35 protein-coding genes, 2 pseudogenes and 1 riboswitch are annotated in these 40,799 nt (G+C 71.1%); of the genes and pseudogenes, 18 read left to right on the top strand and 19 right to left on the bottom strand.

From position 1 onward, the window contains the following. Positions 1–25 precede the first annotated feature (25 nt). Positions 26–517: a GNAT family N-acetyltransferase gene (locus tag BIV24_RS29675; protein ID WP_071369560.1), complete on the bottom strand. Its 492-nt coding sequence runs from the start codon at positions 515–517 to the stop codon at positions 26–28. A 60-nt stretch (positions 518–577) separates the two neighbouring features. Continuing rightward, positions 578–1,153 (bottom strand): flavin reductase family protein, encoded by a 576-nt coding sequence (locus tag BIV24_RS29680; RefSeq protein ID WP_079168643.1) that lies wholly within the window; start codon positions 1,151–1,153, stop codon positions 578–580. Between the two features lie 422 nt (positions 1,154–1,575). Between BIV24_RS29680 and cdgB the strand changes: the two genes are divergently transcribed. Beyond that, positions 1,576–3,252: a diguanylate cyclase CdgB gene (gene cdgB / locus BIV24_RS29685; protein ID WP_071369562.1), complete on the top strand. Its 1,677-nt coding sequence runs from the start codon at positions 1,576–1,578 to the stop codon at positions 3,250–3,252. Between the two features lie 117 nt (positions 3,253–3,369). Further along, on the top strand, positions 3,370–4,308 hold the full coding sequence (locus BIV24_RS29690; RefSeq protein WP_071369563.1) for a CBM35 domain-containing protein: 939 nt from the start codon (positions 3,370–3,372) through the stop codon (positions 4,306–4,308). Between the two features lie 42 nt (positions 4,309–4,350). Here the strand turns inward: BIV24_RS29690 and BIV24_RS29695 are convergent, their stop codons facing one another. The 3 genes from BIV24_RS29695 to BIV24_RS29705 form a co-directional block, all read right to left on the bottom strand. Next, positions 4,351–5,280, bottom strand: a complete 930-nt coding sequence (locus BIV24_RS29695; RefSeq protein WP_071369592.1) for a 1-phosphofructokinase family hexose kinase — start codon at positions 5,278–5,280, stop codon at positions 4,351–4,353. Positions 5,281–5,409: 129 nt separating this feature from the next. Further along, complete coding sequence (nagA, locus tag BIV24_RS29700; protein ID WP_071369564.1) at positions 5,410–6,552, bottom strand: N-acetylglucosamine-6-phosphate deacetylase; 1,143 nt, start codon at positions 6,550–6,552, stop codon at positions 5,410–5,412. Next, positions 6,552–7,532 (bottom strand): ROK family protein, encoded by a 981-nt coding sequence (locus tag BIV24_RS29705; RefSeq protein WP_071369565.1) that lies wholly within the window; start codon positions 7,530–7,532, stop codon positions 6,552–6,554. The genes nagA and BIV24_RS29705 overlap by 1 nt, the downstream gene beginning before the upstream one ends. Positions 7,533–7,728: 196 nt before the next feature. Between BIV24_RS29705 and BIV24_RS29710 the strand changes: the two genes are divergently transcribed. Continuing rightward, complete coding sequence (locus tag BIV24_RS29710; RefSeq protein ID WP_071369566.1) at positions 7,729–7,956, top strand: DUF3263 domain-containing protein; 228 nt, start codon at positions 7,729–7,731, stop codon at positions 7,954–7,956. 49 nt (positions 7,957–8,005) lie between these two features. Continuing rightward, positions 8,006–8,851 (top strand): trehalose-phosphatase, encoded by an 846-nt coding sequence (gene otsB, locus BIV24_RS29715; RefSeq protein WP_071369567.1) that lies wholly within the window; start codon positions 8,006–8,008, stop codon positions 8,849–8,851. Between the two features lie 55 nt (positions 8,852–8,906). On the opposite strand, the gene BIV24_RS29720 is transcribed toward otsB, so the two are convergent. Together BIV24_RS29720 and BIV24_RS29725 are read right to left on the bottom strand one after the other, a co-directional pair. Then, entirely contained in the window at positions 8,907–10,337 is a 1,431-nt protein-coding gene (locus tag BIV24_RS29720; RefSeq protein WP_071369568.1) for an alpha,alpha-trehalose-phosphate synthase (UDP-forming), read from the bottom strand. Between the two features lie 113 nt (positions 10,338–10,450). Further along, positions 10,451–11,422 (bottom strand): glucosyl-3-phosphoglycerate synthase, encoded by a 972-nt coding sequence (locus BIV24_RS29725; RefSeq protein WP_071369569.1) that lies wholly within the window; start codon positions 11,420–11,422, stop codon positions 10,451–10,453. 188 nt (positions 11,423–11,610) lie between these two features. Continuing rightward, positions 11,611–11,754: riboswitch (SAM riboswitch) on the top strand. Between the two features lie 18 nt (positions 11,755–11,772). On the opposite strand from BIV24_RS29725, the gene thrC reads away from it, so the two are divergent. The 5 genes from thrC (at position 11,773) to BIV24_RS29750 (ending at position 17,518) form a co-directional block, all read left to right on the top strand. Next, a complete protein-coding gene (gene thrC, locus BIV24_RS29730; RefSeq protein ID WP_071369570.1) occupies positions 11,773–13,053 on the top strand; it encodes a threonine synthase in 1,281 nt (426 codons plus the stop codon). Positions 13,054–13,159: 106 nt separating this feature from the next. Then, the gene (locus BIV24_RS29735) at positions 13,160–13,435 is read left to right on the top strand and encodes a MoaD/ThiS family protein (RefSeq protein ID WP_071369571.1); all 276 of its coding nucleotides are present in this window, start codon (positions 13,160–13,162) and stop codon (positions 13,433–13,435) included. Between the two features lie 471 nt (positions 13,436–13,906). Beyond that, complete coding sequence (locus tag BIV24_RS29740) at positions 13,907–14,110, top strand: cold-shock protein (protein ID WP_052859305.1); 204 nt, start codon at positions 13,907–13,909, stop codon at positions 14,108–14,110. 460 nt (positions 14,111–14,570) lie between these two features. Further along, a complete protein-coding gene (gene groL, locus BIV24_RS29745) occupies positions 14,571–16,193 on the top strand; it encodes a chaperonin GroEL (RefSeq protein WP_071369572.1) in 1,623 nt (540 codons plus the stop codon). Between the two features lie 200 nt (positions 16,194–16,393). Continuing rightward, positions 16,394–17,518, top strand: coding sequence for an NADH:flavin oxidoreductase (locus BIV24_RS29750; RefSeq protein WP_071369573.1), 1,125 nt, complete (start codon positions 16,394–16,396; stop codon positions 17,516–17,518). 52 nt (positions 17,519–17,570) lie between these two features. Here BIV24_RS29750 and murQ read toward each other — a convergent pair whose 3' ends face one another. Both murQ and BIV24_RS29760 read right to left on the bottom strand, forming a co-directional pair. Next, a complete protein-coding gene (gene murQ, locus BIV24_RS29755) occupies positions 17,571–18,506 on the bottom strand; it encodes an N-acetylmuramic acid 6-phosphate etherase (RefSeq protein ID WP_071369574.1) in 936 nt (311 codons plus the stop codon). Between the two features lie 52 nt (positions 18,507–18,558). Next, entirely contained in the window at positions 18,559–19,500 is a 942-nt protein-coding gene (locus BIV24_RS29760; protein ID WP_071369575.1) for a MurR/RpiR family transcriptional regulator, read from the bottom strand. Positions 19,501–19,556: 56 nt separating this feature from the next. Here BIV24_RS29760 and BIV24_RS29765 point away from each other — a divergent pair, with 56 nt between their 5' ends. Then, the gene (locus BIV24_RS29765) at positions 19,557–19,940 is read left to right on the top strand and encodes a hypothetical protein (RefSeq protein WP_071369576.1); all 384 of its coding nucleotides are present in this window, start codon (positions 19,557–19,559) and stop codon (positions 19,938–19,940) included. A 69-nt stretch (positions 19,941–20,009) separates the two neighbouring features. Here BIV24_RS29765 and BIV24_RS29770 read toward each other — a convergent pair whose 3' ends face one another. The 3 genes from BIV24_RS29770 to BIV24_RS29780 all read right to left on the bottom strand — a co-directional run bounded on the left by BIV24_RS29770 (position 20,010) and on the right by BIV24_RS29780 (position 23,023). Then, positions 20,010–21,077, bottom strand: a complete 1,068-nt coding sequence (locus tag BIV24_RS29770) for a GNAT family N-acetyltransferase (RefSeq protein ID WP_107459803.1) — start codon at positions 21,075–21,077, stop codon at positions 20,010–20,012. A 20-nt stretch (positions 21,078–21,097) separates the two neighbouring features. After that, positions 21,098–22,309: a Cmx/CmrA family chloramphenicol efflux MFS transporter gene (locus tag BIV24_RS29775; protein WP_107459805.1), complete on the bottom strand. Its 1,212-nt coding sequence runs from the start codon at positions 22,307–22,309 to the stop codon at positions 21,098–21,100. 69 nt (positions 22,310–22,378) lie between these two features. Beyond that, positions 22,379–23,023: an HD domain-containing protein gene (locus tag BIV24_RS29780; RefSeq protein WP_071369579.1), complete on the bottom strand. Its 645-nt coding sequence runs from the start codon at positions 23,021–23,023 to the stop codon at positions 22,379–22,381. Positions 23,024–23,171: 148 nt separating this feature from the next. Here BIV24_RS29780 and BIV24_RS29785 point away from each other — a divergent pair, with 148 nt between their 5' ends. Both BIV24_RS29785 and BIV24_RS29790 read left to right on the top strand, forming a co-directional pair. Beyond that, complete coding sequence (locus BIV24_RS29785) at positions 23,172–23,861, top strand: copper homeostasis protein CutC (protein WP_071369580.1); 690 nt, start codon at positions 23,172–23,174, stop codon at positions 23,859–23,861. A 206-nt stretch (positions 23,862–24,067) separates the two neighbouring features. Continuing rightward, complete coding sequence (locus BIV24_RS29790; RefSeq protein ID WP_071369581.1) at positions 24,068–25,315, top strand: trypsin-like serine peptidase; 1,248 nt, start codon at positions 24,068–24,070, stop codon at positions 25,313–25,315. 73 nt (positions 25,316–25,388) lie between these two features. Here the strand turns inward: BIV24_RS29790 and BIV24_RS29795 are convergent, their stop codons facing one another. Beyond that, entirely contained in the window at positions 25,389–27,353 is a 1,965-nt protein-coding gene (locus tag BIV24_RS29795; RefSeq protein WP_245767001.1) for a HelD family protein, read from the bottom strand. Positions 27,354–27,844: 491 nt separating this feature from the next. On the opposite strand from BIV24_RS29795, the gene BIV24_RS29800 reads away from it, so the two are divergent. Beyond that, positions 27,845–28,024 (top strand): hypothetical protein, encoded by a 180-nt coding sequence (locus BIV24_RS29800; RefSeq protein WP_071369583.1) that lies wholly within the window; start codon positions 27,845–27,847, stop codon positions 28,022–28,024. A gap of 14 nt (positions 28,025–28,038) precedes the next feature. Here BIV24_RS29800 and BIV24_RS29805 read toward each other — a convergent pair whose 3' ends face one another. Beyond that, a complete protein-coding gene (locus tag BIV24_RS29805) occupies positions 28,039–29,682 on the bottom strand; it encodes a DNA repair helicase XPB (protein ID WP_071369584.1) in 1,644 nt (547 codons plus the stop codon). Positions 29,683–29,710: 28 nt separating this feature from the next. On the opposite strand from BIV24_RS29805, the gene BIV24_RS34050 reads away from it, so the two are divergent. Continuing rightward, on the top strand, positions 29,711–31,351 hold the full coding sequence (locus tag BIV24_RS34050; protein WP_177198872.1) for a recombinase family protein: 1,641 nt from the start codon (positions 29,711–29,713) through the stop codon (positions 31,349–31,351). A gap of 241 nt (positions 31,352–31,592) precedes the next feature. Further along, positions 31,593–32,156: a DinB family protein gene (locus tag BIV24_RS29815; protein WP_071369586.1), complete on the top strand. Its 564-nt coding sequence runs from the start codon at positions 31,593–31,595 to the stop codon at positions 32,154–32,156. Positions 32,157–32,308: 152 nt separating this feature from the next. Here the strand turns inward: BIV24_RS29815 and BIV24_RS29820 are convergent. The 4 genes and pseudogenes from BIV24_RS29820 to BIV24_RS29835 form a co-directional block, all read right to left on the bottom strand. Then, positions 32,309–32,653: pseudogene (locus BIV24_RS29820) on the bottom strand (ASCH domain-containing protein); the annotation flags it as partial. Beyond that, entirely contained in the window at positions 32,650–33,765 is a 1,116-nt protein-coding gene (locus BIV24_RS29825; RefSeq protein ID WP_071369587.1) for a hypothetical protein, read from the bottom strand. The pseudogene BIV24_RS29820 and the gene BIV24_RS29825, both read right to left, overlap by 4 nt. A 650-nt stretch (positions 33,766–34,415) precedes the next feature. Then, positions 34,416–34,856, bottom strand: coding sequence for a hypothetical protein (locus BIV24_RS29830; protein WP_079168646.1), 441 nt, complete (start codon positions 34,854–34,856; stop codon positions 34,416–34,418). Between the two features lie 55 nt (positions 34,857–34,911). Then, positions 34,912–36,144 carry a helix-turn-helix domain-containing protein gene (locus BIV24_RS29835; RefSeq protein ID WP_071369588.1) on the bottom strand — a complete coding sequence of 411 codons (1,233 nt, stop codon included), beginning with the start codon at positions 36,142–36,144 and terminating at the stop codon, positions 34,912–34,914. 291 nt (positions 36,145–36,435) lie between these two features. Here BIV24_RS29835 and BIV24_RS29840 point away from each other — a divergent pair, with 291 nt between their 5' ends. Both BIV24_RS29840 and BIV24_RS29845 read left to right on the top strand, forming a co-directional pair. Further along, the gene (locus BIV24_RS29840) at positions 36,436–36,825 is read left to right on the top strand and encodes a TIR domain-containing protein (RefSeq protein ID WP_071369589.1); all 390 of its coding nucleotides are present in this window, start codon (positions 36,436–36,438) and stop codon (positions 36,823–36,825) included. A 295-nt stretch (positions 36,826–37,120) separates the two neighbouring features. After that, a complete protein-coding gene (locus tag BIV24_RS29845; RefSeq protein WP_071369590.1) occupies positions 37,121–37,660 on the top strand; it encodes a hypothetical protein in 540 nt (179 codons plus the stop codon). Between the two features lie 36 nt (positions 37,661–37,696). Here BIV24_RS29845 and BIV24_RS29850 read toward each other — a convergent pair whose 3' ends face one another. Continuing rightward, entirely contained in the window at positions 37,697–40,267 is a 2,571-nt protein-coding gene (locus BIV24_RS29850; protein WP_071369591.1) for a helicase-associated domain-containing protein, read from the bottom strand. Between the two features lie 185 nt (positions 40,268–40,452). On the opposite strand from BIV24_RS29850, the pseudogene BIV24_RS29855 reads away from it, so the two are divergent. Then, positions 40,453–40,799 (top strand): annotated as a pseudogene (locus BIV24_RS29855) (hypothetical protein); the annotation flags it as partial.

Consider the following 40,799-nt stretch of genomic DNA (forward strand, 5'->3'; position numbering starts at 1 on the left):
GGGGCGAACGTTGCCTGCCGCGGCACTAGCGCAGGTCCAGCACGCCCACCGTCTGGTCTCCGCTCATCTCGCCGGTCTTCCGGAAGCCGAGCCCGAGATAGAAGTTCTCCGGACCGTCCGGCCCGGGGTGCCAGGTGACGTGGAGGTGCTCGCCGCCCCGGCGCCGGATCTCGGCGGCCACGGACTCGACGGCGAACCGGCCGTACCCCCGGCCCTGCTCCTCCGCCGCGATGTTCAGCCGCCACAAGCCGGAACGGAAGACGGTGCCGTCGCGGCGCCAGTCGATGTCGAAGAAGGCCATGAGGAAGCCCACCGGGCGTCCGTCGTCGACGATCAGGCGCGGCCAGGCGACGCCTTCGGGATGGGTGTACGCCTCGGCCAGGGAGTACACGACGGGAGAGACCGCGACTTCCTGGTCCGGGCGGACCTTTATGCCGACCGCGGCGTCGAGATTCTCGGGCGTGACTTCTTCGAGGCGAAGGGCGGTCGTCGTTGTCGTCCGGTCTGTCGTTGTCATCCGGGCACGGTAAGCAGGAAGATCCGCGGCGGACCACGGAATTTCCGCTCGCGCCGGGTCCTACCCCAGATGCCGGTAGCGCCCCCGGAAGTACAGCAGGGGTCCGCCGTCCGCGCTCGGCAGCCGGGCCGCGAGGACCCGGCCGATGACCAGCGTGTGGTCGCCGGCGGGCACACGCTGGTCCGTGCGGCACTCCAGGGCCGCCAGGGCGCCGCCGACCAGGAGGGCGCCGCTGGTCTCGCCGCGGACGTACGGGATGTCCTCGAACAGGAGCCGGTCGCTGATGCGGCCCTTCATCGCGAAGCGGCCCGCGATGTGCCGCTGGCTCTCCGAAAGCATGGAGACGGCCCACAGGGGCTGCTCGGCGAGCAGGTCGTCCATCCGGGAGCCTTCGCGCAGGCTGACCAGGACCAGGGGCGGGTCCAGGGACACCGACATGAAGGCGGTCGCCGTCATACCGACGTCCTCACCGCTCGGCCCGTCCGGGGCCAGCGCGGGTTCGTGCGCGGTCACCAGGACCACGCCCGCGGCCAGCCGGGACATGGCAGCGCGGAACTCGTCGTTGCTCACCCCCTCAGGATGCCCGGAGGTGGGCGGGACGGCGGGGACGGAAGGGGCAGGCGGAGTCTTGAGCACGCAAGAACGCTAGTCGCCGCTCCGGGGCCGCCACATCGGCCCCGGGCCCGATATGCGACCTAGGACCAGCGGCGGAGCCCGGGGCGGGCCCGGCAATCGCCGTAAGCCCAACTCGCCCGGCGAGTGCACCAGTTGGCGCGTATGATCACCACGTCTTCAAACCCCTGACGCGCCTTCGGGGAGCGCACCGGCAAATACGGGAATCCCTGCTCAATTGTTCACGCTTCGCTGTGACTTGACTCACAGGAGCCGTTATTTGTTGACCCTGTGTACCTAGTGGACAGCGCGCTGTGATTCAGTGGCGGGGACGCTGCATGACGCTACCTGGGGAGTACGCCGAGTAGTGCGCCGAGACAGACCGAGAGAACCGTAGAACGCCGACACGTCCCTGGAGTTGCTGCGAGACCTCGAGGGGAGGGCGAGTGGAGGCCGAGTCCGAGCCGTACGTCCGTCTTGCGACCCTGCGGCAGCTGCATCAGGTGATGGCGGACATGAACACCGCCCGCAGTCTGGCGGACACGCTGCAGACCGTCGCCGACGGCGTCGTGGGCGGCCTCGGCTACGAGCTCGCGGCCGTCAACCTCGTCCGCTCGGACGGCGACCTCGTCGTGGCCGCGTTCGCCGGCGACCCCGCCGCCGAGGCGCTGATCACCGGCCGCGTCGGCTCCCGCGCCTCCTGGGAGCGCCGGCTGAACATGGGCGAGGCCTGGGGAGACCTGCGGTTCATACCGCACACCGAGGGCTGGGTCCTCGACGAGGACGACGTGCCGCAGTGGTACACCGACGGCCCCGGTCCCCGCTTCGAGGACGAGTGGCACCCCTCCGACCGCCTCTTCGCCCCCATGTATACGCCGAGCGTCCCGGGCGGTGCCTCCGGTGAACTCATCGGGGTCCTCTCCGTGGACCGCCCGCGCAACGGACGGCGGCCCGGGGCGTGGGGGCGCGAGGCACTCCAGATGTACGCGTTCCAGGCCGCCATCGCCATCAGCAACGCCCGCCTGAGAGCCAACATGCAGCGGGCCCTGGTCCGGCTGGAGCGGGAGCAGCAGGCCCTGCGCGCCAGCGAGGAGTCCTTCCGGCAGGCCTTCGAGTACGCCCCCTCCGGCATGGCCATCGCCGAGATGGGCGGCGACCAGCACGGGCGGATCCTGCGGGCCAACGACGCGCTCTGCCGGCTGCTCGGCCGGCCGGCCTCCGCCCTGCGCCGCTACTCGTTCGCCGACCTCGTCCACCCCGAGGACGTCGGCACGCTCCTGCGGACCTCCGCGGAGGGCGGGCGGGCCGAACTCAGGCTCGGGCGCCGGGACGGCACCTATGTGTGGGTGTCCCTGCGCAACTCCGTCGTCGCCGACGCCGCCGACGGGCCCCGCTTCCTGCTCACCCACGTCGAGGACATCGAGGAACGCAAGCGCCGCGAGCTGCAGCTCGCCCACCGCGCCTCCCACGACTCCCTCACCGGCCTGCCCAACTCCGCCGAGCTGCGCTCCCGTCTGTCCGCCCGCCTCTGCCAGCGCCCGTACTCCCGGCCGCCGAGCGTGGCCGACTCCCTGGACGCCGCCTACGGGGATCACGCGGCCGGCCATCCGGCGGTGCACGAAAGTGGCGGGCACATCTTCGACCTCCACACCGGTACGGGCCCGTACGACACCTTCGACCACCATGTGCACGCCGTCGCACCCGACGCCGGCGCCGACGACGGCACCAAGGGGCTCGCGGTGCTCTTCTGCGACCTCGACGGCTTCAAGTCGATCAACGACCGCTTCGGGCACAACGCGGGCGACGCCGTCCTCATCGAGGTCGCCCGGCGGCTCGGCCGCGGTGTGCGCGACGGAGACACGGTCGCCCGGCTCGGCGGCGACGAGTTCGTCGTCCTCGCCGACGGGCTCGGCAAGGCCGACGCCGAGGACCTCGCGGTGCGCCTGCGGAACGAGATCATCCAGCCGATCCGGGTCGACGGCCGCGCCATGCGGGTCGGTGCCAGCTTCGGCATCGGCTGGGCCCATTGCGGCATGACGGCGGACGAAGTGCTGAAGTCGGCTGACGAACGGATGTACGTAGAGAAACGATCTCGTCCCAAACAGCACCGGCGTGCGGGGTAAACCGCAGGTCAGCGAACGGGTGATGGGAAGAACACCTGTGTGGGCTCCGGGGAGCGGGTAGGCTCGCCATTCAGCCACATATGCATCTGGACCCGCACCTGTTGAGGAGACCAAGGGATGACGTCCGGCGACAACGGCGCGAGCACGCCCGAGGACGACGACCCGTTCGGCTACCTCTACGCCGACGGTCAGGCCAACGGCGCACAGCCGCCCACCGGCGGCTATGGCTACCCGGGCTCCGTCAACAGGGTGCGCGCGGTCGGCCAGCGCCAGTACGGCCAGCCGCAGGCCCCGGCGGCCCCCTACGGCCAGGTGCCGCAGCAGCAGGCGTACGGTCAGCCGAACGCGCACTACGCGGCACCCGAGACCATGCCGGGCGGCGCCCCCCCGAGCCGGCAGGCGCCGATGGGTCCGGGCGGCAACGGACGCGGCCGGGGTCCCAACACCAAGGTCCTGCTGATCGCCGCGGTCGCGGTGGTGGCCGCGGTCGTGATCGGCATCAGCGTCGCCATGCTCGGCGGGGACGACAAGAACAACCAGGCCAACAACCAGCCGTCCGACGAACCGACGACCTCCCAGACCGCCTCACCGGGCCAGTCCGCCACCACCCAGCAGCCGACGAACCCCGCCGAACTGCCGAAGTCCGACGCGAAGGCGCTGAAACTGGAGGGCGGTGCCGCCGAGGCGTCCGACGTCAAGGGCGCCAAGGCCGACGGCGGGACCTATGTGGGCGGTTTCAACCAGGTCGGCGCCGCCATGACCTGGACCGTGGACGTCCCCTCGACCGGCAAGTACACACTGCACACCGACTACGGCGTGCCCGGGGCCGATGCCAACGCCACGCTGGCGATCAACGGCACACCGCAGACCAATCCCCTTGCCCTCAAGAACTGGACGAACGCGCCCGAGGGCGACTGGGAGAAGGGTTGGACGAACTCGTTCAACTACATCCAGCTCAACAAGGGCACCAACACGATCCGGATCTCCTGCGAGCAGGGGAACCAGTGCAACGCCAACTTCGACCAGCTGTGGCTGACGAGCGGCTGGTCGAAGTAGTCGAGCCGGCAGGGGCCGGGGAGCGCCGGTGCCCCGGCGGGTTCACGCCGCCGTCGCCTCGCCCGTCACCGCCACCCGCTCCAGCAGTTCCTCGTACGCCCGGCGGTCGAACTCGCCCGCCACGGGCGCCAGGACGGTCGCTGCGGACAGGGCCGCCGCCCGGGCCAGGCGCCCGGGCCAGGGCAGATGTTCCACCAGGCCCGACAGCAGGCCCGCGACCACCGCGTCGCCCGCGCCCGTCGGGTTGCCCCTGACCCGGCACGGCGGAACCGCGCCCCAGCGGCCCTGAGCGTTCACGGCGAGCAGACCCTCCGCGCCCAGCGAGGCGACCACCGTGTGCGCCCCGCGCCGATGCGCGTCTTGAGCGGCCTGCAACGGCTCGTGGGAACCGGTGAGTTCGGCCAGCTCGTCGGCGTTCGGCTTGATGATGTCCGGGCGGGCGGCGACCCCGCGGCGCAGCGGCTCGCCGCTCGTGTCGAGCAGCACGGGCACACCAGCCGCCCGTGCGGAGCGCACCAGTTGGGCGTACGCCCCCACCGGCACCCCCGGCGGCAGGCTGCCGCACAGGGCCACCGCCGTGGCAGAGCGCACCAGGTCCTCGTACGCCTCCAGGAAGGCCGACCACTCGGCGGGCGCTATCACCGGGCCCGGCTCGTTGAGCTGGGTGGTGTCACCGATGGTCTCGTCGACCACCGCGATGGTGCGCCGCGCCGCGCCCCCGACCGGTACGAGCGCGTCCACGATGCCGGGCGCGTCCGCGAGCCCCTCCTTGAGGGAGCGTCCCGTCGCGCCACCCGCGAAGCCCGTGGCGGTCACCTCGTGGCCGAGCGCGGCGAGCACCCGGGCCACGTTCAGACCCTTGCCTCCGGGCCGTTCGCTCACCTCCGTCACCCGGTGCGAGGCGTGCGGCCTCAGCACCCGTACGCGATAGGTGATGTCGAGAGCGGTGTTCAGCGTGACCGTCAGGATCACCCGGTGGACCTCCCTCGCATACGGATCGCGCTTGCCGCCGGCGGCGATGTGCGGTTGCCCGATCATGCCAAAAGAGTCGGCGTCCGGCCCAGTCCCCCTGCGGTCATTCCGTATCAACAAGTGGATGAATCACCTCAGTTGCGGATGGACCACCCACTCGCCACGGCGCATCACGCCCTTGAGGGCGAACTGCTCGTCCAGCAGCACCAGATCGGCGTCCTTGCCGGGCTCCAGGGAACCCACCCGGTCGTAGACGCCCAGCAGCTTCGCCGGGTTGACGGAGATCGCGGCGACGACGTCCTGGACCGGAAGCCCGTCGACCGTGACGGCCCGCTGGAACGCGCGGTCCAGGGTGAGCGTCGACCCCGCGATCGAGCTGCCCTCCACCAGCCGCGCCACGCCCTCGCTGACCTCGACCTCCAGCGGGCCGAGCATGTACCTGCCGTCGCCGATCCCGGCCGCGTCCATCGCGTCCGTGATGAACGCGACCCGCTCCGCGCCGGCGTGATGGAACGCCAACTGCAGCGAGGCCGGGTGCAGATGCGTGCCGTCGTCGATCAGCTCGACCGTGACCCGCTCGTCCTCCAGGAGCGCGGCGACGGGGCCGGGGGCGCGGTGGCCGAGCTGCGGCATCGCGTTGAACAGATGGGTCGCGACCGTGGCGCCCGCATCGATCGCCTGCACGGTCTGCTCGTACGTCGCGTCCGTGTGCCCGATCGCCGCGATCACGCCGTGCTCGGCGAGCAGCCGCACGGAGTCGACACCGCCGGGCAGTTCGGTTGCCAGCGTGACCATCTTCGCCCGGCCGCGGGCCGCGTCGATCAGCTTGCGTACCTCTGCCGGATCCGGGTGACGCAGCAGCTTCTCGGAGTGCGCGCCCTTGCGGCACGGCGAGATGAACGGCCCCTCGAAGTGGATGCCGGCGATGTCGCCCTGCTCGGCCAGCTCGGACAGCAGCCCGGCCTGGCGGGCGAGGACGTCCAGGTCGTCGGTGACGGTCGAGGCGACGAGGGTGGTGGTGCCGTGCGTCCGGTGGGTGCGGAGGGCCGTCAGAGCCTCGTCGACCGTACCCGAGAAGGAGGCACCGCCACCGCCGTGGCTGTGGATGTCGACGAAGCCGGGGACCAGCCAGTGCCCGGTCACGTCGATGATCTCAGTGTTCTCGTAGGTGCGCTCGGCGATCCGTGCGCCCTCCACGACGACGCGGCCGTCGTGCACGATCCCGGTGGGCAGCACCACCCGGGCGCCGGCGAGAACCTTGCTAGCGGTCATCAGGGGGTTACCTCCGGGGAGTCAGCGGTTTCGTCAAGGAGATCCCAGGCGAGGAGTCCCGCGCCCAGGCAGCCGGCCGTGTCGCCGAGGGCCGCGGGGACGACGGACGGCAGCTGCTGGAAGGTGACGCGCCGCCGCACGGCAGCCCGCAGCGGTGTGAACAACGTGTCCCCGGCCTCGGCGAGCCCGCCTCCGATGATCACCGTGCGCGGGTCCAACAGGGTGAGCGCGGTGACGAGCCCGTCCGCGAGGGCGTCCACGGCGTCCTGCCAGACCTTCCGGGCCCGCGGATCCCCTGACTCCACGGCTTTCGCGCAGTCGGCCGCATCCGCCTCCGGGTCGCCGGAGGCCTCGACCCAGGCGTCGCTGACGGCCGCCGCGGACGCGTACCGCTCCAGACAGCCGTGCTGGCCGCACGGACAGGGGAGCCCGCCGGGCCGGACGACGACATGACCGATCTCGCCCGCGAAGCCGTGCGCCCCGGCCTCCACCCGGCCGCCGATGCCGATGGCGCTCGCGATGCCGGTGCCCAGGGGCACGAACAGGAAGCGGTCCGCCCCCCGGCCCGCGCCGATCCGGCCCTCGGCGAGCCCGCCGGTGCGCACATCGTGACCGAGCGCGACGGGCGCGCCGCCGATCCGGCGGCTGAGCAGATCGCGCAGCGGTACGTCGCGCCAGCCGAGGTTGGCCGAGTAGGCGGCGACGCCCTGGTCGGCGTCGACGATGCCGGGGACGGCGACGCCTGCGGCGGCGGCGGGCTCGCCGAGGTGCCGCTCGCCGTACGCGCGCAGATCGGCGGCGAAATCGAGGATCGACTCCACCACGGCGTCGGGCCCGCGCTCGCGCCCGGTCGCCCGGCGCGCCTCGTGCAGCACGGAGGGGCTGGGGGGTGTCCCCCCGGAGGGCGCAGTACCTTCGGCCCCCACCAGGGCGGCCTTCATCCCGGTGCCGCCCACGTCGAGGGCGATGACATGTCTCACGGGTGACAGTGTGGCGCCTCGACCCGAAAGAGGTCTAGTCCACTCATGTGGTGTAGACCTTATGGGGATATTTCAAACGGCAGCCCGGCGGAGGTCCTGGGCCGGCTGCAGCGGGCGGCCGTGATGGCGGACGGCGCGGCGTAACCGCCTGCGGCCGGCCGGGAGCCGTGTCGGCCCCGCCGGTTACCGTTCCCCCATGGACGACCTCACCCCCCGCGAAAAGGCCATCCTCGCCCTGGAGGGGCGCACCTTCTCCGGGCCGGGGGCGAAGGAGCGTGCCATACGCGAGCAGCTGGGCCTGGCGCCCGTCCGCTACTTCCAGCTGCTCAACGCCCTCCTCGACGACCCCAGGGCCCTCGCGCACGCCCCGGTCACCGTCAACCGCCTCCGCCGCATCCGAGAGTCCCGCCGCTCGGAACGCTGAACCGCCTGGCCCATGGGTGCGCTCGCCCCCGCGCCGCTACTGTCGATCCATGGGCAGCCACACGGACTCCTTGCCGACGCCCGCGACCCCCGCCGGGCGTGACGGTCTCGACGCCATCCTCGCGCGGCCCGGCCGGGCCGTCCTCGCGTTCGACTTCGACGGGACACTCGCCCCGATCGTCCCCGACCCCGACCAGGCCCGCGCCCACCCCGACGCGGTCCCCGCCCTCGCGGCCGTCGCTCCGAAGGTCGCCTCGGTCGCGGTGCTCACCGGCCGCCCCGCCGGCGTCGCCGTCCGCCAGGGCGGCTTCGCGGGCGTACCCGGCCTCGAACACCTGGTCGTTCTCGGGCACTACGGGGCAGAACGCTGGGACGCACGTACCGGCACCGTCACCGCCCCGGCCCCGCATCCCGGAGTCGCCGCCGTCCGTGCCGAACTGCCCGGTTTCCTGGACGGGATCGGCGCCTGGCGGGGCACCTGGATCGAGGAGAAGGGGCGCGCGCTCGCCGTCCACACCCGTCGCGCCGAGGACCCGCAAGCCGCCTTCGAGGGCCTGCGTGAACCCCTCGCCGAACTCGCCGCCCGCCACGGTCTGATCGTCGAACCCGGCCGCCTCGTCCTGGAGCTGCGCCCGCCGGGCATGGACAAGGGCGCGGCCCTGCTGGAGTACGTCCGCGAGATTGGTGCCGAAGCGGTCCTGTACGCCGGGGACGACCTCGGCGACCTCGCCGCCTTCGCCGCCGTCGGCAAGCTGCGCTCCGACGGCGTCCGGGGCCTGCTCGTCTGCAGCGGCAGCGACGAGGTCGCCGAACTGGCGAAGCGGGCGGACCTGGTGGTGGACGGCCCGGCAGGGGTCGTCCACTTCCTGAGGACCTTGGCGCACCGGCTCGACTGAGAGCGACCCGGCAGGGGCGCGGGGAACCTGCCGGCCCGCGCCCCGCGTACGGCCCTCAAACCTCCAGCGCGGCCAACTGATCCAGGAACCACCGGCCAGGCGGCAGCGCCGTGGCCCGAGCGGCCAGCGCCTTCGTACGCTCGGCGCGCTCCTTCGCGGGCATCGACAGGGCCTCGTGCAGCGCCGCCGCGGTGCCCCCGATGTCGTACGGGTTCACCGTCACCGCGTCGTCGCCCAGTTCCTCATGCGCCCCCGCCTCCCGCGACAGCACCAGCGCACAGCCCTCGTCGGAGACCACCGGGACCTCCTTGGCCACCAGGTTCATGCCGTCCCGGATCGGGTTGACCAGGGCCACGTCCGCCAGCCGGTAGGCGGCCAGCGAGCGCGCGAAGTCGTCCTTCACATGCAGTTCCACGGGGGTCCAGTCCGGCGTCCCGTAGCGGGAGTTGATCTCCTCCGCGATGCGCCGGACCTCCGCCGTGTACGCACGGTAGACGGCCAGGTCCTGCCGGGACGGGTAGGCGAAGGCGACATGGACGACCCGTTCGCGCCACTCGGGGCGCGACTGGAGCAACTCCTCGTACGCCAGCAGCCCTCGCACGATGTTCTTCGACAGTTCCGTGCGGTCCACCCGCACGATCGTCCTGCGGGGTGTTCCATCGGGCGCCGAGCCGATCTGCTTGCGCAGCACGGCCATCCGCTCGTCCACGTCCGGCCGGTGCGCCCGCTCCCGCAGGAAGTCCGCGTCCGCGCCCAGACCGTGGACACCGACGCGCGTGCCCGAGGGGATACCGGGGCCGAGCACCGCATGGCAGCAGTCCGTGAACGCGTCCGCCCACCGCCGGGTGAGGAACGCCGCCCGGTCCGCGCCCAGGATCCCGCCGAGCACCTGCGCCGCGATGTCGTCCGGCAGCAGCCGGAAGTACTCCGGCGGCGCCCACGGTGTGTGCGAGAAGTGGCCGATCCGCAGGTCGGGCCGCAGGCCGCGGAGCATCCGGGGGGTCAGGGCGAGGTGGTAGTCCTGGACCAGGACCGCCGCGCCCTCGGCCGCCTCCTGGGCCAGCGCCTCGGCGAACGCCCGGTTGTACGCCTCGTACGACGCCCACTGCCGCCGGAACTCCTTGTCGAAGACCGGCTCCAGCGGCGTCTGGTACAGCATGTGGTGCACGAACCACAGCACCGAGTTCGCGATGCCGTTGTACGCGTCCGCGTGCACCCCCGGGTCGATGCCGAGCATCCGGACGCGCTGCCCGCCCGTCTCCGACGGGTCCAGCGCCCCGCCGGTGCGGCGCACGGCCTCGCGGTCGCCGTCGCCCAGGGCCGAGCAGACCCAGACAGCGTCCGCGTCCGGACCGATCGCCGACAGGCCCGAGACCAGCCCGCCCCCGCCGCGCCTGGCCATGAGCGCCCCGGTCTCGGTCCGGGCGTACGAGACCGGGCCGCGGTTGGACGCGACGAGGATGCGAGCGCCTTGCGTGACAGCCATGCCACGAAACCTAGCCCGGCCCTGAAACGCTCAAACGCGCGCTTCGGCCGTCTGCGGAACCGGGACGAGTGCGGCGTATCGGGCGTCGCGGCGGCGCCGTACCGGCGGGAGGCTCAGGCCGCCTTCCGGTCCACGTACTCCTCGATCTCCGTCATCGGCGGACGCTCCTTCGTGTCCACCGCGTACGTGCGCGGCTCGAAGCCCGCCTCGCCCCGTTCGAACTGGGTGAGGGAGGGGCGGATCAAATGACCGCGGGCCAGGCGGAGCTGTGCGGTGCGGTAGATCGCGGCAGCCATACGGCCCAGCGCCTGGCCGTCCTGATGGCGGTGCTTGCGCACACCGACATCGACCTGGGCGAGGGCGTCCAGGCCCACCAGATGCAGGGCGTCGACCAGCATCCCCAGTTCCACCCCGTACCCCACCGGGAAGGGGAGCCGCTCCAGCAGGGAGCGGCGGGCCGCGTACTCACCGCCGAGGGGCTGGACGAAACCGGCCAGCAGCGGCCAGTGCATGTTGAGCAGCGGTCGCGCCATCAACTCGGTGACCCGGCCGCCCTGGCCCGCCGCGGTCGTGCCCGAGGAGTCCTCACCGGACAGGGTCAGCGGCCGGTCGTACATCGCCTTCACGAGGTCCACGCCCGGGTCCGTGAGCAGCGGGCCCACGATCCCGCGGACGAAGTTGGACGAGAACTCCTTCAGGTCCGCGTCGATGAAGCAGATGATGTCACCGCGGGTGACGAGCAGGGAGCGCCACAGGACCTCGCCCTTGCCGGGCACGGCCGGGATGCGCGGCAGGATCGTGTCGCGGTGCACCACCCTCGCCCCGGCCGCCGCGGCCACCTCGGACGTGCGGTCCGTGGAGCCCGAGTCGACGACGACGACCTCGTCGACCAGCGGAACCCGCTGCATGAGGTCACGGCGGATGACGGCGATGATCTCGCCGACCGTCTCCTCCTCGTCGAGTGCGGGCAGCACGACACTGACCGACGAGCCCGAGGCGCGTTTCGCGGCCAGGATCCTGTCGAGCGGGCGATCGGTCACGGACCAGGAGCGAGTGCTCAGCCAGCGCTCGACTTCTTCCAGCACGGTCTGCGGCTCCTCACATTCGTACGACTGGGGTCAGGGAAGGTGTCTCAAACAAGTGTCCGCATGACCCATCTCGCGCTTCGGACGACTATCTCAACTCTCCCGGCCTTCGGTTACAGTCTTGAACATTGCCGGTGACCCTCCCATGGCGGGGGGCCGCGGCATGTACCAGTGAAACAACCGCATACAGCTCATCCAGAGGGGCAGAGGGAAACGGCCCGGTGAAGCCCCGGCAACCCTCCAGTCGGCTCTCGTCGTTCAACGCGAGGCTCCCGGCTAGGGAAGGTGCCAAATCCGTCTCATGGCGAAATGCGTCGTGAGGAAGATGAGGAGAAAGGGCCTCGCCTGTCATGGCTGTGCACACCGTTGCAAGCGTCACCAATCCTGTGGATCTCGGGCCTGCCGCAGCCCTCTCCTGCCGCGAGTGCGGTCACCGTGTGCCCCTCGGCCCGGTCTTCGCCTGCGAGGAGTGCTTCGGCCCGCTGGAGATCGCGTACGACTTCTCGGGCTACGACACCGAGGAACTGCGCAAGCGGATCGAGGCGGGCCCCGCGAACATCTGGCGCTATGCGCCCCTCCTGCCGGTCCCGGCGGACGTCGCCGACAAGCCGAACCTCAACCCCGGCTGGACCAAGCTCGTCAAGGCCGACCACCTGGCGCGCGAGCTGGGCGTCACCGGCGGGCTCTATGTGAAGGACGACTCCGGCAACCCGACGCACTCCTTCAAGGACCGCGTCGTCGCCCAGGCGCTGGAGGCGGCACGCGCCTTCGGCTTCACCACCCTCTCCTGCTCCTCCACCGGCAACCTCGCGGGCGCGGTCGGCGCCGCCGCGGCCCGGGCCGGTCTGCGCTCCTGCGTCTTCATCCCGCACGACCTGGAACAGGGCAAGGTCGTCATGGCCGCGATCTACGGGGGCGACCTGGTCGGCATCGAGGGCACCTACGACGATGTGAACCGCTTCTGCTCGGAGCTGATCGGCGACCCGGCCGGCGAGGGCTGGGGCTTCGTCAACGTCAACCTCCGTCCGTACTACGCGGAGGGGTCGAAGACCCTGGCGTACGAGATCGCCGAGCAGCTGGGCTGGTGGCTGCCCGACCAGATCGTGGTCCCGGTCGCCTCCGGCTCCCAGCTCACGAAGATCGACAAGGGTCTGCAGGAGCTGATCAGGCTCGGGCTCGTCGAAGACAGGCCGTACCGGATCTTCGGTGCGCAGGCCGAGGGCTGCTCGCCGGTGTCCGTCGCGTTCAAGGGCGGCCACGACGTCGTGCGGCCGCAGAAGCCGGACACGATCGCCAAGTCGCTGGCGATCGGCAACCCCGCGGACGGCCCGTACGTCCTCGACATCGCGCGCCGCACGGGCGGCGCGGTGGAGGATGTGACGGACGCGCAGATCGTCGACGCGATCAAGCTGCTCGCCCGCACCGAGGGCATCTTCGCGGAGACCGCGGGCGGTGTGACGGTGGGTGTGACGCGCAAGCTCATCGAGAACGGCGTCCTCGACCCGACGAAGACGACGGTCGTCCTCAACACCGGGGACGGCCTCAAGACCCTCGACGCGGTGGCCGGTACCGGACTGACCGCGACGATCCGTCCGAACCTCGACTCCTTCAAAGAAGCCGGCCTCGTCTGACCGCCCCTGCGCCCACCCGTCACCCGGCCACCACCCCTCAACGAGCCCGCTTCGCGGGCGCGCATCTTGCGCCCATCAGCCCTGCCCAGACCGGAGGTCACACCGCATGAGCGTCACCGTCCGTATCCCCACCATCCTGCGCACCTACACCGGCGGCCAGGCCGAGGTGAGCGCCCAGGGCGCCACCCTCGCCGAGGTCATCGACGACCTGGAGAAGAACCACACCGGGATCTCGGCCCGCGTCCTGGACGACCAGGGCACGCTGCGCCGCTTCGTCAACGTGTACGTGAACGACGACGACGTCCGCTTCGAGCAGGGCCTTCAGACGGCGACGCCGGACGGCGTGGGCGTCTCCATCATCCCGGCCGTCGCCGGTGGCTGACGGGCACTCGGACGCGTGATCACGGCTCTCGGCCGTGCCGGGCACGGAGAGCCCATCACGCGGTAGCCGCGTCATTGATGCAGTGCCCTCTCCGCGAGAGAAGCGGAGGGGGCAATTCTGCGGGATTGAGCACGGTACAGTTGGGGAACGCGCTCACGGCCTTTCCGCCGGGCGCATTGAGTTCCAGCCCTGCACCCGGCAAGAAATAGCCAAAGTCTGCAGGGCTTTTGCGCCATTCGCTCCGTTTGCGAGGCCCGACTTGCCCTGAATTCGGGCGAATTCTCCGTATATTCCCGATCGGCCATGCCCGGATTTCTCGTCCGACTGACCTGTTGCAGACGGCAGTTGGACAGATACATTCAGCCGCGGTCGACGCGTTCCGGCGCACGCCCCCAATCCTTGGGGGGTGAGGTCTGACCCGGATCCGCGAGGTGTGGATCTGCGCAAGGGCCAGTAATAGGGGAGTTAGGCATGGCTCAGGGCACCGTCAAGTGGTTCAACGCGGAGAAGGGGTACGGCTTCATCGCGGTCGACGGTGGTGCGGATGTTTTCGTCCACTACAGCGCCATCCAGATGGACGGCTACCGCACTCTGGAAGAGGGTCAGCGGGTCGAGTTCGAGATCTCGCAGGGTCAGAAGGGGCCGCAGGCGGACATGGTCCGCATGGCCGGCTGAAGTTGCGCGCCGACGACTGAACTGTTCGACGTGTCGAGGGGCTCGTATCCCACCAGGGATACGGGCCCCTCGGTCTGTCGGGAACCTGCCGGCCGGCGGAGCGCGGGCGCCCCCACCTGCGGATCGTGCCGCCGTCGCCCCGTAACCCCGAGAGCTGCCCGAGTCCGTCCGCCGCCTGGTCGCCACGCCTCATCGAGCCCGCTTCGCGGGGCGCGCCCTGCGCCCCCCGTCACCCGACCGCCACCCCCCAACGAGCCCGCTTTCGCGGAAGCGCCTTGCACTCGACGGGGGCGAGTGCTAATCATTGGCGTTAGCACTCTGAAGGTGAGAGTGACAAAGAAGGACCGGGTCGGTGAGGCCGCGGGTCGGGTGGGGCAAGGAACCACCGGCCGGGGCCGTCCGTCGCGGGCGCGGGCGCGGTCCGAAGTCATCACCCCCAGTCCTGGGAGGACCACTTCACATGGCCAAGATCATCGCGTTCGACGAGGAGGCGCGGCGCGGCCTCGAGCGCGGCATGAACCAGCTCGCGGACGCCGTCAAGGTGACGCTCGGCCCCAAGGGTCGCAACGTCGTCCTCGAGAAGAAGTGGGGCGCCCCCACGATCACCAACGACGGTGTCTCCATCGCCAAGGAGATCGAGCTCGAGGACCCGTACGAGAAGATCGGCGCCGAGCTGGTCAAGGAAGTCGCCAAGAAGACGGACGACGTCGCCGGTGACGGTACGACCACGGCGACCGTGCTCGCTCAGGCGCTGGTCCGCGAGGGCCTGCGCAACGTCGCCGCCGGTGCCAACCCGATGGCCCTGAAGCGCGGTATCGAGAAGGCCGTCGAGGCCGTCTCCGCCGCCCTGCTGGAGCAGGCGAAGGACGTCGAGACCAAGGAGCAGATCGCCTCCACGGCCTCCATCTCCGCCGCCGACACCCAGATCGGCGAGCTCATCGCCGAGGCCATGGACAAGGTCGGCAAGGAAGGCGTCATCACCGTCGAGGAGTCGCAGACCTTCGGTCTGGAGCTCGAGCTCACCGAGGGTATGCGCTTCGACAAGGGCTACATCTCGGCGTACTTCGCCACCGACATGGAGCGTATGGAGGCCGTCCTCGACGACCCGTACATCCTGATCGCCAACTCCAAGATCTCCAACGTCAAGGACCTGCTCCCGCTCCTGGAGAAGGTCATGCAGTCGGGCAAGCCGCTGCTGATCATCGCCGAGGACGTCGAGGGCGAGGCCCTGTCGACCCTGGTCGTCAACAAGATCCGCGGCACCTTCAAGTCCGTCGCCGTCAAGGCCCCGGGCTTCGGCGACCGCCGCAAGGCCATGCTCGGCGACATCGCCATCCTCACGGGCGGCGAGGTCATCTCCGAGGAGGTCGGCCTCAAGCTGGAGAACGCGACCCTGGACCTCCTGGGCCGCGCCCGCAAGGTCGTCATCACCAAGGACGAGACCACCATCGTCGACGGTGCCGGCTCCTCCGAGCAGGTCAACGGCCGCGTGAACCAGATCCGCGCCGAGATCGAGAACAGCGACTCCGACTACGACCGCGAGAAGCTGCAGGAGCGTCTGGCGAAGCTGGCCGGCGGCGTGGCCGTCATCAAGGCCGGTGCCGCCACCGAGGTGGAGCTCAAGGAGCGCAAGCACCGCATCGAGGACGCCGTCCGCAACGCGAAGGCGGCCGTCGAGGAGGGCATCGTCGCCGGTGGTGGCGTGGCCCTGCTGCAGGCCTCCCAGGTCTTCGAGAAGCTGGAGCTGGAAGGCGACGAGGCCACCGGTGCCGCCGCCGTCAAGCTGGCGCTCGAGGCCCCGCTGAAGCAGATCGCCGTCAACGCCGGCCTCGAGGGCGGCGTCGTGGTGGAGAAGGTGCGCAACCTGACCCCGGGTCACGGCCTGAACGCCGCGACCGGCGAGTACGTCGACCTGGTCAAGGAAGGCATCATCGACCCGGCGAAGGTGACCCGTTCCGCCCTGCAGAACGCCGCCTCCATCGCCGCGCTGTTCCTCACCACCGAGGCCGTCATCGCCGACAAGCCGGAGAAGGCCGCCGCGGCCGCTCCGGGCGGCATGCCGGGCGGTGACATGGACTTCTGATCCTTCCGAGGATCGGACCCGTCCTTCACGTACCGAGGGCGGCACCCCCTGGAGACAGGGGGTGCCGCCCTCGGGCGTATCAGGGATCACACCGCGGCGGAACCCCGGTACGGAATGTCGCGGTCCGGGAGGTCGTTGGGACACCTGAACATGCATATGCATACACCCGGTGCGTCCCTACCTCGGCAAGGAGTTCCCACGTGACCGTCTCCGCCTCCCCGTCCCGCGCGGCCGAGATCCTCTCCCGCCCCGCCACGATCAACGGCCTGACCGTCCGGAACCGCATCGCGATGGCGCCCATGACCCGCCAGTTCTCGCCCGGCGGCGTCCCGGGCGAGGACGTCGCGTCGTACTACGCACGCCGCGCGGCCGCCGATGTGGGCCTGATCATCACCGAGGGCACGTACGTGGGCCACGCCTCGGCCGGTCAGAGCGACCGCATCCCGCGGTTCCACGGCGAGGAGCAGCTGGCGGGCTGGGCGAAGGTCGCAGAGGCGGTGCACGCGGCGGGCGGCGCGATCGTGCCGCAGCTGTGGCACATCGGCATGGTGCGCAACGCCGGTGACCCGCCGTACGTGGGCGCGCCGGCCGTCGGCCCGTCGGGCATCCGCCTCGACGGCACCGAGGGCGCGGGCCGGGCCATGACGCGGCAGGACCTCGACGATGTGATCGCGGCCTTCGCGGAGGCGGCCGGCGCGGCGGAGCGGGCCGGCTTCGACGGCGTGGAAGTGCACGGCGCGCACGGCTACCTGGTCGACCAGTTCCTGTGGGCGGGCACCAACCGGCGCACGGACGCGTACGGCGGCGACCCCGTGGCCCGTACAAAGTTCGCGGCGGAGATCGTGGCGGCCGTACGGGAGGCAGTCTCGCCCGAGTTCCCGGTCCTCTTCCGCTTCTCGCAGTGGAAGCAGGACGCCTACGACGCCCGGATCGCCGAGACTTCCGAGGAACTGGAGGCAGTCCTCACCCTGCTCGCCGCGGCCGGTGTGGACGCCTTCCACGCCTCCACGCGCCGCTACTGGCTGCCGGAGTTCGACGGCGCCGACCTCAACCTGGCGGGCTGGGCGAAGAAGCTCACGGGCAAGCCGACGCTCACGGTCGGCTCGGTGGGCCTGGACGGCGACTTCATCCGCGCCTTCATGGGCGAGGGCGCCGCGGTCAAGGGCATCGACAACCTCCTGGACCGGATGGAGTCGGAGGAGTTCGACATGGTCGCCGTCGGCCGCGCCCTGCTCCAGGATCCGCAGTGGGCGGCGAAGGTCCTCCAGGGGCGCTTCGACGAACTGAAGCCGTACGACGCGGCGGCGCTGCAGACGCTGAGCTGAGCCCTGCGGGCAGGGGCGGCGCCCTCACGGCACCGGGGCGCCGCCCTCCACGTCAGCCCGCCGCCCTCTCCAGTGCCGTGCGCAGATTCCCTCCGCTCCCCGCGAGGAGCCGCGCGGCCGAGGTGCCGTCCACGCCGCCCAGGATCGTCAGGATCGCGTTCTTGACCTCGCCGCCCGTCTCCGCCAGGGCGCGCTCGATCTCCTCGTTGGGCGCACCCGTCGCCAGCGCCACGATGCGGCGGGAGCGGGCGCGCAGCTTGTCGTTGGAGGCCCGGACGTCGACCATCAGGTTCCCGTACGTCTTGCCCAGGCGGATCATCGTGATCGTCGAGAGCATGTTCAGGACCAGCTTCTGCGCCGTGCCCGCCTTCAGGCGGGTCGAGCCGGTGACCAGTTCGGGGCCGGTCACGATCTCGATGCCGTGTTCGGCGGCCGCCGCGAGAGCGCTGTCCGCGTTGCAGGACAGGCCGACCGTGAGCGCGCCGAGCGAGCGGGCGTGCTCCACCGCGCCGACCGCGTACGGTGTGCGGCCCGAGGCCGAGATGCCGACCACCGTGTCACGGGCCGTCAGCTCCAGCGCGTCGAGGTCCCTCGCCGCCAGTTCCCCGGAGTCCTCCGCGCCCTCGACCGCCGTCACCATCGCGTCCGGGCCGCCCGCGATCAGGCCCATGACCTGGGCGGGGTCCGTGTTGAAGGTCGGCGGGCACTCGGAGGCGTCGAGGACGCCGAGCCGCCCGGCGGTGCCCGCGCCTGCGTAGACGAGCCGGCCGCCGCGGGCCATGCGCTCCGTGATGGCGTCGATCGCCGCGGCGATCTGCGGGAGCCGCGCGGCGACCGCGCCCGGTACGGTCGCGTCCTCGCCGTTCATGATCGTGGCGATCTCCAGTGTCGGCAGCCGGTCGATCTCGGCCAGCTCGGGACGGAACGCCTCGGTGGTCAGAGTCTCCAACTCGGTGCGGAGCTCACGGGGGTCGGACGTGGAGGTCATCGGGGGTCGCTCTTTCCGGTGCGGTGCTGCTCTGAGCAGGGGACGGGCACGGTCAGCGCTTTGCTCCGCCACGTGGGTGATGGCGGTGTGCGAGGGCCTCGTACGAGGCGGACAGTGCGGGCGCGGCGGTCTCGTAGGTCCGCTGTGCCACACCGATGAACAGGCAGTCCACGACGAGGAGTTGACTGGTACGGGACGACATCGCGGCCGGCCGCAGCTCGCTCTCGCGCGCCGTGGACGTGGTGAGGACGTGGTCGGCGTACTGCGTGACGGGCCCGTCGGGGCGGCCGGTGACGGCGACGGTCGTCGCACCGTGCTCGAACGCCGCGCGCAGCGGCTCGATGACGTCGCCGGTGGAGCCCGAGTGCGTGATCGCGATCGCCACGTCCTTGGCGCGCAGTTGCACGGCGTTGGTGACGGCGAGGTGGGGATCGCTGTGCGCATGGGCTATGAGCCCTATGCGCAGCAGCTTCTGTGCGAGGTCCTGGGCGACGAGCCCGGACGCCCCCACGCCGTACACGTCGATACGGCGGGCGGCGGCGAGCGCGGCCACCGCGGCGCCCAGCTGTACGGTGTCGAGCCCGGCCGCCGTGTCGGCGAGGGTCTGCTGTTCGTCGTGGGCGAGCTTGGCGACGACGTCCGCGAGGGAGTCGTCGACCGCGATGTCGGCGGTGACGGCCGGGGCGCTGCCGGACTGCTGCTGGGCGGCGAGGCCCGCGAGCGCGAGTCGCAGGTCCCGGTAGCCGGGGTAGCCGAGGAGACGGGCCGTGCGGACGACGGTGGCCTCGCTGGTGCCGGTCAGCTCGGCGAGCCCGGTGACGGTGAGTGCCGCGCACCCGGCCGGGTCCCCGGCGACGGCCTCGGCGACGCGGTGCATGGACCGGGTCATGGAGGGGGCGAGGGTCCGCACCTTGGCGGCGAGTGCGGCGGGGGCGGGGGGCATGCCGGGGCCCACCGGCGCCTGCCCGAAAATTTCCTTCACGTCCTGGGTCACATTGTGAAAGATATTTTCGAGTGGGACGTGTGGTCAAGAGTGCGCACAATGGGGACATGGATCCCATCAACCCCCTGGAGCAGGCCCTGCACGCGGCCCGCGCGCGCGTGCTCGCCGATCTGGTCACGGGAGAGGTCGCCGAGGCGGACGTCGTCTCGCTCGTCGAGGACTCCGTCGTACAGAGGCGCTGGTGGGTGGAGCAATGGCCCGCGGGTGCGGACTACGTGGCGGGGCTGGTCGCGCAGGACGTCCAGGACGCGTTGCTGGAGCGGTACGGACGCTGGCCGCTGTGCCCGGTCTGCCCCTCCGGCGGCCCGCACGCCCTCGACGTCGAGCCGGAACTCGGGCCCGACCCGTACTGGGTGTGCCACAAGGCCGGGGTGAAGGTCGCGGCGGTGGGGTCGCTGGGGCGGGCGACGGGCGGGATGCCCTCGTCGTGACGACCCGGGCGGTGAAGGCCCGGGGGTCACGCATCGGTCCGCGCGGGTGCAACGGGAACGCCCCGGGGCTCAGCCCTTCAGCGCGTACGCGTAGGTCTCCTCGTCCTCGCCCACCCGGGTGAACCCGGCCCGTGAGACCACGCCTTGCGAGGGGGTGTTCGTCCGGTCGACGGTGGCCGTGAGGGTGCTGACGCCGTCCTTGGCCAGTGCCCATGCGGTGAGCGCGCGCAGCGACTCGGTCGCGTAGCCGTGGCCGCGGGCGCCTTCCACCAGGTCGTAGCCGACCTCCGCCTTCCCCTCCTCGTCCGGGGCGCCGTGGAAGCCCATGGCCCCGACCGCGCGGCCGTCCTCGGAGCGTACGAGCACGAACACGCCCCACTCCGGGCGGTGCACCCCGGCCTGGTACGCCTTCACCAGCATTCCGGCGGCGTCCCGCGTGCCCTCGAAGGGGCCGCCGTCGAGCCACTCGAAGCCACCGGTGCCGCCCCCGGCCAGATCGGCGGCGGCCGCCGGGGTGACGCCCTCCAGGGTGAGACGTTCGGTGGGGATCACCACGTTGTTGCTCCAGCGCCATTCGGTCACCGGTGCGCGTCCGGGCAGGTCGCCGCGGCCCGTGGCCCACAGGAGCGTGCGCCAGTGGTCGGGGCCGGGCCGCACCTGCGGGAAGATCCGGGTCAGGACGTCCTCGCACAGCTCGGCGGCCGGCTCGTAGGCGAGGCCCAGTCCCTCGGCGATGTCGTGCGTGTGCAGCAGCACCTCGACGATGCCCATCGCGGCGAACCCCTCCCGGTTCGCGCTGCGGAAGGGGTACGGGTGGAAGGCGCGCGCCTGACGGGGCGCGGTGGCGACGGCGGCGGCGAGCAGCGCCCCCGTCGTCTCGATCACCTGCAGGGCGCCCCGGTTGTCGGTGCCCTCGTCGAACGTGATCTCGAAGGGGACGTACGCGTCCTGCGCCCGCCCGGCCAACTGCCCCGCGTACGCGATGAGATCGCCCGCGATGTGCTCGGCGGTCCGGCGGCAGCTCCACTCCAGCCGCCCGGCCCGCACCTTGTCCCAGTCCTGGTCCACCGCCGTCCGCAGCACGGACACGCAGCCCGCGACGGCCTCTTCCACCCGTTCCCCACCTATGCTTCGCATGCCGGTGAGAATAGGGGCTGTCAGGCCTCGCTCCGTACCGGGTTTTCCACTGCGGCCGCCGCCCCGGCCACGACCTTGGACGCCTGTCCGCGCCGCTGCAGCCGCAGGGAGAGGGCCACCGCGCCCATGCCGGTCGCGGTGATCGCCGCTCCCGCCCATGCCGTCGAGGAGAAGCCCAGGCCCGCGTCGATGACCGCGCCGCCGAGCCAGGGGCCGCCGGCGTTGCCGAGGTTGAAGGCCGCGGTGGTGGTGGCGCCGGCCAGGGTGGGGGCGGCACCGGCCACGTTGAAGAGGCGGGCGTTGAGGGCCGGCGCGGTGTAGAAGGAGGAGACGCCGAGAAGGAAGGCGAGGATGACGGCCGCGGTGGCGTACTGCCCGAGGAGGGCGAGCGTGACCAGCAGGACCGTCGAGGCGCCGGTGCCGGAGAGCAGGACGCCGAAGAGGTGCGCGTCGGCGACGCGCCCGCCGATCGTCGTACCGACGATTGCGCCGACCCCGAACAGGGCGAGCACGGTGGGCACCCAGCCGGAGTCGAGTCCGGTCACGTCCGTGAGCAGCGGGGCGAGATAGCTGAAGGTGCAGAAGACCCCGCCGGCGGCGAGCATCACGACGGCGATGGCGAGCCAGACCTGGGGATCGCGGTAGATGGTCACCTCCTGCCGGAGGCGGGGCTTCTCATCGGGCAGCGGGATGCGCGGGATGAGGGTGGCGACACCGGCGAGGGCGACGGCCGAGGACGCCGCGACGGCCCAGAACGCGGACCGCCAGCCGAGGTGTTCGCCGAGGAAGGCCCCGGCGGGGACGCCAAGCACGTTCGCGATGGACAGCCCGCCGATCATCACGGCGAGCGCACGGGCCCGGGCGCCGACGGGCGCCATCGCCACGGCGACGGAGGCACCGACCGCCCAGAACCCCGCACAGGCCAGCGCGCTGACGACGCGGGACGCGAACAGCACGGCGTACGACGGCGCGAGCGCACCGGCGACCTGCCCGAGCCCGAACAGCGCGATCAGCGAGACGAGCGTCGTACGCCGGGGCAGCCGCAGGGTGGCCACCGCGAGCAGCGGCGCCCCGACGACCATCCCGATCGCGAACGCGGAGATCAGCAGCCCGGCGCGGGGGATCGAGACACCCATGTCCTCGGCGATGGGCGGCAGCAGCCCGGAGAGCATGAACTCGCTGGTACCGAGTGCGAAGACGGAGAGTCCGAGGACGTAGACGGCCAGGGGCATGCGGGGGCGTGCGGCGGTTGCGGGCATGTCCATGGGCAACACCGACCGGTGTGCCGGCATTCCCGCGTTTCAGGCGCCCAGCCGCGTCAGCTCGGTGCGGAGGTTGCGGCGGGCCGGCTCCTCCCACTCCCGTTCCCCATACGGCGTCCGGAACAGCCGTGGCAGGCGGAGGAGCTGACGTAGGAGGGCCGCGCGGGCCGCGCCGAACGCGTCGTCGGGGACGAAGCCGTACTCCTCGCGGATCGCCGCCGTGTACGCCGCGTACGTCTCGGCGGGTGCCGCCAGGATCGCCAGGTCGGCGTCGCACAGGACCGCGCCGTTGGCGTCGCCGGGCTCGGGCGCGTGTGTGCCGGTGAGCCGGACCAGCCGGGCGACCTCGGCCGTCGTGGCCTGCGGCACCCCGGCCTCGGGGAGCGCCCGCTCGGCGAGACGGGCCGAGCGCTCCTCGTTCTCCGAGCGCTCCGGCAGGTGGACCGCGTCGTGGAACCAGGCGGCGAGGCGTACCGCGTCGGGGTCGTCGGCGCACTCGGCGAGCGCGTCGATGTGGTCCAGGACGGCCGCCAGGTGGTCGGTCGTGTGGTAGCGGCGCTGCGGCTCCGACCAGCGGCGCAGCAGATTGTCGGCGTAGGGGGCGGGGTCGGGTCCCGCCGCGCCCTGCCGCGCCGCCGACAGGGTCCGCAGCCAGCGGGTACGCAACGCGTCGAGGTCGGCCATGCGGGCATTCTTCCGTGGGGACCGAACAACTTCGGCTGCGGAGCCGTCGACGGTCCCCGGTTCAATCGTCCCGGCACCTTCGCCGTCGTACCCTTGGATTGGACTAGACCTGTAGTAGCGCCAGGGGAACACCGACGGAAGGGGTCCTATGAGCACGCGTGCAGTCCTGGAGGTGATCGCCCTCGACGCCGAGGACGCGGTCGCCGCCCAGGCCGGAGGTGCGGACCGCCTCGAGCTGGTCGCCGACATGGCCGCCGACGGGCTCACCCCCGCGGTGGAGACCTTCGCCGCGATCCGCACCGCCGTCGGCATCCCGCTGCGCGTGATGCTCCGTCTGCGGGACGGGTTCGCGGCCGGTGACATCGAGGCGCTCGTACGCACCGCGCGTGAGCTGCGCGCGGCCGGCGCCGACGAGTTCGTGCTCGGGTTCCTCGGTGCGGACGGCGGGCCCGACCTCGGCGCCGTGGAGCGGCTGGTCGCGGAGCTGGACGGCTGCCGCTGGACCTTCCACCGCGCGATCGACCGCGCCGCCGATCGCGACGCCCTGCGCAAGCGGCTCGCCGATCTTCCGGGCCTGGACACCTACCTGACGGCGGGCTCGCGGCACGGCGTGGACGACGGCCTGCCCACCCTCGCCGCCGAGGCGGCCCGGCGCGGCGAGCCCGGCTACACCCAGCAGCTCCTGGTCGGCGGCGGCCTCCGTCTCGACCATGTCCCCCGGCTGCGCGCGGCCGGTGTCGACGCCTTCCATATCGGCGGCGCGGCCCGCCCTCACGGCTGGACCGCTCCGGTCTCACCGGAGGCGGTACGCCAGTGGCGCACGGCCGTCGACGGCTGACCGGCCCGGGTGGCTCTTGCGGTGTGCGGCCGGTCGCCGTTGGCGCCGTTTGCGATGTGACGGCATGTCACGGATTCATATCCGACAGGTAGTTGTTGTGTGCTGACCGTCCCCCGCTGATCACCGTGCGTCCTCCGGCGTGCATAGTAGGGAACTCCGGCCAAGCCGGGGCATGACAAGAATCAGCCACAGGGGGACCAAGCTCCATGCCATTCATACGCCGCCGCGGTGTCGCGGCCGCTGCCGCCGTGATCGCGGCGGTCATGGTGACCGCCACGGCCTGCGACAGCAAGACGAAGGACGAGAGCAAGGCATCGGCCTCGTCGTCGGCCCAGGCGGACCAGGGTGATCCGGGCGTCGACACCGGGCAGGACGGGGGCGGGAACACGCTCGGCGGCTTCAAGCTGCCGGACGGCATCCCCACCGAGCTCAACGGTGACGCACTGCAGAAGTGGAAGGACGGCGGCTGGCAGGACTTCGGCAACTGGAAGTCCAAGGCCGAGGAGTTCGCGAACCCGTACATCAAGGACTTCTGGACCCCGGAGCGGGTCGCGAAGGCCGAGGCGAGCATTCCCGGGGTCGCCACGGCGAGCAGCACCAGCACCGGCGGTGGCAGAACGACGTACATGTACGCCCCTGACGGCGCGGTGAAGCGGAAGGCGGCCACACGGGTCGCGACGACGTACCACCACTACGCGGCGCCGGTCGGCAAGCTGTTCTTCACCACCCCGCAGGGCGGCTCGGAGTGCTCCGCCACGGTCGTCGCCGACCCGGCGCACCCCGGCAAGTCCAACCTGGTGTGGACGGCCGGCCACTGCGTGCACGCGGGCAAGGGCGGTGGCTGGTACCGCAACATCGCCTTCGTGCCGTCGTTCGACAACACCGGCCGGTACAACAGGCAGCAGGCGTCGCAGAACGTCCGCTCCACCGCGGTCTCCCCGTACGGCATCTGGTGGGCCGACTGGGCCACGACGTCGGGTGACTGGATCAAGGGCGGCGCCCACCAGGGCACGGTGGCCAGCGCCTACGACTACGCCGTGCTCCATGTGCGGCCGGAGAAGGGGCGCAAGTCCCTTCAGGAGATGACCGGTTCGGCGCTCCCGGTGTGGTTCAACGCCCCCGCGGCCAACAAGATCAAAGACATGAAGGTCCGCGGCTACCCTGCCGAGGCCCCGTACGACGGCTCGAAGATGTACGACTGCCGTGGCGCGACCAAGCGTGCGGTGCTCGGTTACAGCTACCCGAGCAACTACCCGGCGCAGTACATGATCGGCTGCACGATGAACGGCGGCGCCTCGGGCGGCCCGTGGTTCATGACGCACAACGGCCGTACGTACCTGGTGTCGAACAACTCCCTGAGTGACCGCAGGACCTACATCACCGGACCGCGGCTGGGCGCCAACGCCAAGCAGGTGTACCTGGCGACCAGCAACAAGTTCAAGAAGTCCGGCTGATCTCCGCGTCCGCCGTCTCCTCGCGGCCCCCGGTGCCCTCGTCCCGTCGGCACCGGGGGCCGTGTCGTGCGGGTCAGCCCAGCTGGGGCGGCAGGGGTGCCGCGTGGGTGACGATCAGGCCCGAGACCGCACGGGTCAGGGCCACGTACAGGCGGCGCAGGCCCGTCCGTTCGTCCGGTTCGCCGTCGACGACGGCCTGCGGCTCGTCGAGGACCACGTAGTCGTACTCCAGACCCTTGGCGAGTGACGCCGGGACCAGGGTCAGCCGGGTCTCCCGCGTGGTCTCCTCACCGGGGGCGAGATGGCCGATGCCCGCCGCGGCGAGCGCCGCGGCGAGCGCGGGGATGCGGGCGTCGGCGGCGATCAGGCCGGTCGAGCCCTCCCGCAGCAGCAACTCCTCGCAGGCGGTGATGACATCGCGGTCCGCCGTGGTCGCCCGCACCTCGAAGAACCCCGGGTTCTCACGCACCGACGCGACCGGTGTCAGGCCCGGCGCGATGTGCGGCAGCAGCCTGGAGGCGTACGTGATCACGTCCGTCGGCACGCGGAAACCGGCCGTCAGCTCCTCGACCATCGCGTCCGCCTTCCCGAGATGGGCGAGCGCGTCCTGCCAACTTTGCGTCGCCCAGGGCGTGGTGCCCTGCGCGAGGTCGCCCAGCACGGTCGCCGAACCGGTCGTGCAGCGGCGGCCGACGGCCCGGTACTGCATCGGTGAGAGGTCCTGCGCCTCGTCGAGGACGACGTGCCCGAGCGAGTGCGTGCGCTGGACGAGATCGGTCGCCTCGTCGATCAGCACGGCGTCCGCGGCCGACCACTTGGCGGACTTCACCGACCGCACCGGCTTCGCCCAGAGGATCTCCTTCTGCTCGTCCCCGTCGAGGATCCCGTCCGCGTGCTCGGCGAGGAAGTCGGCGTCGGTGAGCAGCCGCAGGACCAGTTTGGCGGGGTCGACGGGCGGCCAGATCGCCTTGACCGCCGCCTTCACGGCCGAGTTGCGGGCGACGGCGTCCTGAACGCGGTCGTCCGGCGCCTCTCCGGACCGCTCCATCTGGACCAGCACGGCGTGCGCGATCCGCTGGGGAAGGGCCTCGCGGGCGGCGCCGTAGCGGATGTCCCGGTCGAGCAACTCCCTGACAGTATCGTCCAGTTCGTATGCGGGCACCCGCCAGCGCCGCGAGCCGCGCACCACCACGACCGGCTCGGTGGGCGGCGTGACATGCGAGCGGACGGCCCTGCGCAGGACCTCCGCCATGCGTGCGTCGCCCTTGACGACGGCGGCGGCCGCGGTGTCGCTCCCGCGCACCTCGACGTGCGCGACGAGGTCGTCGACCGTCGCCTGCTTGACCTCCAGCTCGCCGAGGGCGGGCAGCACCTGCTCGATGTAGTGCAGGAAGGACTTGTTGGGGCCGATGACGAGGGTGCCGGTGCGGGCGAGCCGCTCGCGGTGGGCGTAGAGGAGGTACGCGACCCGGTGCAGGCCCACCGCGGTCTTCCCCGTCCCCGGGCCTCCCTGCACGCAGACGGTGCCGGACAGCCCGCTGCGGACGATCTCGTCCTGCTCGGGCTGGATGGTGGCGACGATGTCGCGCATCGGGCCGACGCGCGGGCGCTCGATCTCCTGCTGGAGCAGCTTGCTGGTGGTCGCCGCCTCGGCGGGGTCCGAGAGGTGCTCGTCCTCGTACGCGGTGAGGTCGCCGCCGGTGTAGCCGAAGCGGCGGCGCAGCGCGACGTCCATCGGGTCCTTCTTCGAGGCCCGGTAGAACGGCTGGGAGACGGGCGCGCGCCAGTCGATCACCATCGGGTCGCCGTCCGCGTCGTGGACGTGCCGCCGCCCGATGTAGAAGTGCTCGCCCTCCGCGCCCTCCGCCCGGTCGGCGCCGGGAGCGTGCAGGTAGTCGAGGCGGCCGAAGAAGAGGGGGGTGTGGCTGAGGTCGGCGAGTGCCTTGATGCGGTCGTCGATCTGGCGGGCGAGGACCTCGGCGTTGACCCAGTTCGCGGTGACGTCGCTGATGTCGAGGTTCTCCACGTCCTCACGCATCGCGCGCAGCGCGGCCCGGGAGGCGGTGAGATGGGAGCGCTCGCGCGAGAGGGGACCGGGGTCGGACGGGGCGGACGGCGTGGACACGGAAAGGTGCCTCCGGGGCGGTGGGTCCCCTTGTTCGAACGAAGCCGGGAACGCGGGGGAGGCGGGCCGGTCGGGGCGCGTACGCGCTGGGCCGGCTGCCGCGGTGACGGGTGGCGGTCTTGGCCGTCCGGTTTCCGTCCGGACGACGGCTCTCCGTGAAGGGAGGCGGGCAAGGGAGGAATTGTAATGACGGACGGATGCGGTGGCCAACGGATTTCTGGGCGGTCTCGGGCCCCGGACCGGTGGTACGGACCCCGCGCTCTCAGGGGCGTCACCCCAGGTGCCCTAGGGGATGACGTCCCTCCGGAGTACGAGACGTGTGTGACCGGAGAAGGACGAGGACGCCGCGCAGGTTACGCCCTTGGTCCGACGCCATCCGGGTCAGGTGGTTCCACCATGGAGACATGAGTGCAGCAACCATCCCGTCGGCCCCGTTGCCTGGTGCGACCGTCCTCGACGGCACACACCACCGCCACCGCCTCGGTGACGCCCTGCGCGCCGTCAAGGTGTTCGCGGGCGCCGCGGTCGACGTGCTTCTCCTCGGTGAGTACAGCGAGGAGACGGGCGTCCGCCGCCCCCGGTAGCGGCCCTGCGGTGCTCAGGTCTCCTCGGCCAGCAGTTCGTCCGCGTCCATGATCCGGTACGCGTACCCCTGTTCCGCCAGGAAGCGCTGGCGGTGGGCGGCGAAGTCCTGGTCGATGGTGTCGCGCGCCACGACCGAGTAGAAGTGCGCCTGATGCCCGTCGGCCTTGGGCCGCAGTACCCGCCCCAGCCGCTGGGCCTCCTCCTGCCGCGACCCGAACGTCCCCGACACCTGGATGGCGACGGTCGCCTCCGGCAGGTCGATGGAGAAGTTCGCCACCTTGGAGACGACGAGCACGCTGATCTCGCCCTCGCGGAAGGCGTCGAAGAGCTTCTCGCGCTGGGCGTTGGAGGTCTCGCCCTTGATGACGGGCGCGCCCAGGTGCTCACCCAGCTCGTCCAGCTGGTCGATGTACTGCCCGATGACGAGGATCTGCTGCCCGGCGAAGCGCCGCACCAGCGCCTCGGTCACCTTCCGCTTGGTGTCGGTGGTGGCGCAGAACCGGTACTTCTCCTCGGTCTCGGCGGTGGCGTACGCGAGCCGCTCGGAGGCGGTGAGGTTCACCCGCACCTCCACGCAGTCGGCGGGCGCGATGTACCCCTGGGCCTCGATCTCCTTCCAGGGCGCGTCGAACCGCTTGGGGCCGATGAGGGAGAACACGTCCGACTCGCGGCCGTCCTCGCGCACCAGGGTCGCCGTCAGCCCGAGCCGCCGGCGCGCCTGCAGGTCCGCCGTGAACTTGAAGACGGGCGCAGGCAGCAGGTGCACCTCGTCGTAGACGATGAGCCCCCAGTCGCGGGAGTCGAACAGCTCCAGGTGCGGATAGACACCCTTCCGCTTGGTGGTGAGCACCTGGTAGGTGGCGATGGTGACCGGGCGGATCTCCTTGCGTGTGCCGGAGTACTCGCCGATCTCGTCCTCGGTGAGCGACGTGCGCTTGACCAGCTCGTGCTTCCACTGCCGGGCGGAGACGGTGTTGGTGACGAGGATGAGGGTGGTGGCCTTGGCCTGGGCCATGGAGCCCGCGCCGACGAGCGTCTTGCCCGCACCACAGGGCAGGACGACGACCCCGCTGCCGCCGTGCCAGAAGTTCTCCACGGCCTGCTTCTGGTAGGCCCGCAGGGCCCAGCCGTCCTCGCGCAGCTCGATGGGGTGCGCCTCGCCGTCGACGTACCCGGCCAGGTCCTCGGCGGGCCAGCCCAGCTTGAGCAGCGTCTGCTTGATCTGCCCACGCTCGGAGGGATGGACGGCGACGCTGTCCTGGTCGATCCGGGCCCCGACCAGCGGGGCGATCCGCTTGGACCGCAGCACCTCTTCGAGGACGGGCCGGTCGGTGCTGGTGAGCACCAGCCCGTGGGCGGGGTGCTTGGTGAGGGTCAGCCGCCCGTAGCGGTCCATGGTCTCGGCGATGTCGACGAGCAGCGCGTGCGGCACCGGGTACCGGCTGTACTGCACGAGCGCGTCCACGACCTGCTCGGCGTCGTGCCCGGCCGCTCGTGCGTTCCACAGCCCGAGCGGGGTCACCCGATAGGTGTGGATGTGCTCCGGCGCCCGCTCCAGCTCGGCGAACGGCGCGATGGCCCGACGGCAGTCGTCGGCCTGCTCGTGGTCCACTTCGAGCAGCAGGGTCTTGTCCGACTGGACGATTAGGCAGGACACGCATACCTCCGCGGATAGGATTGTCACCGTGACAGACGCCACACCTGCCACGGCTCGGGCCATGCCCCGTGCCCGCCGCCGGAAGGGCGTACCGGCCGACGCGCCGGGGATGCGCGCCGCTATCTATGTTCGCCTATCGCGTGAAACGGACGAGACGACTTCTCCTGAGCGCCAGAGAGCGGCGTGCGAGGCGCTGTGTGAGGCACGTGGCTGGGACGTCATAGCTGTCGAGGAAGACATCGATGTCTCCGGCTTCTCGCGGGGCCTCGACCGGCCGGGTCTGCAACGCATTCTGACCAGGCTCGCCGAGCTGGACGTGATCGTGTTCTTCAAGATCGACCGGCTCGCACGCTCGACGGTCGACTTCGCGGAGATCATGCGACTCGCGGAGCACCAGGGCGTCGCGCTCGCGTCGGCTACGGAGCCGCTCGACCTCACGTCGTCCATGGGGCGAGCCATGGCGAAGGTCATCGCGGTCTTTGCGGAGCTGGAATCCGACACCATCGGCATGCGGGTGTCCAGCGCGCATGAGCACCTGCGCCGCGAGGGTCGCTACACCGGCGGTCGGGTCCCGTACGGGTACATGGTCGTCCTCAATCCCACCGGGGCGGGCAAGGTCCTCGCGGTCAACGAGGACGAGGCCAAGACGATCAGGAAGATCGTGGAACGGGTCCTGGCCAAGGACTCCCTCATGCAGATCATCAACGACCTCAACAAGGAGGGCGTCCCGTCGCCCGGCCACACCTCACGCCAGACCACGGGCAAGCGCAGCGACTCCAAGCAGTGGTACACGACGACGCTGCGCAGTCTGCTGGGCAATCCCCAGTTGCTCGGCCAGGTCATCGAGGACGGAAAGCCGATCCTGCGGACGGACGGTCTGCCGCTGGTCAACCGCCCGCCGATCCTCGACACGGACACCTGGCAGGCGCTCCAGGGTGAGTTGGAGCGCCGGGCCAATCCCGGCGAGAAGCGCCGGGAGGGGACGTCGCTGCTGCGCGGCATCATGCACTGCGGAGTCTGCGGCGAGCGCATGTACACCTTCAGCGGGCGCAACGGTCAGCTTCGGTACCGGTGCATCGGCCCCCTGAAGTACCGCCAGCGGGCGGCCAAGGGGGAGGAGAAGCCGGGCGTGAAGTGCTACGGGCCGACCGTGGCAGGGGTGACCACCGAGGAGCACGTCACCGAGCAGTTCCTCACGAAGTACGGGCACCTCTCCGTGATGCGGATGGTCCAGGAGGCGGGCGAGGATTTCCGCCCGCAGATCAGGCAGGCCGAGGAAGCGTTGGCCGATCTGCAAAAGGATCGCTACGACCGGGGCCTGTTCAGGGGCGACGACGGAGCGATCCGGTACGCGGAGCAGTACGCCAAGCTGGAAGAGCGACTGGCGACGCTGAAGGAGAGGCAGCGAACGGCGAAGCCGGGCGGCGTGAAGGCGGAGCCGACCGGAGAGACGCACGCCGAGCAGTGGAAGCGCTCGGACGTGGCCGGTAAGCGAGATTTGCTGTTGAACGCGGGCGGCTACGTGGAGGTGGCGCCCGCGCGGCGTGGCGGCAAGAAGCTGGACACGTCGCGTCTGTCGGTGCACTTCGGCGAAGAGGGGCACATGCGGCGGGCGGCAGCCGCGAAGGAGAGCGAACAGGAGACCGAGGCGGCTGACAGCCAGGGCTGACGCCGACGTCACCGGACACACGCAGCGGCGCCCCCACCTGACGGACGAGGTGGGGGCGCCGCTGTGTGTGTTCAGGGAGTCTTCGCCATCTTCGAACATGCAGGTCGGAGGCTCTGGCGTGGGGCTCGCTCGGGACACTCATGCTGATCTCGGGCGGGAGTCTGCGATCTTGATCATCCGTCATATCATCGGTCGAGGCTGTCACCCGCAGCCAGGTCTCCGTTGTCTGTAGTGTGCGGAAATGACAAGAAGCGAGCGGCTCGCGGAGCAGTTGGACTGGCACTGGCGCACCAACCTGCGGCCACGGCTGGCGGGTCTTACCGATGAGGAGTACTTCTGGGAGCCGGTGCGCGGCTGCTGGAGCGTCCGCCCGCGTGGCACGTCGGCCGCACCGATGTCGGAGGGTTCGGGGGAGTGGACGATGGACTTTGCGTCCCCTGGCCCGGTGCCGGCGCCGGTGACCACGATTGCCTGGCGGCTGGCGCACATCATTGTCTCGTGCCTGGGCTATCGGGTCGGATGGTACTTCGGCGGCCAGGACGTCGACTCCGAGACATTCGCCTACGCGGGGACCGCTGACGAGGCGCTGAAACAGCTCGATGAGATGTACGGGAGATGGAACGAGGGGGTCCGCTCGCTCTCGGACGCTGACCTGGAGAATCCACCCCCGGTGGGTCCCGAGCGGTTTCCCATGGAGAACAGGGTCCTGCACGTCAATAGGGAGCTGATCCATCACGGCGCTGAGATTTCCCTGCTGCGGGACCTCTACCGCTGGCAGGACGGAGCCGTACCGCGCCGAATATGACCTTTCGGTAACCGGCGATCGAGCTTCGGGAGCCACGTGGACTCCGTGACGCTCCTGCGAGCTTCAGGTGGCGTGCTGGTCGGGGTTGTGCCAGGGCCCGATGACCTTGATAGAGGGGCGGCAATACGACAGCGCGACACCATTTGCGGCAGCTCGATTTCGATGGCGAGCGCGCCGAGCGCTTCCTTCTCCGCCGGGTAGATATCGCGGATGTTGGCGAGCTGTTGCTCGCGGGAGGAGGCCGGATTGACGTTCAACGGGCCTTCCCCGTCCAGCAGTTCCTCGAACGACTTGTACTCCGTGACCCGTTTCACCAGGACGTCACACGTCTCGTCGGTGCCCTTGATGCGGAAGCGGATGCTGTCTCCAGCGGCCAGGTCTTCGAGGTGGGGATACTTCACCCGCACCTCGATCGTCTTCTGACCAGCGGCGACGAGTTCGAAGTACCGGCGGTAGAGGTTCAGTTCGCGGACGCGTGCGGCGGCAGTCTCCGTCATGGGGCGGGAACGCTCCTTGCTGTTGCAGCGGACATGAGCCGGCCGAGTTCACCGGCCGAGTACGAGCGGAAGAAATGGCGTGGGTCGGCGAGTAGCACGTCGGTCAGACCGAGAAGGCGATCGACGTGCTCTGCCGGCGAGCCGGGCCGCTCGCGGGTGTCGTGCGTCCTCGGGGCCGCGCCGTCGGGCAAGGGCGCGCGCCCCTCGCGGATGAGGGACTTGGACAGCTTCGCGCCCGTGTCCGTGACGACCTGGGGGCAGGAGAGGCGGGCGGTCATCTGTCCGCGTGTGAGGCCCACGGCCTGTAGGGCGCCGTCGACGAGAAGGCACCCAGGCATCCAGTCGCCGCCCTTGGCCATGACGTACAGCGTGCCTTGCGCTCCAACGATCGCCAGTTCCTTGACGAGGTTCCGGTACAGCGTGGCGAGGTCGAGGTACCCACCGGTCGCGGGTTCGATGACGACCTCGTATTCGCCGTGGTGCAGGCACACAGCCGCGATGGTTGCCCGTTCGAAGCCGTCGTCACGGACGCGGGTGCGCTCGGCGTACTTCTCGGCCCATCCGCATCCCGGGCGCGGGCAGGGAACGCGAACGTGTGGCACGTCGGACGACGGAGACAGGTGCCAGCGTGCGGCGTCCAGGCGGGGCAGCAGGCGCAGCCAGGTACGGCGGAAGTGCTCGCCTGCCTGCTGCTGGCTGTAGGTCTCGACGGAGTACGGCACGTCCAGGCGCTCGGACAGCGCGGTGAACAGCGGGTGGTACAGCTTGTCGACCTGGTCAGCGATGCCCATCTCGCTCAGGGCGTGCGCGTAGGCCCGTTGGTAGCGGTGACCGGTCTCCTTGTCGGTCACGATGGCGTACGGGGCGTTGTCGAGTGCGCCGAACTGGACTTCAGCCGGTACACCGAACCTGTCCCGGATCCGGGCCGCCGTGGCGAACGTGAGCGACTGAACCAGCGACGTGCCGACGTGCGATGCTCCGTTGATCTGCGTTCCCACCACGAACACGATGCGCTCCGGAGCCACCTGGGCGATGTGCGGCCTCAGCAGGTCCTCAGCATTCGTCAGCGCGTTGGCGAGCACGGTGTTCGGCGATACGGGATAGATGGTCACCGCGTCTTCCCCTCGGTAGATGGGCAGGACAGCGCCGCAGAGCGGCGGGTGTGCGTTCAGCGGTTCAGCTGCGATTGGGTGGTGGACCCGCCCCCGCGCCGGGGGGAACCGGAAAAGACGCGGGGGCAGGAGTCATCGGGTCGGACGACGCCCGCGGGGACGTCGGTGACGGCCCGCCCTCACCGAGGGGTGGGGTAGCCCCCCGGCCAGGGCAGGATGCTGCGGAAGGCGAGGCCGGCGAGTCGGCAACGGGTACACGCGGAGGCAGTACCGAGCGTCGTGGTCCGTCACGGTGAACACGAAGACGCGGCCTGCGGCGAGGGCTCGAAGGGCTTGCTCGTACGCCGGATCGCTGTCCGCCCACGCTCGCAACTCGACATCAGGGCGCGGGACTTCCGGGCCCGCAAGGATGAGCATCGCGTCACGGAGGCCCAGGGCCCCGACGTCCGGGGACAGCAGCCGCGCGAAACGGTGCGCGGACGCTCTCAGCCACCGTGCCGCAAGGCGTGGGGAAAGACCGCGATAGGTGGCGAGCAGGACTTCGCGGGAGCCGCTGAGGTCGTGGGCAGTGGCTTCACACCGGAATGCGACGGGCGGTCGCACAAAGGCACGTGCAGAGGTCGGTGGGGCGATCATCAGCACGTCCGGGCTCACCGCCGACGATCCTGGGCCGATTCCCTCGCCTTGATCATGCGGCCGAGCTGGTTGTAGTACAGCTCGACTTGCGCAGGGGTGAGGACGAGCAACGACTCACAGACGCCGCCGTCCTCGTAGTGGACGGTTACCGCCATGGCGGCTTGCTGCGCACGCGGGTCGTACACGGCGTCGCGCTTCACGGGCGTGACGTGCGTGACCGGAACCGGCACGGGGCGGAGGGTGCTTCCGTCGGACCTTGCGCGCCAGTCCGCGCCACCGCCAGGCGGACGGAGTTGGTACGACGCCGAGTTGTCGCTGGGCAGGGCGACGACGACCCCGATGGTCCCCGCCTTGGCCAGATCGATGGCGAGGTCGCCAAGGCTGGGATGGAAGGGGCTGCCTGCGCTCAAAGCGGTCTGGGACGCGGGAAGTTGCTGCGAGGTTCGATCGGCCATGCCCCGAAGCTAGGTGGGTGCTCGGGGCCCAATATGAATCACAGGAATACGTCCATCAGCCGTCGAGGTGGAAGCGGTCTGACATGCGGCGCAGCTTCTCCCGAGTGCTTGCCCGTTCGGCATACACGATGCTGCGCAGGGTTGACCGGGCGATGGGGTGATTGCGAACGAGTTGGGGCGCGATCTCCTCAGCCTTCTCCAGTTCCTTCAGCGCCTTGTCGCGGTTCCCATCCCACAGCCACGCGCGGGCAAGGTCCATGTGGTGGTGACCCTGACGGGAGTTGGGAAGCGACTCGATCAACTCCTTGCTCGTGCGCCGGTTTATCGAGAGCGCCTCACGTTGCTGATGCATCTCCAAGGCGACGCTGATCGCGTGGATCTGCACGTTGCCCGGCGAGAAGGTCAGACTGTGGCGGTCGTAGATCGGAGGGCCGGCGGCCTCAGCCATCCGCTTGGCCGCGCTCCGTGCATGCTTGATCCGATCCTTCGCTTCGGCCTTACGGCCACCCCGCGCCGCCGAGACTGCCGCGCGCAGTTGCAGTGACCCCCACGCCCGCACGGCCAACGGCTCACCGCGGTCGTAGTCCCGCTGCACGCTGCGAATCGCCTTGTCGGACAGGGCAACAGAGTCGTCCCAGTCCGCCGTGGCCCACATGTCCCACACGCGCATCCAATCGGCGACGGCAGGCATCACCGGGTCGCCGGACAGCCGCGCAGACCATGCGGCCCGTTCGCACGCCATGGCGACCAGTTCCGGGTGTCCAAGGGCGTGCGCGGCGGTGTGCGCGAACTTGCAGCACACCGCGTAGATGGCGTACGCCTCTTCCTGCTCGTGGCCCGTGGCGACTTCGGCCAGGGCGCGCGCCTCACGGAACAGGTCGGGGAGCACCTGCACGATCGCCACGTTCGCAGCAGCGTCGCGAAGGCGGCGCAGGCGGGTGGTTTCCTGCCACAGTTGACCGGCTGGGCGGGGAGTTCCGTCGAAGACGGGAGCGAGGTCGTAACGGCGCAGCTCACGCATGATCGCGGCGGCAGACACCTGCCACTGGTTCTCGGCCGGGGTGGTGCTGTTGTACGGACGCCCGATCAGGTCGTTCGGGTGTACGTGCAGTTCCGAGGCGAGCAGGTTGAGCAGGCCGACGCGGTCGAGTTCGATGTGCCCGCGTTCCATCTTGGACACCCAGCCCTGTGTCTTGCCCAGGGCGGCAGCGAGGTCGGCTTGCGTCATGCCGAGGCGGAGCCGTGCGCGACGTGCGCGACGGCCGATCTCTTCGGCTTCTTCCAGCATCAGCGCGCCCCCCTAGGGGTGAGGCGCTGGCAGTCCAGCGGGCGGCGAGGCATCGTGCTCCATCCATCAGGGCTTCTGTCTTGACGGTACCCAGGCCGCGTGGCGCATGTGCAGTGGTACAGGTCAGGAAGTCCGTCTCATGCTTGTACGGTACCGGCGGTGCAAGGCGGCGGAGGGGGAGAAGGGCCTTCCCTCGTGAAGGTGGGCACGTCGTTCGTCACGAAACGATCTTGAGCACCCTCGTTCTCGTCTCCGCAGGCGCCCCTTGAACCGCATCACCAGGAGGAACCAGTGTCATATCCGCATCTGCTCACCCCCGAGGAGAAGCTCGCCGACGCGAAGAAGCTGTTGAGCCTCCCGCGTATCGTCGTGATCTGCGGCTCCACCCGGTTCATGACCGAGATGAACGAGGCCGATCTGCGGGAGACCAAAGCCGGAAAGATCGTCGTCAAACCGGGCTTTGACATGAAGTCGCCGCATGAACTTTGGTCCGATCCCGTCGAGGTCGAGGCGCTGAAGGTTCGACTCGGCGATCTGCACCGGGCGAAGATCCGGCTCGCTGATGAGGTGCTCGTAGTCGGCGACTACATCGGAGACAGCACCCGAGCCGAAATCGCCTACGCCCGGTCGCTGGGCAAGCCCGTGCGGTTCACGCACCCCGAAGTCGACCCTGACGCCTGACCGCCCGCTGCCACCTCGACAACCAAGGCCAGCAGCCCGCCGCCTGACGGTCTCGCGGTGGCTTCGGCCGCCGCCCACCCCACAGCTCGGATCTATCCGCTAGTGTGTGCATCGCGCCTGATCGTTTGGACGATCAGCGGTCCGTTCACCTACCCACTTTCCTTCCGTACGGCCAAATCTCCGGTGTGCCCTATCAGCGGATGATCACGGGGGGCGCTGCAACCATGTGCCTGCGACGCCGGGTCTTGACGGGCGGGTGCGGCGCGGGGGCGCCGCCCGGGGAGGAGTTCGGGCGATGCGGGTACGCAGGTGGTGGTTCGGGCTGGGAGCCGTGGCGGTGCTGGTGGCGACGGGGGCGTGGGTGGTGTGGCCGGCGGGCGTCGACGGGTACCTGTGGAGCGAGGTGCGTCCGGTGATCGAGGCCCGGCTGGTGGCTGACGCGAAGGGCAGCGGGTACGGGGAGACGGAACCCGCTCTCCGGGCTCGGTGGTTCTGCGGGGCGAAGGCACGGGACCTCGACGAGAAGGACGGCGTCGTACGGGCGGGCGTGACCACGTTGTGCGTGGAGTACGGCGTGCGGAACGGCGCGCTCGTGGAGTGCTCCGGCGTCGACGTCCCGCAGGTGGTGCGCCTGAAGCGGGATGCGGACGGCGCCTATCGCGTGGTGTCCCGGGAGGAGGCGCCGGACGGCGAGGGGTACGGGAAGTGGGTGGAGGACCACTTCAGCTTCTTCGCCGAGCCCGGCCCGGCGGACTCTGTGTCGTCCGCTGGCCTGGAGGCCGCCGCCCGTGACCACTTCGGCCTGCCCGCGGACGCTCCCGTCGGCGACTGCTGACCGGACGCCTCAGGCCGTGCCCGGTGGGCCGGGGCCCTAGTCCTCCGCCAGCTCCGCCACCCCCGTCACCCGGTGCAGTGCATACGTGCGGACCTCGTCCGCCGTGTGGTCGTAGGCCGTGACGAAGCCTCCCTCGACCCGGACGGGCGCGATGAGGCGTTGGGTGGCGGCCCCCTCGGCGTTGACGTAGCCGATCCAGACGGAGCCGCCGGTGAGGACCGCGGCCTGCATGGTGGCCAGGGTCTCGGCGGAGGTGGTGCGGGGGAGGTCGCTGCTCTCGGCGGGTGCTCCGCCGGTCTTGTGGGGGGTCGTGGAGGCCAGGTCGCCGGCGCGGATGGCGCGGAGGGCCGCCGTGAGGAGTGCGGTGTCCGGGGCCGGGGGCCCGTCCGGGACCGGCGTCGGCGGAGTACGCGGCGGGGTGCGGTGGGCGTGCGCGCGGGCGATCAGGACGTCGCCCTCGGCGGACTCCGCGGCCGGGGCGAACCCCAGCGCCCGCAGTCCGTCCAGGAGCGTCGCCGGGTCGGTCTGGGCCGCCACGACCGTTGGGGCCAGCCGTCGCAGACGCAGGGAGGCCGCGCGCTTGTCGGCAAGGATCTCGTTCAGCAGGGCGTCGTCGTCGCAGCGCACATACGCCGAGGCCGCCCCGACGCGCAGATGCCCGTGCCTGCGGGCCACGTCGTCGATCAGATAGGTGAGCGGCTGCGGAACCGGGGTGCGGGAGTGCGTGGCGAGGAACGCGTGCAGGTCCGAGGCCGAACGGCCCGCGTCCAGGGCGCGGCGCACGGACGCGGGTGTGAAGCGGTAGACCGTCGCACCGCCCTTCGACTCGACGTCCGCGAGCACGCCGAGCACCTCGGCCAGCGGGCGCTCCAGCGGGCCGGGGGCCACCGCCGTCAGGTCCGCCTGGAGCAGCACATGGTCCAGGGGCTCGGGGAGCAGCGGGGCGAGGAGGTGTGCGGCGCGGGAGGCGGCCGCCGTCCGCTCCGCGGCGGTGACGGGTTCGCCGTGGACGGGCCGGTGGTGCTGCCGGTGCACGGGGAGCTTGTCGCCCGGTCCGGTCGGGGCCGGCGGGTGGTCCGGGAGCTCGCCGAGCAGGGCGCGGCCGTGCGTGGACAGGGCGCCGCGGCCCGTGACGCCCAACGCCTCGGCCTCGGACAGAGTCCACCCGGCGAGGCGAGTCCGCAGATCGTCGGCCGTCGGCCGGTCACCGCGCGAGGGGCGCTCCCAGCTCAGACGGGACAGGAGCGAGTCGGTGGTGGCCGAGACACCCTCGGGCAGACCGGCGAGCAGGGTCAGGACGCGATGGCGGACCTCCGGCGCGGCCGAGCGGTCGAGGCCGGGGCCGAGCGCGGAGAGCGTACGGTCCTTGGCGTCCCGGCCGCCGACCAGGCCCGGGGTGCGGGTCGCCGTGAGCCAGGCAGTGGCGAGGCAAGTCCACTGCTCGGTGGCGGGCAGGTCCCGCCACTCGTCGTACGCGGGGGTCGCCGCGTACCGCTCGTCGGCCTCGCTGTCCGACGCCAACAGGCCTGCCGCGTAGGCCAGTTCGACCCAGAAGGTGGCGGCGGGCTCGGACAGGTCGAGCGCCACGGCCGTCCGTTTGAGGTCGCGCACGCTCAGGCCGCCCGCGCGCAGCACCAGCGGACCGCCCTCGTCCCAGTCCTTGAGCAGCTCCTCGATCGTCGCGAGCGCCGTGTACGCCTGGGCGGCAGCCGTCGCGTCCACCACCTGTGGACGGTGCGTCGCACCGGTCTCCACGGGCGGCGGGAGCGGCTCTGTGTGGCGGTGCGCGCGGCCGGAGCGCAGATGCAGGGCGACCTCGCGGGGGAGTACGACCGTGCCCGGCGCCGTCGGCAGCAGCAGGCCCCGGTCGAGGAGCCAGCGCAGGCGCGGGGCGGGGTCCGGGGTGACCTGGCCGTACGGCGGGCCCCACACCAGCCGGGACAGTACGTCGAGGGATTCGGCGGGGGCCGTCGCAAGGAGCGCGGAGATGCGGGCGCGGTCGGTGAACAGGGCGGTGAGCGAGGCCACGGCGGACACGGCGTCGTGGGTGGTGGGCAGCCCGGTGGCGGTCAGGATCTCCTGGATCCGGCCGGGGGACATTCCCGCGGTGGCCTCGGCGACGGTGGGGCCGAGGCCGGTGGGCGAAGGGTGCTGCGGGGAGGGGGCGAGCAGTTCGCGGGCCTGGCGGACGAGACGGAGGCGCTCGTCGGTGCCCCAGACGAGGGCCTGTTCACGGAGGGCGCCCAGGGTGTGGGGGAGGGCCTCGGTGACGACGGGGTCGGCCTGCTGGCCGCCGTCGCCGGCCAGCAGGCCGAGGAGTTCGTCGTACGACGCCGGGTCCGCGGCCACGGCCAGGGCCTGCGCGGTCTGCAGGGCGAACCGGTCGAGGCGCTCCAGCGCGCGGACGACGCTCGCACGGGTGGCGGCGCGGGCGGCGAGCTGGGCGAGGTCGGTGGGGACGGGCGTGATGAGGTCCGGGCGGGCACGGAGGAGGGCCGACAGGGAGGCGTCGTCCCGCGCGCGCAGGGACTCGGCCAGCGAGCGGGGGGCCGTGGTGCCGCCGCCGGTGGCCGGGGGTTCCTTGCGCGAGCGCTCCTCGGGGGTCATCCGGTCAACGGTAGCGGGTGAGGCGGGACGGTGCGGGGGGCGGCGCCGTTCGGCACGGTCCGAGCCCGCGCGGCGTGCGAGGAGGAGGCCGCCGGTGCCGACACGGGGGTCTGAGGCCGGAGCCCCCGGGGGCGGCGTGCCCGGGATACGGTACGGGTGAACGCGGCGTACCCCGGAGGGACTTCGTGGGGATCGAGAGCGACCAGCTGGTCTTCGACTATCTGAGCAGGGTCGGAGACGTGGCCCAGCAGCGCCAGCTGCCGTCGGGCGCGCGCATGCGGCTCGTCTCCGGGCTGCGCCACGAGATCGACCGGAGCCGGGCGCAGTCCCCGGCCGACAACCCGGCCGCCGTGCGCCGCATCCTCGCCCGCCTCGGCACTCCCGACGAAGTCGTGGCCGCCGCGTCCGCCGACGCTCCCGGCGGCTCCCCGGGCAGCTTCACCGCGGACGTACCCGCCCAGCGCACGGGCGCGGCGGACGACCGCCCCAAGGGCCTGCGCCGCGTCGTACCCCGTCCCCGCCCCGCCGAGCC

This window comes from Streptomyces colonosanans (assembly GCF_001866645.1).
Taxonomy (GTDB): domain Bacteria; phylum Actinomycetota; class Actinomycetes; order Streptomycetales; family Streptomycetaceae; genus Streptomyces; species Streptomyces colonosanans.

Coding starts and splice junctions, on each gene's coding strand:
- BIV24_RS29675 (WP_071369560.1), bottom strand. CDS start 517: ATGACAACGACAGACCGGACGACAACGACGACCGCCCTTCGCCTCGAA.
- BIV24_RS29690 (WP_071369563.1), top strand. CDS start 3,370: ATGACGTCCGGCGACAACGGCGCGAGCACGCCCGAGGACGACGACCCG.
- nagA (WP_071369564.1), bottom strand. CDS start 6,552: ATGACCGCTAGCAAGGTTCTCGCCGGCGCCCGGGTGGTGCTGCCCACC.
- BIV24_RS29710 (WP_071369566.1), top strand. CDS start 7,729: ATGGACGACCTCACCCCCCGCGAAAAGGCCATCCTCGCCCTGGAGGGG.
- otsB (WP_071369567.1), top strand. CDS start 8,006: ATGGGCAGCCACACGGACTCCTTGCCGACGCCCGCGACCCCCGCCGGG.
- BIV24_RS29720 (WP_071369568.1), bottom strand. CDS start 10,337: ATGGCTGTCACGCAAGGCGCTCGCATCCTCGTCGCGTCCAACCGCGGC.
- thrC (WP_071369570.1), top strand. CDS start 11,773: ATGGCTGTGCACACCGTTGCAAGCGTCACCAATCCTGTGGATCTCGGG.
- BIV24_RS29735 (WP_071369571.1), top strand. CDS start 13,160: ATGAGCGTCACCGTCCGTATCCCCACCATCCTGCGCACCTACACCGGC.
- BIV24_RS29740 (WP_052859305.1), top strand. CDS start 13,907: ATGGCTCAGGGCACCGTCAAGTGGTTCAACGCGGAGAAGGGGTACGGC.
- groL (WP_071369572.1), top strand. CDS start 14,571: ATGGCCAAGATCATCGCGTTCGACGAGGAGGCGCGGCGCGGCCTCGAG.
- murQ (WP_071369574.1), bottom strand. CDS start 18,506: ATGACCTCCACGTCCGACCCCCGTGAGCTCCGCACCGAGTTGGAGACT.
- BIV24_RS29765 (WP_071369576.1), top strand. CDS start 19,557: ATGGATCCCATCAACCCCCTGGAGCAGGCCCTGCACGCGGCCCGCGCG.
- BIV24_RS29770 (WP_107459803.1), bottom strand. CDS start 21,077: ATGCGAAGCATAGGTGGGGAACGGGTGGAAGAGGCCGTCGCGGGCTGC.
- BIV24_RS29775 (WP_107459805.1), bottom strand. CDS start 22,309: ATGCCCCTGGCCGTCTACGTCCTCGGACTCTCCGTCTTCGCACTCGGT.
- BIV24_RS29780 (WP_071369579.1), bottom strand. CDS start 23,023: ATGGCCGACCTCGACGCGTTGCGTACCCGCTGGCTGCGGACCCTGTCG.
- BIV24_RS29785 (WP_071369580.1), top strand. CDS start 23,172: ATGAGCACGCGTGCAGTCCTGGAGGTGATCGCCCTCGACGCCGAGGAC.
- BIV24_RS29790 (WP_071369581.1), top strand. CDS start 24,068: ATGCCATTCATACGCCGCCGCGGTGTCGCGGCCGCTGCCGCCGTGATC.
- BIV24_RS29795 (WP_245767001.1), bottom strand. CDS start 27,353: ATGCGTGAGGACGTGGAGAACCTCGACATCAGCGACGTCACCGCGAAC.
- BIV24_RS29800 (WP_071369583.1), top strand. CDS start 27,845: ATGAGTGCAGCAACCATCCCGTCGGCCCCGTTGCCTGGTGCGACCGTC.
- BIV24_RS29815 (WP_071369586.1), top strand. CDS start 31,593: ATGACAAGAAGCGAGCGGCTCGCGGAGCAGTTGGACTGGCACTGGCGC.
- BIV24_RS29830 (WP_079168646.1), bottom strand. CDS start 34,856: ATGGCCGATCGAACCTCGCAGCAACTTCCCGCGTCCCAGACCGCTTTG.
- BIV24_RS29835 (WP_071369588.1), bottom strand. CDS start 36,144: ATGCTGGAAGAAGCCGAAGAGATCGGCCGTCGCGCACGTCGCGCACGG.
- BIV24_RS29845 (WP_071369590.1), top strand. CDS start 37,121: ATGCGGGTACGCAGGTGGTGGTTCGGGCTGGGAGCCGTGGCGGTGCTG.
- BIV24_RS29850 (WP_071369591.1), bottom strand. CDS start 40,267: ATGACCCCCGAGGAGCGCTCGCGCAAGGAACCCCCGGCCACCGGCGGC.